Source organism: Pseudomonas sp. Marseille-Q5299, assembly GCF_943737035.1.
Lineage (GTDB): Bacteria > Pseudomonadota > Gammaproteobacteria > Pseudomonadales > Pseudomonadaceae > Aquipseudomonas > Aquipseudomonas putida_E.
In genome coordinates this window covers 227,714-283,944 of sequence record NZ_CALSFR010000006.1, presented here as the reverse complement: position 1 = coordinate 283,944, position 56,231 = coordinate 227,714, and the positions used below count along the sequence as shown (strand labels likewise).

Here is a 56,231-nt window from a genome sequence, read left to right as displayed (position 1 = left end):
GTCGCGCCCTCTTCGGCCAGCTGCTGCAGGCCCTGGCGCAGCTGCTTGGACTTGAGCGGGTCCTTCAGGCGCACGCGGCGGAACAGTTCCGGGGCGAAGTGCGGGATGCCGGTGAAGCCCAGCGCCTCGCCTTCGGTGAAGGTGTCGCCGATCTGGATGGTGCCATGGTTGTGCAAGCCGATGATGTCGCCAGCGTAGGCTTCTTCGAGCTGCTCGCGCTCGGACGAGAAGAAGGTCAGCGCGTCACCGATGCGCAGATCCTTGCCGGTACGCACGTGGCGCATCTTCATGCCCTTCTCGTACTTGCCCGAGCAAATGCGCATGAAGGCGATACGGTCGCGGTGTTTCGGGTCCATGTTCGCCTGGATCTTGAACACGAAGCCGGTGAACTTCTCTTCAACCGGCTCCACGGTACGCTCGTGGGCTACACGGGCCAGCGGGCGCGGCGCCCAGTCGACAACGGCGTCAAGTACATGGTCGACACCGAAGTTGCCCAGTGCGGTACCGAAGAACACCGGCGTCAGCTGGCCATTGATGAACTCGTCCTGATCGAACTCATGGCAGGCGCCCTGCACCAACTCGAGCTGCTCGAGGAAGCGGTCATACTCGTCACCCAGGTGGGCACGGGCTTCATCAGAGTCGAGCTTCTCGATGATCTTCGCCTCGGTACGCTCATGGCCATGGCCCGGGGTGTAGACAATGATGTAGTCGCCGGCAAGGTGGTACACACCCTTGAAGTCGCGATAGCAACCGATCGGCCAGGTGATCGGCGCGGCCTTGATCTTCAGTACCGCTTCGATCTCGTCGAGCAGTTCGATCGGGTCGCGGATGTCACGGTCGAGTTTGTTGATGAAGCTGACGATGGGCGTGTCGCGCAGGCGGCAGACGTCCATCAGGGCAATGGTCCGCGGCTCTACACCTTTACCGCCGTCGAGCACCATCAGCGCCGAGTCCACTGCAGTCAGGGTGCGATAGGTATCTTCCGAGAAGTCTTCGTGGCCGGGGGTGTCGAGCAGGTTGATCATGTGCTCGCGGTACGGGAACTGCATCACCGAGGTGGTGATGGAAATACCGCGCTGCTTCTCCATTTCCATCCAGTCGGAGGTGGCGTGGCGGTCGGACTTGCGCGACTTCACGGTACCGGCGACGGCAATGGCCTTGCCCATCAGCAGGAGTTTCTCGGTGATGGTGGTCTTACCGGCGTCGGGGTGGGAAATGATTGCGAAAGTGCGGCGCTTCGCGACTTCGGCGGCCTGGTTGGTCATGGGAAATCGCCTGACTGGGGGATTCAAAAAGGGGCGATATCATACCTGAAGTTGGGCGGGGACCAAAATTTGATCCCCTTCGTTGGTAAACGATGGTCAGTCAGGCGCGTTTCGCCTGGCTTTCACAAAAACCGTCAAGCGTCACAGGAGGGCGGCCAGGTATATTCACAACGAGTTCCAGAGTGCCGCCCAAGGCCTCCACATAGCTGCGCAGGGTCGAAATCAACATGTCACTGCGCTTCTCCACCTTGGAGATGTTGCCCTGACGCATGTCCAAGCGTTCTGCCAAACCTTCTTGCGTGAGTTCAAGCTGCTTACGCAATGCCTGAAGCGTCATTTCTTCGCGAATCAATTGACGACCCAGCTGCTCCACCCTCTCCCTGCGCTCAGGGGACAATTCGTTGATGACCTCATCAAGCGTCTTGGACATCTTTCTCTCCTCTGGACAAGTGGTTTTCAAAGCGAGTGTCTGCTTGTTTGATCAACACCTGATAAAACCTGTGCTCCCTGACCCCGCACTTGTCACCTACCACCAGGATCGAGAAGGGAAATTCTGTCCATCAGCACAGGTAGACAGATAGCAGGTAAACCAACGCCTTTACGTAGGATTCACGCTGTTTTTTAGTACGAAAAAACACTCGCCCCAGTGATTAACACTGGCCAAATGCCGCTGCAGATGGGAACCTTTACGCCCTCGGAGACGTCCACTCCCCTGCAACCCGCTTCGCTTGGGGACTGGTTTCATCAGCATTTTCGGGCCCGACGGGGTTCGGCTCATGGCCTGATCGCAGCCTTCGGTTGCTTCACGCTGCTAATCGCGAACACACCACTCGCCGCCAGCCATGGCCGGCCATAAAAAGAGTGTGCTCGCCGACAACACAAGGAGTCCGCCTGTGGCTACACGCTACGGAAAAGGGCTGTTGGGATGGGCCGCCGTGCTCGTCATCCTGGCCCTGCTGGTCCACTGGATCGGCATCGACACGATCGCGCGTTACCGCGACGATCTTGGGTTCTACCTGCAAGCGCACCTGGTACTGGTGCTGGCTTCGATGGCGGCGGCGTTGGCCGTGGGCATCCCCGCCGGCATTGCGTTGAGTCGACCGCACCGGGTCGACAAAGCCGAGCGCTTCATGCAGTTCTTCAACGTTGGCAACACCATTCCCCCTCTGGCCGTTCTGGCCATCGCCCTCAGTATCCTGGGCATCGGCGCCGGGCCCGCGATCTTCGCGCTGTTCCTCGCCTCCCTCCTGCCCATCGTGCGCAACACCTACGAAGGCCTGAAAAACGTCCCCGCCTCGCTCAAAGAAGCCGCCACCGGCATCGGCATGACCCCGCGCCAGCAACTGTGGCAGGTGGAACTGCCCAATGCCGTGCCGATCATCGTCGGCGGTGTGCGCGTGGCCCTGGCGCTGAACGTGGGCACTGCGCCCCTCGCGTTCCTGATCGGTGCCAACAGCCTGGGCAGCCTGATTTTCCCCGGCATTGCCCTGAACAACCAGCCACAGCTGCTGCTTGGCGCGGCCTGCACGGCGTTGCTGGCACTGGCGCTGGATGCCGCGGTGAGTTTCTCCAGCAAGCGCTGGCTGGAACGTGGCCTGGCCCAATAAAAAAGAGGCAACGTATGAAGAAGAGAATCGCCTTGCTGCTGGGCGCGGCCCTGCTGTTCGCAGGCTTTGCCCAAGCGGCGGAAAAACCCCTGGTGCGCATCGGCGCACGGGTGTTCACCGAGCAGACCGTACTCGCTGAAATCACCGCCCAATACCTGCGCGCCAATGGCTTCGATGTGCGCGTCACCTCCGGCCTTGGCAGCAGTCTCGCCCGCCAGGCCCAGGAGACCGGCCAGTTGGACTTGATGTGGGAGTACACCGGCGTGTCGCTGGTGTCGTACAACCACATCGAAGAGCGCATGCCCAGTGCCGAAGCCACCTACGCCAAGGTCAAGGCGCTGGATGCCAAGAAGGACCTGATCTGGCTCACCCCGACCAAGTTCAGCAACACCTACGCCCTGGGCCTGCCCAAACAGGTCGCCGAGGCCTACCCACAGATCAACACGATCAGTGACCTCAACCAAGTGCTGCGCGACGAGCGCCAGCGCAACCACCTGGTAGCCCTGGACACCGAGTTCGCCAACCGCCCTGACGGCCTGGTAGGCCTGAAGGAGATGTACGACCTGCAAGTCGGCCGAGCCAACATCAGGCAGATGGACGCCGGCCTGGTCTACACCGCCATGCACAACAACCAGGTGTTCGCCGGCCTGGTGTACACCACTGACGGCCGCCTGAGTGCGTTCAACCTCAAGCTGCTGGAAGACGACAAGCACTACTTCCCCGACTACACCGCGGCCCCAGTGGTGCGCAAGGCCGTGCTCGATGCCAACCCGCAACTGGCCGCTCTGCTCAAGCCACTGGCCGAGCAGCTCGATGACGAGACCATGCGCCAGCTCAATGCCAAGGTCGACGTCGATCACCAGAGCCCGACTGCCGTGGCCGCAGCATTCCTGCGAGAGCACCCACTCAAGGAGGTGCAGCCATGAGCCTGCTCGATACCTTCGCCCACCTCGACTGGGCCCTGGTGCTGCAACTGACCTGGCAGCACATCATGCTGGTCGGCATTGCCGTTGGCCTGGCAATCCTGGTCGGCGTGCCGCTGGGCATCCTGATGACCCGCTTCCCGGTGGTGGCCGGGCCACTGCAGGCCAGCGCCACAGTGCTGCTGACCATCCCGTCGATTGCCCTGTTCGGCCTGCTGCTGCCGTTCTACTCCAAGTTCGGCCAGGGCCTGGGGCCATTGCCTGCGATCACTGCGGTGTTTCTTTATTCACTGCTGCCCATCCTGCGCAACACCTACCTTGCCCTGACCAACGTCGAGCCTGGCATCCGTGAAGCCGCGCGCGGTATCGGCATGACCTTCGGCCAGCGCCTGCGCATGGTCGAGCTGCCCATTGCCGTCCCCGTCATCCTCGCCGGCGTGCGCACTGCCGTGGTGATGAACATCGGCGTGATGACCATCGCCGCGACCATCGGTGCCGGTGGCCTGGGCGTACTCATCCTCACCTCAATCAGCCGCAGCGACATGTCGATGCTGCTGGTCGGCGCCGTATTGGTCAGCCTGCTGGCAATCATCGCCGACCTGCTCCTGCAAACCCTGCAACGTGCCCTGACTCCAGAAGGACTGCGCTCATGATCGAACTCAAGAACCTCAGCAAAACCTTCAACGTCAACGGCAAGGACGTCAAAGCCGTCGAGTCGGTCAGCCTGACCGTCAACGAAGGCGAAATCTGCGTGTTCCTCGGCCCCTCGGGCTGTGGCAAGAGCACCACGCTGAAGATGATCAACCGCCTGATCACGCCAACCTCCGGCCAAGTGTTCATCAATGGCGAAGACACCAGCGGCCTGGACGAAGTGACCTTGCGCCGCCACATCGGCTATGTGATCCAGCAGATCGGCCTGTTCCCCAACATGACCATCGAGGAGAACATCACCGTGGTCCCGCGCCTGCTCGGCTGGGACAAGCAGAAGTGCCACGACCGCGCCCGTGAGCTGATGCACATGATCAAGCTCGAGCCCAAGCAGTACCTGCAACGCTACCCGCGTGAACTGTCCGGTGGCCAGCAACAGCGCATCGGGGTGATCCGTGCGCTGGCTGCAGACGCGCCGGTGCTGTTGATGGACGAGCCGTTCGGCGCAGTCGACCCGATCAACCGCGAGATGATCCAGAACGAGTTTTTCGAAATGCAGCGGGCGCTGAACAAGACCGTGATCATGGTCAGCCACGACATTGACGAAGCGATCAAGCTGGCCGACAAGATTGCCATTTTCCGCGCCGGCAAGTTGCTGCAGCTGGACCACCCGGACACCTTGCTGGCGCACCCGGTGGATGACTTCGTAAGCAACTTCGTGGGCCAGGACAGCACCTTGAAACGCCTGTTGCTGGTGCGCGCCGAAGATGCGGCGGACAACGCCCCGTCGGTAAGCCCAGAAACGCCCGTGAGCGATGCGCTGGAGCTGCTGGACGAGCACGACCGCCGCTATGTGGTGGTCACCGATGCGCAGAACAAGGCGCTGGGGTATGTACGCCGGCGCGACATGCACCGCCAGCAAGGCACGTGCGCGGACTTCCTGCGCCAGTTCAATGCAACGGCTTCCCACGATGAGCATCTGCGCATCCTGCTGTCGCGGATGTACGAGTTCAACCGCGCCTGGTTGCCGGTGCTCGATGCCGAGCAGGTGTTCCTGGGCGAGGTGACGCAGGAGTCGATCGCGGCTTACCTGAGCTCGGGAAGATCGCGCGGGGCCAAGACCAGCATCGTCTCACCGGCTGAGGCGGTGGTTTCCTGATCAAAGGGAGCGCTTAGCGCTCCCATCGCCGGCAAGCCGGCTCCCACAGGGTTCAGCAGCGCTGCTGTCAATGTGGAAGCCGGCTTGCCGGCGATTGAGGCACTGCTGCTATCAGAACCCCACGCTGGCCTGCACATAGAAGGTCCGCGGCTCGCCCACATAAATGCCGGCATTGTTGTCGCTGGAGCGGGTGAAGTACTGCTTGTCGAAGAGGTTCTTCACCCCCGCCGCCAGCTTCAAATTGGCCATCTTCGGTCCGAACTCATAGCCACCACGCGCATGCCAGGTCACATAACCCGGAATGTCGCCATACTGCCCATCAGCGCTCGGCTCGGTGGTGTAGTCGCCATTGAAGCTCCCGTCGGCATTGATCCCCGTACCCGGCGCGCGCTGCCTGGATTGGGCGTAGGCGTCCAGGTTCCAGGTCCAGTGGTTGACCGCGTAGCGCAGGCCGGCGGTAGCCACCTGGCGTGAGTAGAACGGTAGGTCGCGCCCCTTGAAGCCAGGAATCTCCCCTTCATAAGTCGCGCGGGTGTAGGTGTAGCCACCATTCACCGACAGCCCTTCCAGGCGCGGGTCCAACCCGGCCAGGTCGTAGCGTACAGACGCCTCGATACCCTGGTGCTTGGTGGCGCCCAGGTTGGTCCAGCCTACATCATTGCTGATGTATTGCAGCTCGTCGTCGAAGTCGATGTAGAAGGCCGTCAGCTCCCCGGCGAAAGCGCCGTTGTCATAGCGCGTACCCACCTCGTAGGTCTTGGCCTTTTCCGGCTCCAGGCCGTTAGCCGTGCTGTTGCCGGTACCGCCTTGGCCCAGCTGGAAGTACTGCAGGCTGCCGAACGACGTTTCGTAGTTGGCAAACACCTTCCAGGCATCGGAGATGTGATACATGACGCTCAGCGCAGGCAGCGGTTCATTGCTGGTGATGCTGCGTTTCTTCTCGGCCACCGGGCGGTTGTTGGCGCCCAGCACCGGGCGGTCGCGCCAGTCAGTGTTGATGTGCTCGAAGCGCACACCCGGGGTGATGGTCCAGTTGCCGACGTCGATCTTGTCATCGATGTAGTAGGCGCTGGCCTCGGTGCCGCCGCTGCGGTCCTGGAATACATGGCCGTCGGACGTCGGGGTAGGCGTCGGAACGTTGTCGATCAGCGCCAGGCGGGTCGACTGTTCGCGCATGGCTTCTTTGAGGTAGCGGTAACCGACACTGACTTCCTGGGTGGTGGGGCCGGCGAAGAAGATCCGCGAAACGCGCGGCTCGATGGCGAAGGTGTGGTAATTGCGCGGGTAGGACGACAGGGTCTTCATGTCACGCGAGGCAATGGTGCTGCCGCGGAAGCTGTCTGTGTAGTACGTCAGCACTTCGAACTGGGTGGCCTCGTCGAGTTGGCGCTGCCATTTGAACGACACGTCCTTGCGACGCCCGGCGAAGTAATCGTAATCACGCAGTGACTGGTACGGATTGCTGTCGTACTGGGCCTGGGTCAGGCCACCGGGCATGTCGGCACGGCCATCGTAGTAATGGAAGTTGAGCCAGAACTCGTCAACGTCGGTCGGTGCCCAGTGGGTCTTGAGGATGACGTCGTCGATGTCATTGCCGTTGTTGCTCTGCCGGTAGCCGTTGCCGTTCACCCCGGTGTACAGCAGCGCCACACCCATGCCGTTGTCGGCAGTGCCGCCGACGAAGGCCGACTCGGTGTGCTTCCAACCGCCGTGCTGCGAGGTCTCCAGGGTGGTGGAAAGCTCCGCCGAAGCCTGCTGCGGGATCGCCCGGGTGACGAAGTTGATCACCCCACCGACGTTCTGCGGGCCATAGCGCACCGAACCGGCACCGCGCACCACATCGATGCTGTCGAGGTTGCCCGAGGAGATCGGCGCCATGGACAGCTGCGGCTGCCCATAAGGGGCGAAAGCGGCCGGGATGCCATCGATCAGCACGGTAGAGCGAGGCGACAGGCGCGACGTCAGGCCGCGTACACCTACGTTGAGCGACAGGTCGCTGCCACCTGTGCCGTTGGAGTCCTGCACTTGCACGCCCGGGATGCCACGCAGTGCGTCGCGCACGTTCATCGTGCCCTTTTCCACCATGGCCTCACGGCGCACCACGGTGCGCGCACCGGGGTGGTTCTGCACAACGGCCTGATCGGCATCACCCAGCCAGTCACCCACCACGTTGATATCGGTGGGCGCCAGTTCCAGGCTACCGCTGCCCAGGTCGAGGGTGGTCGGCAGCGGCTTTACCACCACGGTATCCTGGGACATTTCGAAGGTCAGCCCGCTGCCCTGCAACAACTGTTGCAGGGCCTGCACCGGCGCCAGCTTGCCGGACACCGCCGGGGCCTGCTTGCCGGCCACAAGCTCAGGGCTGTAGAACAGCTGCAGGTGGGTTTGCTGGCCCAATTGGCTGAGCGCCGAAGCCAAAGGTTGAGCCTGGATCTGGATGGCGGTGTCGGCCTGTTCGGCATGGCTGTTGACGGCCACGGCACTGACCGCCAGGGCCAGCGCCATAACGCGCAAGCGTGGCAAAGGTTTGTTGTTGTTCACGTCGTCAAGACATCCTGAAGTTCGGGATAAATGCCAACTGCATGCAAATGGAAATGCTTGGCAGTTGCAGCTGGCGAGGAAGACGAACGAGCCGAAAAAAACCTGAATCTATTTCGCAATTATTTCGCGAGAGCCGTCTTCACGGGTTTTGATCGCCACCGGCAGGATGCTCGGCAAGGCGCGCAGCAGTGCATCGGTATCATCGATGCTGAAGGTGCTGGACAGGCGCATCTGCGCCACCTTGCCGGGGGCAACGCGCAATGGCTCGGTGCGATAGCGCGAGGCTTCGGCCACCACTTCAGCCAAGGTGGCGTTGTCGAAGACCAGTTTGCCCTGGCGCCACGCCGTCAGCGCCGCGGCGTCGACCGCATAGGGCGAAGCAAGCTTGCCTTGTGCATCTATATGTATGCCCAGGCCCGCCGTCAGTTGCGCCAGCGAAGCATCCTTGCCCTGCACGCGTACCGAGCCCTGCTCCACTGCAACACGGGTGGCGCCAGGGTCCAACCGCACATCGAAGCGGGTACCGGTGACGGTCACACGGCCCTGTGCGGTATCGACCACGAACGGCCGGTTGCTGTCGTGGGCGACAATGAACATCGCTTCGCCGGCATCAAGCCGAATTTGCCGTCGCCCCGGGCTGTAGTCGACCTGCAATTGCGTAGCGCCGTTGAGTTCCAGCTGTGATCCGTCCGGGAGTAATACCTGACGGCGCTCGGCAAAGGCGGTCTGCAATTGCGCCTGGTGATTCAGGCGCTGGTACTGCCAGCCACTGAAGCCCAGCCCCAGGGCAACTACCGCCACGCCGGCTGCCAGTGCCTGGCGCAGGAAACGCCGCCGAGGCAACTGCTGCACTGGCTCAGGTTGGCACAGCGCTTCGAGGCGCTGGCGCGGTATGAAGTCGGCGGCCCGCCACAGGCTGACGAGATGCTCATACTCCTCGCTGTGGTGCGGATCAGCCTCCAGCCAGGCATGCAGCTGTGCCAGCAGCACGGCATCGCCCGGTGCATCCTGCACGCGTGCGAACCACTCGGCCGCCTGCTGGCGGACGGTCTCGGTACCGTGCTGTTTCATGGACAAGGTCTCCTGACTCATCTTGCCGACACATCCAGGTGCTCACGCAAATGTCGGAGCGTGCGGATCATATACTTTTCGACCATGTTCTTGGTCACACCCATGCGCTCGGCGATCTCGGCCTGGGTCAGCCCCTCGAGCTTCTGCCAGATGAACACCCGTCGGCAATTGAGCGGCAGCTCGGCCAGCGCCCGCTCGACGCTGGCGGCCAGTTCCAGGGCATGGACATACGCCTCGGGGTCGCCCGTGCCGCCGGCCCCTTCATCGAAGGCTTCCAGCTCGAGCGCCTGGCGCCGGTCTTCGCGGCGAAAACCGTCCACCGCAATGTTGCGGGCGGTCTGGTGAAGGTAGGCGCGTGGCTGCTCGACCTGCTCGCGCGGGTTTTCCAGAACCCGTATGAAGGCGTCATGGGTGAGGTCCTCGGCCTGCTGACGACTGCGCAGCTTGCGCGTCCAGGTGCCGATCAGCTCTTGGTAATGGTCGAGGAAGCCTTTGTGTCCGGACACGGTCGGGGTCGTCAGCAAGGAGCCAGATAATGGCGCGAATAGTAATATTTCTCATAAAGCACAGCAAATCCGCCAGTCGGTAACAAAAAATTTATGCGTGATTTCAGGCACTGCACTGCCCATGAACGTGGCCATAAATATGAACACCTTCGCCTTTCTCGCGGGTAAGGGCGCCGCTATAGAAACCGCACTATCCCTGTGGGGGCGGGCTTGCCCGTGACGGGCCCGAAACGGTCTATTCCACAATTTTTTACGCCTGCCAACGCGCGGGGAACATCTGCCGGTCACACGAGTCGGTTATTCAAGTGACAACGCGCCGTTCCTGGGCCGGCACGCCCGGATTACCTGTTGATCTTGCATTCTTCACGCCCTAAAGTGCGCGCCGAACGTCCATGCTGGAAACGATCCATCCGGCTCAAGTACTGAGTAGGCGAACCAAAGTGGGGATACGGAGGACGTTCAGTTTGCAGCCACTTATCTTTTCAGTTTGCCCATGGAGTCCCTGAGCATGTCGATCCAGGTCGAAGATTATTTCGCGCGTGACACCTTCCAGAAAATGAAGGCGTTCGCCGACAAGCAGGAAACCCCGTTCGTACTCATCGATACCCAGATGATCAGCCAGGCCTACGACGACCTGCGCGCCGGTTTCGAGTTCGCCAAGGTCTACTACGCGGTCAAGGCCAACCCGGCGGTCGAGATCATCGACCTGCTCAAAGAGAAAGGTTCGAGCTTCGACATCGCCTCGATCTACGAACTGGACAAGGTGATGGACCGTGGCGTCAGCGCCGACCGTATCAGCTACGGCAACACCATCAAGAAGTCCAAGGACATCCGTTACTTCTTTGAAAAAGGTGTGCGCCTGTACGCCACCGACTCGGAAGCCGACCTGCGCAACATCGCCAAGGCCGCGCCGGGCTCCAAGGTCTACGTACGCATCCTCACCGAAGGCTCCACCACCGCCGACTGGCCACTGTCGCGCAAGTTCGGCTGCCAGACCGACATGGCCATGGACCTGCTGATCCTGGCCCGCGATCTGGGCCTGGTGCCATACGGCATTTCTTTCCACGTGGGTTCGCAACAGCGCGACATCAGCGTGTGGGACGCCGCCATCGCCAAGGTCAAGGTGATCTTCGAGCGCCTGAAGGAAGAAGACGGCATCGAGCTGAAGCTGATCAACATGGGTGGCGGCTTCCCGGCCAACTACATCACCCGCACCAACAGCCTGGAAACCTACGCTGAAGAGATCATCCGCTTCCTCAAGGAAGACTTCGGTGACGACCTGCCGGAAATCATCCTCGAGCCAGGCCGTTCGCTGATCGCCAACGCCGGTATCTTGGTCAGCGAAGTAGTGCTGGTTGCGCGCAAGTCGCGCACCGCCGTCGAGCGCTGGGTGTACACCGACGTGGGCAAATTCTCCGGCCTGATCGAAACCATGGACGAGTCCATCAAGTTCCCGATCTGGACCGAAAAGAAAGGCGAGATGGAAGAAGTGGTCATCGCCGGCCCGACCTGCGACAGCGCCGACATCATGTACGAGCACTACAAGTACGGCCTGCCGCTGAACCTGGCGATCGGTGACCGCCTCTACTGGCTGTCGACCGGTGCCTACACCACCAGCTACAGCGCGGTGGAATTCAACGGTTTCCCGCCGCTGAAGGCCTACTACCTGTAATGCAGAACGGGGCCGAAAGGCCCCGTTTTCATTCAGGTTGACCCCATCACGCTTCGCGCTGTTCTATCTCTGCGGCATACCGCGCCGCAAAGGCCATCAACCCTGGCCCCGCCCCCTGCAAGGTCGCCAAAGCACTGCGCAGAAAATTCATGTTCCCCTCAACCCGCGCGTGCTCCAGCCACTGCCCTGCCTCGGCCATCTGCCCACGCTCTACCAGCACCAGCGCCAGGCTGAACATGCCGCGAAAGTCCCCCGCTTCGGCGGCACGCCTGTACCAGCGCACTGCCCGCGCCGGGCTGGGCGCCGTAGCGATACCCTGCTCCAGGTAACGCCCATACAGGTTCATCGACTTGGCATGCCCCAGCCGCGCAGCCTTCTCGTAGCACATCAATGCCTGCGCCTGATTGGCCGGTACCCCCCGCCCGGTAGCCAGCAGGTTGCCCAGGTTATACAGGCCCCAATCCAACCCGGCATCGGCTGCGCGGGCATAGTGAACCGCAGCCTGCGCCACATTCACCTCGCCGCCCCAACCATGCTCCAGGCAACGCCCGAGCATGTTGTGCGCCATGGCGCTGCCACCCTGGGCAGCAATGCCGAACCAGCGCCGGGCCACTTCGGCATCCGCTTCGATGCCGCGGCCGTCGAGCAGGATCTGCCCGAGCAGCAACTGAGCTTCGATCACGCCCTGCCCTGCCGCCGCGAGAATCGCCTGGGCGGCCTTGCCCGGACTGTCTTCGAGCATGGCCTTGAGGCCAGCGACATCCAGCACTTCTTCACGGCGCAACTGATAGGACACGGCTCAGACCTCTGCCCAGCGGCGCAGCAGGTTATGGTAGGTGCCGGTCAATTGCAGCAACGAGGGGTGCTCGGGCACATCGGCGGTGAGTTGCTGGATGGCATTGTCCATCTCGAACAGCAACGCCCGCTGGCTGTCCTCCCGTACCAGGCTCTGGGTCCAGAAGAACGCCGCATAACGCACGCCGCGCGTCACCGGGTTGACCTTGTGCAGGCTGGTGCCCGGGTACAGCACAAGATCCCCGGCAGCCAGCTTGACCTGCTGCTCGCCATAAGTGTCCTGGATCACCAGTTCGCCGCCGTCATAGCTGTCCGGGTCGCTCAGGAAAAGCGTCGAGGACAGGTCGGTGCGCACCCGCTCCGGGCTGCCTTTTGGCTGGCGCAAGGCATTGTCGATGTGAAAGCCGAAGTTGCCACCTTCGCGGTAGCAGTTGATCAGTGGCGGGAAGACCTTGTGCGGCAGGGCCGCCGACATGAACCGTGGGGTTTTCCACAGGCGGTCGATCAGCGCGCTGCCGATTTCCTTCGCCAGCGCGTGGCCTTCTGGCAGCTGCAAGTTGTGCTTGGCCTTGGCCGACTGATAGCCGGCCGTGACCTTGCCATCGGCCCAATCGGCCTGCTCCAGGGCCTCGCGAATGCGGGCAAGCTCATTGGCGTCGAACAGGCCGGGGATATGAAGCAGCATGGCGGCGGCACCGTTAAGGAGTGTAAAGGTGGCAATGATATTGATTCCCTTTTACGCCGTACAAGCCCTTTCTTCACCCGAGACGTTTCAGCTTGATTAAACCGTAAAGAGAATTTGTAAAGATTGTAAGTTCGCAGTGAATGGTAACGAATCTCAATTGTGACCTGCAATCACTTGCATTATGATCCGCGGCCTTCACACCTTGGGGAAGGTCCATAACAATGCGTCAATACGTGCCATCTGCAGTGAGTTCTCCACGCCTGATCGTGTCCGCCATCGGCGTCGCCCTGAGCGCTTCGTCCGCCTACGCCGCCGATCCGGCTACCAACAGCGCCATCACCCTCGATGCCACCAGCGTCAATGGCAAGGCTGAACAGGCCAGCACCGATTACAAGGTCGAAAAGGCCTCCTCGCAGAAGTACACCGCGCCGTTGGTGGACACCCCACGCTCGGTTACCGTAATCCCCCAGCAAGTCATCAAGGACACCAATGCCCTGAGCCTGCAGGATGCCCTGCGCACTGTGCCAGGCATCACCTTTGGTGCAGGCGAAGGCGGCAACCCGCAAGGCGACCGCCCGTTCATTCGTGGTTTTGACGCCCAGGGTGACACCTACCTGGATGGTGTACGCGATACCGGTGCGCAGACCCGTGAAATCTTCGCCATCGAATCGGTGGAAGTGGCCAAAGGCCCCAACTCGGCCATCGGTGGCCGCGGCGCGGCAGGCGGCACCATCAACCTGGTGAGCAAGCGTGCACACCTGGGCAACTCGCTGGACGGTGCCTGGACCTGGGGCAGCGACCAGACCCAGCGCTACACCTTTGACGGCAACTACCAGTTCAGCGACACCGCTGCCGGCCGTCTCAACCTGATGACCCATGAGAGCAACGTTGCCGGCCGGGACAAGGTCAACTATGACCGCTGGGGTATCGCCCCATCCCTGGCCTTCGGCCTGGGCACGCCAACCCGCGTCAACCTTGACTACTACCACCTGGAAAGCGACGACCTGCCGGATTCGGGCATCCCGTACAGCATCCCTACCGGTGGCAGCAGCGCCCGCACCTCGGCGCACCCAAGCAAGCCGATCGACGGCGGTGACAGCGACAATTTCTACGGCCTGACCGGTCGCGACTTCCGCAAGACCCGTGTGGACATCGCTACTATCGCCGTGGAACACGACCTGAGCGACTCGTTGACCATCAAGAACACCCTGCGTCATGGCAACAGCATGCAGGATTACATCCTGACCCAGCCAGACGACAGTTTGGGCAACGTCAACAACAACGGCGTATGGCGTCGTGCCAATACCCGTGTGGGCAACACTGCCACCACCACCAACCAGACCGACCTGTTCGGTGAGTTCTTCGTGGGCGGTTTCAAGAACAGCTTCTCCACCGGGGTCGAGTTCAGCAAGGAAGACTCGGACCGCCAAAGCTACACGGTGTCGCCAAACAGCAAGCTCACCTGCACCGGCCCGGGCAATGGTGGCAGCTGTACTTCGCTGAGCGACCCGAACCCCGACGATGCCTGGGATGGCACGATCTCGCGCAACTACGCCGGCACCAAGACCAGCAGCAAGACCCGCGCAATCTACGCCTTCGACACTCTGGAGCTGACGCCTGAGTGGCTGCTGAACATGGGCCTGCGTTATGACCACTTCGATACCAAGTTCCGCACTTACGATGCCTCGGGCGCGACCGTGGTGAACAAGAACGGCGTCCCGACCAAAGGCCGCGACACCAGCGAGTTCTTCACCGGCCAATTGGGCCTGGTCTGGAAACCGGCCGAGAACGGTAGCATCTACGTGTCCTATGCCACTTCCGCCACCCCGCCCGGGGCGATGCTCGGCGAAGGTACCGAAGGCAACCCGCTGTCGGGCACCACCGACCGTGGTGGCAACATCCTGGCCAGCGACATGGAGCCGGAAGAAACCACCAACTACGAAATCGGCACCAAGTGGGACCTGCTCGACGAGCGCCTGTCGCTGGCCGCTGCGCTGTTCCGTACCGAGAAGGAAAACGCCCGTGTACAGGTGAACACCACCACCTACGAAAACGTCGGCGAAACCCGCGTGCAGGGCATCGAGCTCTCGGCCAGCGGCAAGCTCACCGACAAGTGGCAAGTGTTCGCCGGCTACACCTACCTGCAGGCCCGCCAGATCGACGGCGGCCCGCTGGGCAAGGCCAACGATGGCAACCAATTGCCAAACACGCCTAACAACAGCGCCAGCCTGTGGACCACATACTCGATCACCCCGAAGCTGACGGTCGGCGGCGGCGCCTTCTATGTGGATGACGTCTACGGCAACGTAGCCAACACCACCATGGTCGACAGCTATGTACGTTATGACGCCATGGCCGCCTACAAGCTGACCAAGAACGTCGACCTGCAACTTAACGTGCAGAACCTGGCCAACGAGGTGTATTACGACAAAGCGTTCTCCACCCACTTCGCCAACCAGGCGGCGGGCAGGACTGCATTGCTGACCACCAGCGTCCACTTCTAAAGCAGCAACCCGGAGCCCCGTTCATTCCAGTGAGCGGGGCTTTTGCGTATCAAGGCATAATGCACCCCGCGCAGGGCGCGGCAGCAACACAAGGTGAACGATGTGGTGAAGAAGACGCTGTTCCAATTGCACTGGTTCTTTGGCATCACCGCTGGCCTGGTGCTGGCCTTGATGGGTATTACCGGTGCGCTCTATTCGTTCCAGGAAGAATTGCTGCGCGCCTTCAACGCTGATGTGTTGAAGGTCGAGGTACGCGCCGAGGGCGTGCTGCCTCCGGCTGAACTGGTGCGCAGGGTCGAGGCCGCCCAAGGCGACAAAGTGTCGATGCTGTGGGTCGATGTACGCGAAGGCAACGCCGCACGGGTCTTCTTCACACCGCCGCCGGGCGAGCGCCGCGGTGAGTTGCGCTATGCCGACCCCTATACCGGAGAGCTCAAGGGCCAGGCCGCCGGGCAAGACTTCTTCAAACTGATGCTCACCCTGCACCGGTTCCTGGCCATGGGTGACACCGGCCGGCAGATCACGGGCGCCTGCACCCTGATGCTGGTGTTCTTCTGCCTCTCCGGCCTGTACCTGCGCTGGCCGCGCAAAGCCCTGAACTGGCGCACCTGGCTGACCTTCGACTGGGCCAAGAAAGGCCGCGCCTTCAACTGGGACCTGCATGCCGTAGCCGGCACCTGGTGCCTGCTGTTCTACCTTCTGTTCGCGCTGACCGGCCTGTTCTGGTCCTACGAGTGGTACCGCGAAGGCCTGAACAGGTTACTTGCCGACGCGCCTGGCGCAGGACAGCAGCACAAGCGCGGCGAAGGCCGTGGCCGCCATGGGCCGCAGAAGGTGGACAAGAACGCACCGCCGCTGGTGGTCGACTATGACGCCATCTGGGCCAACCTCAAGGACGCTGCCGGGCCAGGGCTTGCCATGTACAACCTGCGCCTGCCACCTGCTGGCGGCCAGCCCGCCAGCCTGTTCTACCTGCTCGACAGCGCCGCGCACCCACGCGCCTTCAATACCCTGACCCTGGACCCGGCCACCGGCCAGGTGAAAAACCACGACCGCTATACCGACAAGTCCTTCAAGGCCCAGCTGCTGCAAAGTGTTTATGCCTTGCACGTGGGTGAATACTTCGGCCTGCCGGGGCGGATCATCGTCACCCTCGCCAGCCTGACCATGCCGCTGTTCTTCGTCACCGGCTGGCTTTTGTACCTCGACCGCCGCCGCAAGAAGCGCCAGGTGCGTGCCGCCCGCGGCCACGTCGCCAACGCCAGCGCCAGCGGCGACAGCTGGCTGATCGGCTTCGCCAGCCAGAGCGGTTTCGCCGAGCAACTGGCCTGGCAGAGCGCCGGACAATTGCAGGCCGCAGGCTTGCCGGTGCAAGTACGTGCACTTGCCGACCTTGGCGAAGAGGACCTACGCCAGACGCGCCGCGCGCTGTTCGTGGTCAGCACGTTCGGTGACGGCGAAGCGCCTGACAGCGCCCGCGCCTTCGAGCGCAAGGTGCTGGGCCAGCCTTGGGCCCTGAACGGGCTCAGCTATGCCGTGCTGGCGCTCGGTGATCGCCAGTACCCGCACTTCTGCGGCTTTGCCCGGCGCCTGCAGGCATGGCTCGGCGAGCGAGGTGCCAGCACGGCGTTCAGCCCGGTGGAAGTGGACAACGCCGACCCGGCGGCCCTGCAGCAATGGCAGCAGGAACTGGCGCAGCTGACTGGCGCCCAACCCGTCGCTGCCTGGCAACCGCCAAGTTTCGGCAACTGGAACCTGGTCAGCCGCGATCTGCTCAATCCGGGCAGTCAAGGCCAACCGGTCTACCTGATCGGCCTGCGCCCTGAAGAGCCCGCCAGCTGGGAGGCCGGTGACCTGGTAGAAGTTCTGCCGCTCAATGGCCAGCCACGCGTGGATGCATTCCTCAGCGGCATGGCCCTCGACGCCAACGCCACTGTGCAGCTTCACGGCCTGAGCGAGACCCTCGGCCAAGCCCTGGCAGGCCGCCAGCTACCAACCCGTCGGGACCACCTGATCGGCTTGCAGCCACAAGCGCTGATCGATGCGCTGGCACCGATCGGCAGCCGCGAATACTCCATCGCCTCGATCGCCAGCGATGGTGTGCTGGAGCTGATCGTGCGCCAGGAGCGTCACCCCGACGGCAACCTTGGCCTGGGCTCTGGCTGGCTGACCGAGTACCTGCCAGTCGATGGCACCCTTGGCCTGCGCCTGCGGCGCAACAGTGGCTTCCATCTGCCCGAAAGCGCCGCGCCGATGATCCTGATCGGCAACGGCACTGGCCTTGCGGGCCTGCGCTGCCTGCTGCGGGCGCGGATCAATGCCGGCGAGCAGCGCAACTGGCTGCTGTTCGGCGAGCGTAACCGCGCGCATGACCTGCTGTGTGGCGATGAGCTGCAAACCTGGCTGGAGAGCGGCGACCTGGCACGCCTGGACCTGGCGTTCTCGCGCGATCAGGCCGAGAAGGTGTATGTGCAGGATGTATTGCTGCAGCAGGCTGAAGAGTTCAAGCGCTGGGTTGCCGATGGCGCTTATGTGTATGTCTGCGGCAGCCTGCACGGGATGGCGGCCGGTGTTGATGCGGCGCTCAAGGGCATGCTCGGTGAAGAAATGGTCGAGCAGTTGATCGAAGACGGGCGTTATCGGCGGGATGTTTACTGATCAGGGATTGAACTGACACAACTGGCCGCTGTAGGAGCGGCCTTGTGTCGCGAACGGGCCGCGAAGCGGCCCTCGATGTTTCGGCATTGATGCAACAATTGCTGGGGCCGCTCTGCGACCCTTTCGCGACACAAGGCCGCTCCTACCGGGGGCCGGTGCTGGCTCAGTGCAGCTCGAAGGTATCGGCATCCAGGTTGGCCGGGAAGCGGGTACGGTAGTTGGCAAGCTCCGCCGCCCTCAGCACGACCGTGAACACCCCGTCTGCCTCGCCCGCACTGAGCAAGCTTTCACCCTGGAAATCCAGCACCTGGCTGTCGCCGGAATACGCGAAACCCTTGCCATCGGTGCCCACCCGGTTCACCGCCGCCACGAAGCACAGGTTCTCGATACCCCGCGCCGGCAGCAGCCGGTTCCAGTGCTGGCGGCGCGCCGCCGGCCAGTTCGCGGTGTACAACAGCAGGTCGGTATCCTGGGCATCGCGGCTCCACACCGGGAAACGCAGGTCATAGCAGATCAGCGGGCGTACCCGCCAGCCCTTGATCTCGAACTGCACCTGACGCTCACCCGGGGTGTAGTGCTTATGCTCACCGGCCATGCGGAACAGGTGGCGCTTGTCGTAGTGCAGGATCTCGCCGTCCGGGCGCGCCCACAGCAAGCGGTTGCGGTGGCTGCCATCGGCGGCCTGGATGATCACGCTACCGGTAACCACTGCGTTGATGCGCTTGGCCTGAGCCTTGAGCCATTTGTAGGTCGGGCCGTTCTCGGGCTCGGCCAAGCTTTCCGATTCCATCGAAAAACCAGTGGTGAACATCTCGGGGAGGATCACCAGGTCGGCATCTCCAGCCTGGTCGAGCAACACCTCGAAATGCGCGTAATTGGCCTCGCGGTCGTGCCAGGCCAGGGCCGTTTGCACCAGGGCGATTTTCAGGTTGGGCAGTGCACTCAGATCGCGCATAGTTTTTCCGCTGCCTGACGCAGCGTCTCCTCACGTTTGGCAAAGCACAGGCGTACCAGGCGTTGCTCGGGGATGGGTTGCTGGTAGAACACCGACACCGGAATGGTCGCCACGCCGTGTTCACGGGTGAGCCAAAGGGCCATTTCGACGTCGTTCAGGTCTGGCCGGATCTGCGAATAGTCCACCAGCTGGAAATAGGTGCCGGCCGTGCGGGTAAAGCTGAAACGCGAACCGTTGAGCAGGTCGCAGAACAGGTCGCGCTTGGCCTGATAGAAACCTGGCAGTTCGTCGACATGCTGAGGGTGTTCGGCCATGAAGTCCGCGAGTGCACACTGCAGCGGTGTAACCCCGCAAAAATTGACGTACTGATGCACTTTGCGCAGCTCCGCGCTCAAGGCAGGTGGCGCGACCACGTAGCCGGTCTTCCAGCCGGTCACGTGGTAAGTCTTGCCGAACGAACTGACCACGAACGCGCGGCGGTACAGCTCTGCATGGGCCAGAACGCTGGCATGACGTACGCCATCGTAGACCAGGTGTTCATACACTTCGTCGCTGACCAGGTAGATATCGCGATCAGCGATCAGGCGCGCCAACTGGTCCAGGTCTTCAGCCGTGATCAGCGCACCACTGGGGTTATGCGGCGAATTGAGGATGACCATGCGCGTGCGCGGGCTCAGGGCATCGCTGAACTTCTGCCAGTCGATACGGAAGTCGCCATCACTGAGCTGTACGTGCACGCAGCGGCCGCCGGCAAGCGCCACGGAGGGCTCATAGCTGTCGTAACAGGGGTCGAAGACGATCACCTCGTCACCCGCGTGGATCACCGCCTGGATGGCACAGAAGATCGCCTCGGTGGCGCCCGGGGTGATGGTCACTTCCTGATCGGCATCGACCTTGGTCCCATACAGGCGCTCGACCTTGGCCGCCACCTGCTGGCGCAAGGCCGGCAAGCCGGTCATCGGCGCATACTGGTTATGCCCGGCGGACACATGGCGGCCAACCGCATCGAGCAAAGCCTGCGGGCCATTGAAGTCTGGGAAACCCTGGGAAAGGTTGAGCGCGCCCGTCTGCACGGCGAGCTGGGACATGGTGGTGAAGATGGTCGTGCCGACGTTCGGCAGTTTGCTGCGGATCATGAAGCCCTCTTTCCTGCGGGACGGAGAGCTATAAGCTACAAGCTCCAAGCCACAAGAAAAAGCGACATGTATCAGCGTCCGCTCATTCTTGCAGCTTGCGACTTGAAGTTTGCCGCTTGTCAGCGCTTGTCGCGGCGCTTCTTCTCGGCCTTCTTGTGGTGCGACATCAAGCGGCGCTTCTTGTTGACCTGGCGGTCGGTGAGGGTGTTCTTCTTGCCCTCGTACGGGTTCTCACCGCCTTTGTACTCGATGCGGATCGGCGTACCGACCAGTTTGAGCACCCGGCGGTAAGTGTTTTCCAGGTAACGCGAGTACGACTTGGGAATCTTCTCGGTCTGGTTGCCGTGGATCACGATCAGCGGCGGGTTGGCACCGCCGAGGTGGGCATAGCGCAGCTTGATGCGGCGGCCGTTGACCAGCGGTGGCTGGTGCTCACTGACGGCATCTTCGAGGATCTGCGTCAGACGGCTGGTTGGCCAGCGGGTGACCGCCGATTTGAACGCGGCCTGCACCGACTTGTACAGGTGGCCCACGCCGGTGCCGTGTAGCGCCGAGATGAAGTGGATGTCGGCAAAGTCGACGAAGAACAGCCGGCGCTCCAGCTCGGTCTTGACGTAGTCGCGCTCACCCGACTCCATGCCGTCCCACTTGTTCAGGGCGATGACGATGGCGCGGCCCGCTTCCAGGGCGAAGCCCAGCAGGTTGAGGTCGTGGTCGACCACACCCTCGCGGGCGTCCATGACGAAGATCACCACGTTGGCGTCCTTGATCGCCTGCAGCGTCTTCACCACCGAGAACTTTTCGACTTCCTCGTGGATCTTGCCGCGCTTGCGCACGCCAGCGGTGTCGATGAAGGTGTACTTCTCGTTATCGCGCTCGAACGGGATGTAGATACTGTCACGGGTGGTACCCGGCTGGTCGTAGACGACCACGCGCTCTTCGCCGAGCATGCGGTTGACCAGGGTCGACTTGCCCACGTTGGGGCGGCCGATGATGGCGATCTTGATGCCATCCTTTTCGCTCGGGCCGGGGATGCGTACCGCTTCCTCGCCTTCGGCAACCTCCTGGTCGAGGGCTTCTTCCTCAGCATCGCGAGGAATGTGGCCCAGCACCGACTCCATCAACTGATTGATGCCGCGGCCCTGCGAGCCGGCCACCGGAATGGCATTGCCCATGCCCAGCGGCGAAAACTCGGCGCGGGCGACGTCGGCGTCGATGTTGTCGATCTTGTTGGCCACCAGGATGGCCGACTTGTTCCGCTTGCGCAGGTGCTCGGCGATCATCTGGTCGGCGGCAGTCATGCCCGCGCGGGCGTCGACCAGGAACAGCACATAGTCGGCTTCTTCGATGGCCATCAGCGACTGCTCGGCCATCTTCTCGTCCATGCCCACTTCGTCACCGGTGATACCACCGGTGTCGATCAGGATGAAGGAGCGACCCTGCCAGCTGGCATCACCATACTGGCGGTCACGGGTCAGACCCGACAGGTCACCCACGATGGCATCGCGGGTTTTGGTCAGGCGGTTGAACATGGTGGATTTGCCGACGTTCGGCCGTCCCACCAGGGCGATTACGGGAACCATGCGGCTCTCCACTCTTGAATTCTTGAAAATGCAAAGGCCGCTGCAAGGCAGCGGCCGGAGTTCGGGCGGCGTGTCCTACGCCGCAACTCAAGACCTGTAGTGGCCTTGAGCATAGCTTCAGCGGATGGTCAGTGCCTCGAGCTTGCCGCTGTTGCCAAAGACATAGATGGTGTCGCCGACCACCAGGGGCCGGGCGCGCAGGCCATCGCTGTCGATACGCTCACGGCCGACGAAACGGCCGTCGACCTGGCTGAGCAGGTGCAGGTAACCTTCGAAGTCACCTACAGCCACGTAGCTGGAGAACACTTCCGGTGCCGACAATTGGCGGCGCGCCATCGAGTCGTTGGTCCACAGTGCGCTGGAAGAGCGCTCGTCGACACCCTCGACACTGCCCGAAGCTTCGCTGACATAGACGTTGCCGAAACCTTGGGCGACACCCACGTAGCTCGAGGCATCACGCTGCCACAGCACACGGCCGCTTTCCAGGTCCAGGCCCGCTACGCGGCCCTGGTAGGTGCTGACGTACAGCGTACCACCGGACAGCAGCAGGCCGCCGTCGATGTCGACCACACGGTCCAGCTCGGAACGGCCCTGCGGGATCGCCACACGGCTCTCCCACACCGGCACGCCGTTGTTGATGTCGACCGCGACCACTTTGCCGGTGGACAGGCCGGCTACAGCCAGACGGTTGGTGACGATCGGCGCACCGGTGCCCCGCAGGGTCAGTACAGCCGGGGTGCTCTCGTAGATCCAGCGGCGGTCGCCGGTAGCGGCATCGAGGCCGATCAGACGGTCGTCCTGAGTCTGCACCACCACAACGTCACCGTTGTTGGCAGGCGGCGCCAGGACTTCGCTGGTTACGCGCGAGCGCCAGCGCTCTTCACCGGTGCTGGAGTCCAGGGCAATCACTTCACCCTTGAGGGTGCCGAGCATGACCAGGCCATAGCCAACGCCGACGGCGCCGGAAACCGGCAGCTCCAGATCCTGCTTCCACACCACGTCGCCGGTAATGCGGTCGAGGGCGAAGACTTCGCCATTGACGTCGCTGGCGTAGATGCGGTCGTTCTCGATGGCTGGCACCAGGGTATTGTAAGTCTCGCCCTGGCCGTCACCGATCGAACGGCTCCACTGCTTTTTCAGTACCACTTCTTCGGTGAACTTGGTCAGCTCGGCCGGAGGCAGTTCCTTCTTGCTGTTGCTGCTGCAACCTGCGGCCAGTACGGCCAGGGTCAGCACTGCTGCTTGTTTCCAACCGATCACGTCACGCGTCCCCTTTGGCCAAGTCATCCAGCTTCAGTTGCAAGCCACCGACCGCCGCCTCATCGGACAGCGCGGCCTTGGCTTTTTCATAAGCGCTGTGGGCATCGTCGGCACGACCCAACTGCACCAGCAGGTCGCCCTTCAATTCTTCACGGCTGGCCAAAAACGCCTTGTCGGCGTCGCCGTCGAGCAGCTTGAGCGCATCTTCAGCCTTGTCCTGGGCCGCGAGCACGCGTGCCAGGCGCTGGCGCGAAATTTCGCCCAGGGTGTCGTCAGCAGGCTTGTCGAGCACATTCTTGAGCTCGGCAGCGGCGTCGTCGAGCTTGCCGCTCTCAACCGCGACCTTGGCCACGAACAGGCTGCCGTACTGGGCGTAGGCGGTACCACCGAACTCGCTCTTGAGCTTGCCGGACAGCTCCGCGACCTTGGTCGCGTCCGGCTGCCCGCTTGGCGTCAGGCTGGTTTCAAGCAGGGCCTGATACAGCTGCGATGCGCCTTGCGACTGGTTGTCCTGGTACTTGTGCCACGTGTTCCAGCCCAACACCACTACGCCAGCCAGCAGCGCACCGGTCAGCAGTGGCTTGCCGTTACGGTTCCACCAGTCCTTGACCCCTGCCAGGTCATCATCATCGGTACTCGACACCCCAATACTCCTTTTCGCCTATTCGCTTGTTGAACCGCGTTACGCCTGAGCGATCGCGGTTTCCAGGTGCTCAGCCAGAGCATCCCAGGCAATGTTCTGTTGTTCGCCCTGACCACGCAGGGGCTTGAGGCCAATCTCTTGCTTGGCCAGCTCATCGTCACCCAGGATCAGGGCGAACAACGCGCCGCTCTTGTCGGCTTTCTTGAACTGGCTCTTGAAGCTGCCGCCACCGGCGTTGACCGCCAGGCGCAGGCCCGGCAGCCGGTCGCGCAGGCTCTCGGACAAGCGCAGGCCAGCCAGCTCCGCCTGCTCGCCGAAGGCGCACAGGTAGACATCGATCTGACGGTTGATGGACGCCGGTACCTTGCCCAGGGTCTCCAGCAGCAGGATCAGGCGCTCGATACCCATGGCGAAACCAACGCCGGTGGTCGGTTTGCCACCCATCTGCTCGACCAGGCCATCGTAGCGGCCGCCTGCACAGACGGTGCCCTGGGCGCCGAGCTTGTCGGTGACCCACTCGAACACGGTCTTGCTGTAGTAGTCCAGGCCACGCACCAGCTTGGTGTTGATCACAAACGGAATGCCGGCGGCATCCAGACGGGCCTTGAGGCCCTCGAAGTGCACGCGGGAGTCTTCGTCGAGGTAGTCTTCCAGCTTCGGCGCGCCGACCAGCACCGCCTGGGTGTTCGGGTCCTTGCTGTCGAGGATGCGCAGCGGATTGCTCTTGAGGCGGCGCTGGCTGTCTTCGTCGAGTTGTTCCAGGCGCGCCGAGAGGAACTCGACCAGCGCGTCGCGGTAGCGGGCGCGGGCCTCGCTGGTGCCCAGGCTGTTCAGCTCGAGCTTGACCGCATCCTGGATGCCCAGCAGGCCCCACAGACGCCAGGTCAGCATGATCAGCTCGGCATCGATGTCCGGGCCGTCCAGGTTGAACACCTCGACGCCAATCTGGTGGAACTGACGGTAGCGGCCCTTCTGCGGGCGCTCGTGGCGGAACATCTGGCCGATGTACCACAGCTTCTGCACCTGGCCGTTGCCAGTGATGCCGTGCTCGAGCACTGCACGTACGCAGGCAGCGGTGCCTTCAGGGCGCAGGGTCAGCGAATCGCCGTTGCGGTCCTCGAAGGTGTACATCTCTTTTTCGACGATGTCGGTGACTTCACCGATGGAGCGCTTGAACAGCTCGGTGAACTCGACGATCGGCGTGCGGATCTGGCTGTACCCATAGGTGTCCAGCAGCCCGGCGACGGTGCCTTCGAAGTAGCGCCACAGCGGCGACTGCTCTGGCAGGATGTCGTTCATGCCACGGATGGCTTGCAGCGATTTGCTCACGAAAAGTCCTTACGAATCTGTGTATCAGCCGCGGGCGATCAGCGCCGCGTCGGCCTCGACCTTTTCGGCCGCTTTCTGGCGGATGAGCTTTTCCAGCTCATCGACCAGGTTGTCATTGGTCAGTTTCTGCGCCGGCTTGCCGTCGATGTAGATCAGGTTCGGCGTGCCGCCGGTCAGGCCAACGTGGGCTTCCTTCGCTTCGCCAGGGCCGTTGACCACACAACCGATCACCGCCACGTCCAGCGGTACCAGCAGGTCTTCCAGGCGCCCTTCCAGTTCGTTCATGGTCTTGACCACATCAAAGTTCTGCCGCGAGCAGCTCGGGCAGGCGATGAAGTTGATGCCACGCGAACGCAGGTGCAGCGACTTGAGGATGTCGTAGCCGACCTTCACTTCTTCGACCGGGTCGGCCGCCAGCGAAATGCGGATGGTATCGCCGATGCCTTCGGCCAGCAGCATACCGAGGCCGACGGCGGATTTCACCGTGCCGGAGCGCAGCCCACCGGCCTCGGTGATGCCCAGGTGCAGCGGCTGGATGATCTGCTTGGCCAGCAAGCGATAGGCTTCGACGGCCATGAACACGTCGGAGGCCTTGACGCTGACCTTGAAGTCCTGGAAATCCAGGCGGTCCAGGTGCTCGACATGGCGCAGTGCAGATTCGACCAGCGCCGCCGGGGTCGGCTCGCCATATTTCTTCTGCAGGTCCTTTTCCAGGGAGCCTGCGTTGACACCGATACGGATCGGGATGCCACGGTCACGAGCGGCATCGACCACAGCACGAACACGGTCCTCACGGCCGATGTTGCCCGGGTTGATACGCAGGCAGTCGACGCCCAGTTCGGCCACGCGCAACGCGATCTTGTAGTCGAAGTGGATGTCGGCGACCAGCGGTACGCTGACCAGTTGCTTGATTTTGCCGAACGCCTCGGCGGCGTCCATGTCCGGTACCGAAACACGGACGATGTCGACCCCCGCATCGACCAGGCGCTGGATCTGGCCAACGGTGGCGGCGACATCATTGGTGTCGGTGTTGGTCATGCTCTGCACCGCGATGGGGGCATCACCACCCACCGGCACATTGCCGACCCAGATTTTGCGGGATTCGCGACGTTTGATCGGAGATTCGCCGTGCATGACTTACTGTCCCAACTTCAGGCGAGCGGTTTCGCCACTGGTGAACGGGGCAACATCGACGGCCTGGCCGTTGTAGCTGACCTGGGCGCCGCGGGCAAAGCCCAGGCGCACCGCGAACGGCGGCTTGCCGGTCAGCTCGAGGTTGTCGCCCTTGCGCTTGATGGCGCTGAACAGCACCTTGCCGTTGCCATCGGACACCTGGGTCCAGCAATCGGCGGTGAACTGGATTGCAACCTTGGCGCTGCCGGCCGGCACGGCGGCAGGCTCGGTGGCAATGGCCGGCACGCTGGCGGCAGGCGCCACAGGGGCGGCCTGGGCTACGGTGGCGGCTGGCGTGGCTGGTGCAGCAGGTGCTGCCGTTGTCGGCGCAGGCGCTTCAGCCTGTGCAGGCGCCTGCTGGACCGGCGCGGCTGCTGCGGCAGCCGGGGCGGCCTCGCTGCTGGCCTCGGCAACCGGCTCGGCAGGTGCCTGCTCCAGCGGCAGCGGCGCGCTTTCGCCCTGCTGGCCTAAGGTAACAGCCTGGTCTTCAGGCTCATCCAGCGGGTGGATCTGGGTGGTACCGTCGGCGCTTTCGACCTCGACATGCTCCAGGGCGATATTGGCCAGGTCCTTGCCGCGCAGGCTGCCCTGGTCCTGCCACCACAGGAAGCTGCCACCGACCACCGCAACCAGCAGCAACAGGCTGACACCGCGCAGGATGTTGTGCGAAAGGCGCACCGGCTCTTCGATGCGGCCCAGTGAATGTACGTCGCTGCCCTTGGCATGGGTGCCGGTGTACTGGTCGAAGGCCTCGACCAGCGGCGCCTGGTCCATGTCCATCAGCTTGGCATAGGCACGGATGTAGCCACGGGCGAAGGTATGCCCTGGCAGCTTGTCGAAGGCACCGGTTTCCACGTGGTTCAGCGAACTTACAGTGAGGTTGAGCTTGCGGGCCACCTCGGCTTGCGACCACTCCCGTCTTTCGCGGGCCTGGCGCAACAATTCACCGGGGTTCTGGCCAGTCGCTGCTGCTACTTCGGGATGCGCGGCTTTCATCGTTGCTCCGACAGGTATTGCTGATATTCCGGCGTACCGGGATAAAGTCGTTGTAATTGCTGGCCCAGTTCGGCCTGTGTGCCTTGCTCGTCGAACACCCGGGCAAGACGGCTACCCAGCAGGAGGCTACGGGCATTGTGATCGCTCAACTGGCTGAAACGATCGTAGAAACCCCGTGCCGGCACATAATGCCTGTTTTCGTAGGACAACTCAGCCATTTCCAGCAACGCCCTGGGTTGCCGCTGGTTGAGTTGCAGGGCCTTGCTCAGATACGCCTGCGCCTGGTCACGGTTGCCGAGTTTCAGGGCTGTCAGGCCAAGGTTCTCGTAGACGCGCGAACGTTCAGGATACAGGGTATCGGCGCTGGCCAGGCGAAACATCTGCTCGGCTTCGGCAAAACGCTGCTGAGCATATAGGAAACTGCCGTAATTGTTGCGAATTCGCGTGTCGCCGGGGCTTGCCGACAACGCTTTCTTGAAGTGTTCCTCAGCCAGCGCAGCTTCACCTTCGGCCTGAAACACCAGGGCCAAGGCTGCGTGAGCATCGCCATCCTTGGCATCGAGCACCAGTGCCTTGCCCAACGGAGCCTTGGCCTGCTCGGTCAAACCTTGTTGCAAATAGCCAAGCCCAAGCTGCACATAGGCACGCCCCGCCTCCACTCGCCCCTGTCGAGTTGCCAGTGGGTCATTCGCACCACCCGACACGCAGCCGGCCAGCAGCGAAAGCGCAAGGATCGACAGCGCGGCGCGCAGGCTCATGGCGGGCCCGGACTCAGTGGCGCACGGCGCTGTCTTGCAGCTCGGCGTCGGCAGACAGCTGACGTACGGCGATGTAGCGCTCGCTGCGGCGGGTACGGTCATTGACCTGGCCGACCAGCTGGCCACAGGCGGCATCGATGTCATCGCCACGGGTGGTACGGGTGGTGACGTTGAAGCCACCGTGGTGCAGCAAGTCCTGGAAGCGGCGAATAGCGTTGTTGCTAGGGCGCTCGTAACCGGAATGCGGGAACGGGTTGAACGGGATCAGGTTGATCTTGCACGGTACATCGCGCAGCAGTTCGATCATCTGCGCGGCATGCTCGGGCTGGTCGTTGACGTCCTTGAGCAAGGTGTACTCGACCGTCAGCACGCGCTTGCCACCCAAGGTGGCCATGTAGCCCATGCACGACTCCAGCAACATCTTCAGCGGGTACTTCTTGTTGATCGGCACCAGCTGATTGCGCAGCTCGTCGTTCGGCGCATGCAGCGAAAGAGCGAGGGACACATCGATGTGCTTGGCCAGTTCGTCGATCATCGGTACCACGCCGGAGGTGGACAAGGTGACGCGACGCTTGGAAATGCCATAGCCCAGATCATCCATCATGATCTTCATGGCTGCGATGACATTGTCGAAATTCAGCAGAGGCTCGCCCATGCCCATCATGACCACGTTGGTAATCGCGCGGTCGATCTTGGCCGGGACGGTCCCGAAGGATTTGTTGGCAAGCCACACCTGGCCGATCACTTCGGCGGCGGTGAGGTTGCTGTTGAAGCCTTGCTTGCCGGTGGAGCAGAAACTGCAGTCCAGGGCGCAGCCGGCTTGCGACGAAACGCACAGAGTACCGCGATCGTCGGTTGGGATGTAGACGGTCTCGACGCAGCTGCCGGAGGCAACGCGGATCACCCATTTGCGGGTGCCGTCTGCGGAAATGTCTTCACTGACCACTTCCGGAGGACGAATTTCGGCAACAGCCTCGAGCTTTTCGCGCAAGGCCTTGCCGACGTTCGTCATGGCGGCGAAATCATCGACGCCAAAATGGTGAATCCATTTCATCACCTGGCCGGCACGGAAGCGCTTCTCCCCAATAGAGTCGAAGAATTGTTCCATTTCCGGCTGGGTCAGGCCCAACAGGTTGATTTTGCCAGTAGATGTCGTCATGGATTCACCCTCACCCGTAAGCTTTCGCTTAGCGAGTGGTTACCTCGGTAGCAGCGAAGAAGTAAGCGATTTCGCGAGCAGCAGCAGCTTCGGAGTCCGAACCGTGAACGGCGTTGGCGTCGATCGACTCGGCGAAGTCAGCACGGATGGTGCCGGCAGCAGCTTCTTTAGGGTTGGTGGCGCCCATCAGCTCACGGTTCAGAGCGATGGCGTTTTCGCCTTCCAGAACCTGAACGACAACCGGGCCGGAAGTCATGAAGGCAACCAGGTCACCGAAGAAGCCGCGCTCGCTGTGCTCAGCGTAGAAACCTTCGGCTTCGGCTTTGGACAGTTGCTTGATTTTCGAAGCAACGATTTTCAGGCCGGCGTCTTCGAAGCGAGTGGTGATCTTGCCGATGACGTTTTTGGCAACTGCGTCAGGCTTGATGATCGAGAAAGTACGTTGAACAGCCATGGAAAACTCCAGAATATGAGTGTTGCGAAAAATTAAACCCGCGAATTATACGCGGGTTCCAGGGGATTGCCTAACCTGCAGCGCCACGCTTAGTCGGCTTCGTCTATCCAGGCCGCCTGGATGGCCTCGAGCACTTTCTCACCGCCGCGTGACGGATCGTCGCTGAATTCTGGCAAGGCCAGCACCCAGCGATGCAGATCGACGAAATTCACATAACGAGGATCGACTTCCGGCTTGCTTTCTGCAAGCTGGATAGCGATCTCAAGTACATCAACCCATTTCAGACTCATTGAAAAATCCTCAGTGGGGCGCTTCGGCAGCGTGGTTGAGCGAGTATTTGGGGATCTCGATGGTCAGGTCCTGATCACCGACGACCACCTGGCAGCCGAGACGCGATTGCGCCTCCAGGCCCCAGGCCTTGTCCAGCATGTCCTCTTCGAGTTCGTCCGCTTCTTCAAGCGAGTCGAAACCCTTGCGCACGATGCAGTGGCAGGTGGTGCAGGCCTTTACGCCACCGCAGGCGCTTTCCATCTCGATGTGATGGTCGTGGGCCAGCTCCAGGATATTGGTCCCGGGCTCGACCTCCACGCTCAGCCCCTCTGGGCAGAACTTCTCATGCGGCAGGAATGTCACCAGCGGCATCGGTTACTCCTCGATCTCATTCAGGTTGCGCCCGGCCAGTGCGGCTTTGACCGTCGAATCAAGGCGACGGGCGGCAAATGCATCGGTCACCTGCGACAAACGCTTGGTCTGTTGCTCGATGGCAGGGCCATCGGTGCCGGTCAGCAAATCACGTAGTTCTTGCATCTGGAACTCGATGGCTTCGCGCTCTTCACTGCTGAGCAGTCGCTCGCCATCAGCATCCAGGGCTCCCTGGACAGCTTCAAGCAGGCGCTCGCCGTCGACCTGGTGTTCACGAAGCTGACGCGCCTGCTTGTCGGAGCCTGCGTGCTCGAAGGAGTCCTTGAGCATGCGTGCGATCTCACCGTCGGTCAGGCCGTAGGACGGCTTGACCTGGATACTGGCTTCTACGCCGGAACCCAGCTCACGGGCCGCGACGCTGAGCAAACCGTCGGCATCGACCTGGAAGGTCACGCGGATTTTCGCAGCACCGGCAACCATGGCCGGAATACCACGCAGCTCGAAACGCGCCAGCGAACGGCAGTCGCTGATCAGCTCGCGCTCACCCTGCAGAACGTGAATCATCATGGCCGACTGGCCATCTTTATATGTGGTGAATTCCTGCGCGCGGGCCACCGGAATGGTGGTGTTGCGCGGGATCACCTTTTCCATCAACCCCCCCATGGTCTCAAGACCAAGGGACAGCGGAATGACGTCGAGCAGCAGCAGTTCACCGCCTTCGCGGCGGTTGCCGGCCAGGGTGTCAGCCTGGATGGCGGCGCCGATGGCTACCACCTGGTCGGGGTCGATCGAGGTCAGCGGGGTACGGCCGAACAGCGTACCTACTGCTTCACGCACACGCGGTACGCGGGTCGAACCACCCACCATGACCACCGCACCCACTTCATCCAGCTCGACGCCACTGTCGCGCACGGCGCGGCGGCAGGCCTTGAGGCTACGGGCAATCAGCGGCTCGATCATGGCCTCGAAAGCGGCGCGGCTGAGCTCGCCCTGCCAGGCGCCATGGCGAACACTGACCACGTCGGTGTCGGTCAGGGCCTCCTTGGCGGCGCAGGCGGCCTGGAGCAGCTGGCGCTGGGTAGCAGGGTCGAGGTCGGCGGACAGGCCGGCCTGCTCGATGATCCAGCTGGCAATGGCGTGATCGAAGTCATCGCCCCCCAGGGCGGTGTCACCACCGGTGGCAAGCACTTCGAACACACCTGCAGTCAGGCGCAGGATGGAAATATCGAACGTACCGCCGCCCAGGTCATAGATGGCCACCAGGCCTTCGGCATTCTGGTCCAGGCCATAGGCCACGGCAGCAGCGGTCGGCTCATTGAGCAGGCGCAGTACGCTCAGCCCAGCCAGTTTGGCTGCGTCCTTGGTCGCCTGACGCTGGGCATCGTCGAAATAGGCCGGCACGGTGATCACCGCGCCCACCAGCTCGCCGCCCAAGGTCGCCTCGGCGCGCTCGCGCAGCACCTTGAGGATATCGGCGGACACTTCCACCGGGCTCTTCGGCCCCTGGACAGTATCGATGAACGGCATGTGCGACTCGCCGCCAATGAAGCGATACGGCAGCTGTTCACCCAGTTGCTTGACGTCGGCCAGGCCACGCCCCATCAGGCGCTTGACCGACAGCACGGTGTTCAGCGGGTCGCTGGCGGCAGCTTCACGCGCTGCCAGGCCGACCTCATTGTGGCCCGCCAGATAGCGCACTGCGGAGGGCAGAATGACGTTGCCCTGCGCATCGGGCAGGGGTTCACTGCGACCGCTGCGCAGGGCAGCGACCAGAGAATTGGTAGTACCCAAGTCAATGCCCACCGCCAGGCGACGCTGGTGCGGCTGGGGGGTTTGACCGGGTTCGGCGATCTGCAGTAGGGCCATGCTTATCTGAATACCTTAGGCGTCATCACGGGCAACGCCGGGTTAATCGTCGAGGCGCTCTTCTAGTTGGCGCACTTCCTGGGCGAGCTTGTCGAGGAACTGCATGCGGCGCATCAGGCGCTCGGCCTTGTCGCGCTCGGCAGGCACATCCCAGCAGGCGGCAAAATCCTCGTTGAGCTGTTCCTGAGCAGCCCTCAGGCGCTTCTTGAACACGGCGACACCGTCGAGGTCGGCTTCGTCCTGCAGCTCTTCGAGTTCCTCGCGCCACTGCATTTGCTGCAGCAGGAAGTCAGGGTCGTGGACCGTGACTTCCTGAGGCACCTCGTGGCCACCGATGGCCAGCAAATAGCGTGCACGGCGCGGGGCACTGCGCAGGGTCTGGTAGGCGTCGTTGAGGGCGGCGGATTTTTCCAGCGCTACCCGCTGCTCACGCTCGGAAGCGTCGGCGAAGCGGTCAGGATGAACCTCGCGGGCCAGCTCGCGATAGCGAGTGGCCAGCTTGTCGAGGTCCAACCGGAAGCACGGCTGGAGGTCGAACAGAGCGAAATGACAAGGAGTACCCACAGCCAGCCTCAGACGTTGAAGCTTTCGCCGCAGCCACACTCACCGCGTACGTTGGGGTTGTTGAACTTGAAGCCTTCGTTCAACCCTTCCTTGACGAAATCCAGCTCAGTGCCGTCAAGGTAAACCAGGCTCTTGGGATCGATGATCACCTTGACGCCATGGTTCTCGAACACGGTGTCCTCGTCCGCCAGTTCATCGACGAACTCCAGCACGTAGGCCAGGCCCGAGCAACCGGTGGTGCGCACGCCCAGGCGGATGCCCTCGCCCTTGCCGCGCCCTTCGAGGGAACGCCGCACGTGGTTGGCGGCGGCTTCTGTCATGCTGATAGCCATCGGTACTTTTTCCTCAACGTCGGTTACTTCGCAACAGGCGACTTAGATCAAGCCTTTCTTCTGCTTGTAATCGCGAACGGCTGCCTTGATGGCATCCTCGGCGAGTACCGAGCAGTGGATCTTGACCGGCGGCAACGCCAGTTCTTCAGCCAGCTGAGTGTTCTTGATGGTTTCAGCTTCGTCCAGGGTCTTGCCCTTCATCCACTCGGTGGCGAGGGAGCTGGAAGCGATGGCCGAACCGCAGCCGTAAGTCTTGAACTTGGCATCTTCGATGATGCCTTGCTCGTTGACCTTGATCTGCAGACGCATCACGTCACCGCACGCTGGGGCGCCGACCATGCCGGTACCGACATCCGGGTCCTCGGCATTCATCTTGCCGACGTTACGTGGGTTTTCGTAGTGGTCGATGACCTTTTCACTGTATGCCATGGTGCAATTCCTTCCTCATCAGGGAGCCGCTCTTGCCGGCGACTGCTTAGTGGGCGGCCCACTCGATCTTGGAGATGTCAACGCCGTCTTTGTACATGTCCCACAGCGGCGACAGCTCACGCAGTTTGTTTACAGCCTCGCAGACTTTCTGCGCGGCGTAGTCGACTTCTTCTTCGGTGGTGAAGCGGCCGAAGGAGAAGCGGATCGAGCTGTGCGCCAGCTCGTCGTTACGGCCCAGAGCGCGCAGTACATACGACGGCTCGAGCGAAGCGGAGGTGCAGGCCGAACCGGACGATACCGCGATGTCCTTGAGCGACATCAGCAGCGACTCGCCTTCGACATAGTTGAAGCTCAGGTTCAGGTTGTGCGGTACGCGGGCAGTCTGGCTACCGTTGACATACAGCTCTTCGAGGTCCGAGACCTGCTTGAAGAAGCGGTCGCTCAGGGCCTTGATGCGCTGGTTTTCAGCGGCCATTTCCTGCTTGGCAATGGCGAATGCTTCGCCCATGCCGACGATCTGGTGGGTCGGCAGGGTGCCCGAACGCATGCCGCGCTCATGGCCACCGCCATGGATGATCGCTTCCAGACGCACGCGAGGCTTGCGGCTGACGTACAGCGCGCCAATGCCTTTCGGGCCGTAGGCCTTGTGCGCGGAGAACGACATCAGGTCGACTTTCAGCTTTTGCAGGTCGATTTCCACCTTGCCGGCCGACTGGGCGGCGTCAACGTGGAACAACACGCCGCGCGAACGGGTCAGTTCACCGATGGCGGCGATGTCGTTGATCGAGCCGACTTCGTTGTTGACGTGCATCAGCGAGACCAGAATGGTGTCGTCACGCAGCACCGCCTCGACCTGGGCCGGGGTGACGATGCCGTCTTCGCCTGGCTCGAGGTAGGTGACTTCGAAACCTTCACGCTCGAGCTGGCGAGCGGTATCCAGGACCGCCTTGTGCTCGATCTTGGAGGTGATGATGTGCTTGCCTTTGGACTGATAGAAGTGCGCCACGCCTTTGATGGCGAGGTTGTCGGACTCGGTAGCACCGCTGGTCCAGACGATCTCGCGCGGGTCGGCGTTGATCAGCTCGGCAACCTGGCGACGGCCGTTTTCGACCGCTTCCTCGGCTTTCCAGCCAAACACGTGGGAGCGCGAAGCCGGGTTACCGAAGTTACCGTCGACCAGCAGGCAGTCGGCCATCTTCTGGGCGACACGGGGATCGACCGGCGTGGTCGCGGAGTAATCGAGGTAGATCGGCAACTTCATTGAGTATCTCCTATCAGGCGGTGGCGTCGCTCGTCGCACTGTTAATAAAGGTCAGTCGACGGCGGACGTCTCAATCTTGTCCAGCTGGGCAGAACGGCCTGCGACACGACGCAGGTCCTGGCGTTGGGCGACTTCCTGCACCTCACGGCGCATGACGAGGTCGGCCAGGCTGATGCCATTGAGGAATTCGTGGATCTGCTGGCTGAGGTCGCACCACAGGTGGTGGGTCAGGCAGGTGTCACCGGCATGGCAATCCCCAAGGCCCTGGCAACGGGTGGCATCGACCGACTCGTTGACCGCGTCGATGACTTGGGCCACCTGGATGGTTTCCATGCCACGGGACAGCTGGTAACCACCGCCTGGGCCGCGCACGCTGGATACCAGGCTGCTGCGGCGCAGCTTGGCGAACAGCTGCTCCAGATAAGAGAGGGAAATGCCCTGGCGCTCGGAAATGTCGGCCAAAGACACAGGCCCATGCTGCGCGTGCAAGGCCAGGTCAAGCATGGCTGTCACGGCGTATCGGCCTTTGGTAGTCAGTCGCATGGCTAATGGTTACCACGGGAGTTACAGGATGTGAGCGAGTATGCTATTCCCGAGCATTTAAGTCAACTATTAGACCTACTGCTTTAGTCGGGTTTGCATCTGGGAGGCGGGCGCGATTGTAGCAGCAAAGGGGCGTGAGCACACGCCCCACATGCCAGTATGACCTCCCTGCGGCGCGATCAATGCGACCGAGCGTCGCGCGGGGCAACTGCCGAGATCTCGCTGAAGTCATCTTCGGGCAGGGCCGGCAGCTCTTTGGCGCAGTAGTCACTGCCCATTTTGGTCAATGCGCCACACATGCCTTCCAGCCGCTCGTCGACAGCCTGCAGGTGGTCGAGCATCTGGCCGATGGCACGCGCCACCGGGTCAGGCATGTCGCCACTGACGCCGTAGGCATCGAAGCCGATCTTTTCGGCCATGGCCTTGCGCCTGGCCTCGACTTCGCTGTCTTCGCTCTTGACGATGATCCGCCCCGGAATGCCGACCGCCGTGGCACCTGCCGGCACCGCCTTGGTCACCACTGCATTGGAGCCGATCTTGGCCCCGGCACCGACGGTGAACGGGCCGAGCACTTTGGCCCCTGCCCCCACCACTACGCCGTTTTCCAGGGTCGGGTGACGCTTGCCCTTGTTCCAGCTGGTGCCACCCAGGGTCACGCCTTGGTAAAGAGTGACGTCGTCGCCGATCTCGGCGGTTTCGCCGATCACGATACCCATGCCGTGATCGATGAAGAAGCGCCTGCCGATGGTCGCGCCGGGATGGATCTCGATACCAGTCATCCAGCGGCCAAAATTCGACACCAGGCGAGCCAGCCATTTGAAATCGCGCTTCCACAAGGCATTGCCCAGGCGATGCAACCAGATGGCATGCATGCCCGGGTAGCAGGTCAGCACCTCGAAGGCATTGCGTGCCGCCGGGTCCCGATGGAAAACGCTCTGGATATCTTCACGCAGACGTTCGAACATCTGTCAGTCCTTCCTTTTATGCGGCTCGCCCCGTGCGACCTTCTGGGTCTCGGTGAGGATACCGCGCAAAATGCTCATTTCCGGACGTTCCACCGAGCTGCGCCCGTACAGCCGGCGCAGGCGCGCCATCAGGTGCTTGGGCTTTTCGGGGTCAAGGAAGCCGATGTCCACCAGGGTTTTTTCCAGGTGTTCATAGAACAGCTCCATTTCGTCCATGGTCGCCAGCTCGCTGGCGTCGACCTTTTCGACTCTCTGCGCCGTGCCTTCAACCGCCAGCCAGGCCATGCGCACCTCATAGGCGAGCACCTGGACCGCAGCGGCCAGGTTCAACGAGCTGAAGTCGGGGTTCGAGGGAATGTGCACGTGAAAGTGACATCGCTGCAGTTCTTCGTTGGTCAGGCCGGCGTGCTCACGCCCGAACACCAAGGCGATCTCCTCACCGCCGACGGCATGCTCCACGGCCTTGGCCCCGCATTCACGGGGGTCGATCAACGGCCAGGGAATACTGCGCTCACGGGCACTGGTGCCCATGACCAGGCTGCAGCCGACCAACGCTTGCTCGAGGCTGTCGACCACCTGGGCACCGGCCAGCACATCGTCGGCACCGGAAGCACGCGCACTGGCGTCTGCGGCGGGGAACTCTTTTGGCTGCACCAGCACCAGACGCGACAAGCCCATGTTTTTCATGGCTCGCGCAGCGCCGCCGATGTTGCCGGGGTGGCTGGTATTGACCAGAACAACACGAATATTTTGCAGCAAGGTGTTGTGCTCACAGATGCGGGTTTTGGGGGTTCGATCTTACAGAACCGACCAGCGTAACGCCATGAAAGCAAATGTGACACTTCTGCCGCCAAACTTTTCTGCTAGAATGTTCGGCTTTCTTCTTTAACATCTCCAGGTGACCCGCCCATGCAGCCTATGCTGAATATCGCCCTGCGCGCCGCTCGCAGCGCCAGTGAACTGATTTTCCGCTCCATCGAACGCCTGGATAGCATCAAGGTGGACGAGAAAGAGGCTAAGGACTACGTTTCCGAGGTTGATCGCGCCGCCGAGCAGAAGATCGTCGACGCACTGCGCAAGGCCTACCCGAACCACTCCATTCAGGGTGAAGAGACGGGCATGCACGCGGGCACCGGCGAAGAAGGCAAGGACTACCTGTGGATCATCGACCCACTGGACGGTACCACCAACTTCCTGCGTGGCATCCCGCACTTCGCCGTCAGCATTGCCTGCAAATACCGTGGCCGCATTGAACACGCCGTCGTTCTCGACCCGGTACGCCAGGAAGAATTCACCGCCAGCCGTGGCCGTGGCGCCCAGCTCAATGGCCGTCGCCTGCGCGTCAGCTCGCGCACCAGCCTGGACGGCGCCCTGCTGGGCACCGGCTTCCCGTTCCGTGACAGCCAGATGGCCGACCTGGACAACTACCTGGGCATGTTCCGCGCTCTGACTGGCCAGACTGCCGGCATCCGCCGCGCTGGTTCCGCCAGCCTGGACCTGGCCTACGTGGCCGCCGGCCGCTTCGACGCCTTCTGGGAGTCGGGCCTGTCCGAATGGGACATGGCAGCGGGCGTGCTGCTGATCCAGGAAGCGGGCGGCCTGGTGAGCGACTTCAACGGTGGCCACGATTTCCTCGACAAAGGTCACATCGTTGCCGGCAACATCAAGTGCTTCAAGGCTGTGCTGACCGCTATCCAGCCGCACCTGCCAGAGCACATGAAGCGCTAAGCGCAGATTGCAGGCACAAAAAAAGCACCGGCGAGGTGCTTTTTTTGTGCCTGCAATATTATTGCTGCCCGGCTTCACTCAGGATCAGCTTGCCGTTCTTGTCCAGCGGGATGGTCGAGCCCGGCTCGCGTTCCATCTTCACCTTACCGACCTGGTCACCGATTGAGTAGGTCACGTTGTAACCAACGACCTTCTCACTGACATCGTTGACCGTGCTGCAACGGGTCTGCGTAGTGGTGTAGGTATCACGCTCCTGCATGCCCTCCTGCACCTTGTTGCCGGCATAGCCACCACCGACCGCACCGGCCACGGTGGCGATTTTCTTGCCTGTACCACCACCGATCTGGTTACCCAGCAAGCCGCCCGCCAAAGCGCCAACAACGGTACCGGCAATCTGGTGCTGGTCCTTGACCGGCGCCTGACGCGTCACGGCCACGTCCTTGCACACTTCGCGAGGGGTTTTCACCTGCTGCTTGATCGGCTGCACGTCGGTGACCTGGGCGTATTCGGGGCCTTTGTTCACCAAGCTGTAGGTCGCCACAGCACCTCCGGCAGTAACACCGACAGCACCCAGTACCGCACCCACCAGCATTGATTTATTCACTTGAACCTCCTGATTCATACCCGCGGGGTAAACCCGCCTGCTCCCAGCCTTGGAGCAAAAAAAAAGGCGCGAGTTCAACACTCGCGCCTTTTCGATCGCCGAACGGCTAGGGCTATGCCTTAAGGACGATCATCCACACCGTCGGTCTTGGCCGGTGGAATCAGGTCTTCGCTGTTCAGGTTCAGCCAGATCAGCACCACGTTGGCGATGTAGATCGAGGAGTAGGTACCCGCCATGACACCGATGAACAGGGCCAGGGAGAAGCCGAACAGGTTGTCACCGCCAAAGAGCAGCAGTGCGCCGATTGCCAGCAGGGTCGAAACGGAAGTGGCTACGGTGCGCAGCAGGGTCTGCGTGGTGGAGATGTTGATGTTCTCGATCAGCGAGGCCTTGCGCATCACGCGGAAGTTCTCACGTACCCGGTCGAACACCACGATGGTGTCGTTGAGCGAGTAACCGATGATCGCCAGCACCGCCGCCAGCACCGTCAGGTCGAAGGTGATCTGGAAGAACGACAGGATACCCAGCGTCACCACCACGTCATGGATCAGCGAGATGATCGCGCCCACAGCGAACTTCCACTGGAAGCGGAAGGCCAGGTAGATGAGGATGCCGCCCAGCGCCAAGAGCATGCCGAGGCCACCCTGGTCACGCAGCTCTTCACCCACCTGCGGGCCGACGAACTCGACGCGCTTGACCGTCGCCGGGTTGTCGCCGCCAACCTTCTGCAGCGCTTCGGCCACCTTGTTACCCAGCATCGGGTCATCGCCAGGCATGCGCACCAGCAGGTCGGTGGTAGCACCGAAGCTCTGTACCACGGCTTCGTTGAAGCCGGATTCGACCAGCTCGGAGCGCACTGCATTCAGGTCGGCCGGGCGCTCGTAGGTCAGCTCGATCAGCGTACCGCCGGTGAAGTCCAGGCCGAAGTTCAGGCCCTTCTGCCACCAGCTGAACAATGCCAGCACGGTAAGGAGCACGGTTACGGCGAACGCAACATTGCGCACGCCCATGAAATTGATGGTTTTCATCGTCGCTCCCTCAAACCCACAGCTTCTTGATGTCACGCCCGCCACAGGTCAGGTTGACCAGCGCACGGGTCATCATGATGGCGGTGAACATCGAGGTGAAAATCCCGAGGGACATGGTGACGGCAAAGCCCTTGACCGGCCCGGTACCCATGGCGAAGAGGATGCCGCCGACCAGCAGTGTGGTCAGGTTGGCATCGACGATCGCCGAATATGCGCGGTTGAAGCCTTCATGAATCGCGCGCTGCACCGACATGCCCGCAGCGATCTCTTCACGGATACGCGAGAAGATCAGTACGTTGGCGTCGACCGCCATACCCATGGTCAGCACGATACCGGCGATACCCGGCAAAGTGAGGGTGGCACCCAGCAGCGACATCAATGCCAGCAGCAAGACCATGTTGCCCGCCAGGGCAATGGTGGCCAGCACACCGAACGCGCGGTAGATGGCGATGATGAACAGCGAGACGAACAGCATGCCCCACAGCGACGCATCGATACCCTTGGTGATGTTGTCGGCACCCAGGCTCGGGCCGATGGTACGTTCCTCAGCGAAGTACATCGGCGCGGCCAGGCCACCGGCACGCAGCAGCAGGGCCAGTTCGGACGATTCACCCTGGCCGTCAAGGCCGGTGATGCGGAACTGGCTGCCCAGCGGCGACTGGATGGTCGCCAGGCTGATGATCTTCTTCTCTTCCAGGAAGCTCTGCACCGGCACGTCTTTCTCGACGCCGTTGACCGTCTGCTTGACGTAGCGGGTGACCGGCTTCTGCTCGATGAAGATCACCGCCATGCTGCGCCCGACGTTGCTGCGGGTCGCGCGGCTCATCAGCTCGCCACCGTGGCCGTCGAGGCGAATGTTCACCTGCGGGCGACCATGCTCGTCGAAGCTGGCCTGGGCGTCGGTGACCTGGTCACCGGTGATGATCAGGCCACGCTCGACCTGGGCGGAGCGGCCGCCCTCACGGAACTCGAAGACCTCGGTAGTAGCCCTGGACGCGCCCGGCTCGGCACCGAAGCGGAACTCCAGGTTGGCCGTCTTGCCGAGGATACGCTTGGCTTCGGCAGTGTCCTGCACGCCTGGCAGCTCGACCACGATGCGGTTGGCGCCCTGGCGCTGAACCAGCGGCTCGGCGACGCCCAGCTCGTTGACGCGGTTGCGCACGGTGGTGAGGTTCTGCTTGATCGAGTATTCGCGGATCTCGGCGACTTTCGCCTGAGTCAGCGCCAGACGCAGCACGGCGGTTTCATTACGCTCGCTGGTGGTCAGGTCGAAATCACTGAAATTCTTGCGGATCAGGGCACGTGCCTGTTCGCGGGTGGCATCGTCAGCGAAGCCCAGCATGATGCCGCCATCCTGCTGAGGCAGGCTGCGGTAGCGGACGCGCTCTTTGCGCAGCAAGGTCTTGACCTCGCCTTCGTAGACTTTCAGGCGGGCGCTCATGGCTTTGTCCATGTCCACTTCCAGCAGGAAGTGCACACCACCGGACAGGTCCAGGCCCAGCTTCATCGGGCTTGCACCCAGGTTACGCAGCCATTGCGGAGTGGTCTGGGCCAGGTTCAGGGCCACGACATAATCATCGCCCAGTGCCTTGCGCACTACATCCTTGGCTGGCAGTTGGTCTTCCTGATTGGTCAGGCGCACCAGCGCGCTGCCCTTCTCACCCAGGCTTGCACCCTTGACGGTGATACCGGCTTCGGTCAGCGCCTTGCTGACGCGGTCGAGGTCGGACTGGTTCACCTGCAGCGCCGAGCTGGCACCGCTGATCTGCACCGCCGGGTCATCCGGGTAGAGGTTGGGAGCGGAATAAATAAAACCGATCGCCAGTACCAACACGATCAGTGCGTATTTCCACAGAGGGTATTTGTTCAGCATCACGCCGCCCGTTCAAGACGCGGGGCGCGTTGCGCGCCCCGACTGGAAAAAAAACCGGTAACTCAGATAGCCTTGAGCGTACCTTTTGGCAGGGTCGCGGCAATGGCGCCCTTCTGGAACTTCAGCTCGACGGTGTCGGACACTTCCAGAACCACGAAATCATCGGAAACCTTGACGATCTTGCCAGCGATGCCGCCGTTGGTGACAACTTCATCACCTTTTTGCAAGTTGCTCAGCAGGTTCTTCTGCTCTTTGGCACGCTTGGCCTGCGGGCGCCAGATCATCAGGTAGAAGATGACCAGGAAACCGACCAGGAAAATCCACTCGAAGCCGGTGCCGGCTGGGCCAGCGGCGGGTGCAGCAGCGTCCGCATAGGCGGCGGGGATCAAGAAGCTCATTAGGCACTCCAGTTGCTTAAGTTTTAATTAGATGGTGCGAACAATCAGTCCAAAGGCGGCACAGGCAGCCCGCGCTTGGCATAGAAGGCGTCGACGAAGGCGGCCAATTTACCCTGTTGAATAGCCTCGCGTAAACCGGCCATCAAGCGCTGGTAATGGCGCAAGTTGTGGATGGTATTCAGCATGCTGCTCAACATTTCGCCGCACTTGTCCAGGTGATGGAGATAAGCGCGGGAGAAGTTCGTGCAGGTGTAGCAATCACAGGTCGGATCCAGCAGCGAATCATCGTGGCGATGGAACGCGTTGCGGATCTTGATCACCCCTGTATCGACGAACAGATGGCCGTTGCGCGCGTTACGCGTCGGCATCACGCAGTCGAACATGTCGACGCCGCGGCGCACACCCTCAACGAGATCTTCGGGTTTGCCTACCCCCATAAGGTAACGAGGTTTGTCAGCAGGCATCTGTGCCGGCAGGTAATCCAGCACCTTGATCATTTCGTGCTTGGGCTCGCCCACCGACAGGCCACCGATGGCCAGGCCGTCGAAGTCGATATTGACCAGCGCTTCCAGCGAGCGCATGCGCAGGTCCTGGTACATGCCGCCCTGGACGATGCCGAACAGCGCCGCGGTGTTGTCCCCGTGGGCGTTCTTCGAGCGTTGCGCCCAACGCAGCGACAGCTCCATGGAGGTGCGCGCCACGTCGTGCTCTGCCGGGTACGGTGTGCACTCGTCGAAGATCATCACGATGTCCGAACCCAGGTCGCGCTGCACCTGCATGGACTCTTCCGGGCCCATGAACACCTTGGAGCCATCGACCGGGGAGGCGAAGGTCACGCCCTCCTCCTTGATCTTGCGCATGGCGCCCAGGCTGAACACCTGGAAACCACCCGAATCAGTCAGGATCGGGCCTTTCCACTGCATGAAATCGTGCAGGCCGTTGTGCTTCTTGATCACCTCGGTACCTGGGCGCAGCCACAGGTGGAAGGTGTTGCCAAGGATGATCTCGGCACCAATGGCCTCGATGTCACGCGGCAGCATGCCCTTGACCGTGCCATAGGTACCTACCGGCATGAACGCCGGGGTTTCGACCGTGCCACGGGGGAAGGTCAGGCGGCCACGACGGGCCTTGCCGTCGGTGGCCAGCAGTTCGAAGGACATTCGACAGGTGCGACTCATGCTTGATCCTCTGGGCCGCGTGGCGCCGGATTGCGGGTGATGAACATGGCATCACCGTAACTGAAGAAGCGGTACCCCTGCTCGACCGCCGCCGCGTAGGCAGCCATGGTCTCGGGGTAACCGGCGAATGCCGAGACCAGCATCAGCAGCGTGGACTCCGGCAGGTGGAAGTTGGTGACCAGGGCATCGACCACATGGAACGGCCGGCCTGGGTAGATGAAGATGTCGGTATCGCCGCTGAAGGCCTTGAGCACGCCATCGCGCGCAGCGCTTTCCAGCGAGCGTACGCTGGTGGTGCCAACCGCGACCACACGGCCACCCCGGGCCCGGCAGGCCTCGATGGCATCGACCACATCCTGGCTCACTTCGAGCCACTCTTTATGCATGTGGTGGTCTTCGATCTTGTCGACCCGCACCGGCTGGAAGGTGCCAGCCCCCACATGCAGGGTGACGAAGGCGCGCTCAACGCCCTTGGCGGCGATCTTGTCCAGCAGCGCCTGGTCGAAGTGCAGGCCTGCGGTTGGCGCGGCTACGGCACCTGCGCGTTCGGCGTACACCGTCTGGTAACGCTCACGGTCGGCGCCCTCGTCCGGGCGGTCGATGTAGGGCGGCAGCGGCATGTGCCCGACACGCTCGAGCAGTGGCAGTACCTCTTCGGTGAAGCGCAGTTCGAACAGCGTGTCGTGGCGCGCAACCATTTCGGCCTCGCCACCGCCGTCGATAAGGATCACCGCGCCTTCTTTGGGCGCCTTGCTGGCACGCACATGGGCGAGCACGCGGTGGCTGTCGAGCACACGCTCGACCAGCACTTCCAGCTTGCCGCCGGAGGCTTTCTGGCCAAACAACCGCGCCGGGATCACCCGGGTGTTGTTGAACACCATCAGGTCGCCGGGGCGCAGGTAGTCGAGCAGATCGGTGAATTGCTTGTGCGCCAGCGCCCCGCTCGGCCCATCGAGGACCAGCAGTCGGCTGCCATGGCGCTCGGCCAGAGGGTGGCGGGCGATCAGGGAATCGGGGAGTTCGAAGGAAAAATCGGCGACGCGCATGATGATGTTCGGGTTCGGCAGGGCCGGGAAGTTTAGCCCAATGCGTGAAAATTGACCATGAAAGCCGATTGACCGACCTGAAGCACCTCTCTATACTGCGCGCCACACGCCCTGATGGCGGAATTGGTAGACGCGGCGGATTCAAAATCCGTTTTCGAAAGGAGTGGGAGTTCGAGTCTCCCTCGGGGCACCAAGATCCGGAAAAAACCGACCTTATGGTCGGTTTTTTTATGCCTGCCGTTTGACCAGAGGGCTCTCCCTACCATCTTGCAAAAACGGGGCGAGGGTTCAATAACCAGGCACGTGAAATCATGAGGGTCGCCCTGCCTTGATCCACTCCGTTACTTGCCTCATGGTCAGCCGATACCTGGCGCAGTTGTGCAGCGCCAGGATATCCAGTTCAGCCTGCAACAAAGGCTGAAACTGCCTTTTCTCGTCCTCTGAAAGAGGCAGCCCCGCTACCACTGAACCGGCTGTCAGCCTGTCACGTACGATGGCACCAATCGCCTCGTTCAACACCTCTCGATACTGCAGGCGAACAGGGTCCGGAACCCCCATTGCTTCAAGCATCACGCCATACTTGCTGATCGACCTGCGATAGACCCAGACAAACAGATCCGCCGCCATCGCCATGTCACGCTGCTCGTACACCCCCATCATCGCCAGAGCATAGTCCTGCGGGTTTACGTCAAGGAACGACAAAGGCGAGCAGTTGTAGAGCATCAGCGGTATGTTCGCCGCCAATCGACTTGTGCGTTTGTTGCCATCTTCGAACGGTTGCAGGTAGGCCAGGTTTATCCACAAGAAGAATGCCGCCTCGATGGGATTCTTGATCTGACGCGCCTTGTCGAGTATCAACTCGAACATCTCTTCCAGCAGTGAGGGCACCTGGGTTGGGAAATAGGTCGTACCGCTGATGTTCACTACTGTCTGGCGAATACTGCCCAGGGCATTGCTGTCTGCCAGCAGATCCTGCATCAGCAAGCCATGCAAGTTGCGGATCACGGCTGAGTTGAGCCCGTATTCCGGCACTGCATCGACCATGAATTCGATGGCCGCCTTGTGATTGAGCAACATGACCGCATCCAGATCCCCCTGCGTCACACCACTTTCGAACAGCCTCTGGGTGTCGAGCAGCGTATAGCGGTTGCCTTCCAAGCGTGACGAGGACCATGACAGGTCAATCAACAAAGGTTCGAGTACTTTGCGCGCGTAGGTGCCGGCTGGCTGCTGCCCCCTCATCCGCCCTTCAGCCTCGAGTACAACCGTCAAGCTGGGTGACAGCCAGGCAGTCTGGTTCGGCTGGTAGCTGTCTACAAGGTCGCGGTGATAGGTGACGACTTCGCGCATTGCCAATGGACGAGTCAAAGACTTGCGCAGGGCGAGACTCGCAGGCGACCACGGCAGCTCAGCAGAAAGAGGCTGCGCAGGCGCACTATCTGGTAATTGGGCAACTGCTGTGACCAGGCGATAACGCGTGATGCGTCCGTCCTTCTCCCGCTGAACCTGACCTGCCTCCAACAACGCATCGAGGTGACGCTTGACTGTGGACCAACTCGCATCGAGACGCTCGGCGATCTCGCGCGATCTTAGGCTCTGATCGTTCTGAAGCACTCTCAGAATCTTGTTTGGCACTGTCATGGCATCTCCGGATATAGCTCAATGCAGCTCAATATAGCTCAATGCAGCTCAATGCAGCTCAATGCAGCTCAATGCAGCTCAATGCAGCTCAATGCAGCTCAATGAGCTGTGGCCAGTTCACCCATCAATGCAAGCCCTTTTCAGCCCGCAGATTTTGACGCCACCCCAATGGCCACAGGCCCTCCAGCCATGTCTGGAATCTATTGGCCAGCACCGTCACCCCCACCTAAGATGTCATTCGTCGGATATACACAGAAAGTATTGATAGCGTAATAGCACTTAGCCATAGTCGCGCTCCCATTTCTCAATACCCGTGCAAATCATGAAATCAACTGTGCCCTGCCTGGCAGCAATGATGCTGCTCAGTGGGTGCAATGGAGTGCCAACGTCCTACGTGTCAGACCCCGTCTACGATCAGGCTTTCGTGGTCACATCCGGTGCACCGCTGCCGATGCTGTTGATGGCCACCGCCATCCAGTGGAACGAAGACTACGCGGTAACCGCCAAGCACACCCCATTCCTGCGCAACGTGGTCCATGAAGGGCTGGGTGATGTGGTGTTCTTCAAGCACAAGGCTGCCCGGGTGCCGCTCTGGCGCCAGTATGTGCCGGGCGAGCCTGTGACAGCGGTCGGCTTCAACAGCCTGATGATGCCGGTGCAGGGCAAAGGCCACACCCTGGCTTCACTGGTACGCCTGCAAGGCACGCCGGGCAGCGTGTTCTATTCGGTGCACGATGGCCCGATGGTCAAAGGCATGTCCGGTGGCCCAGTGTTCGCCGATGACGGCAAGGTCGTCGGGATCAATGTCGCCTTCATCGCCAAAAATGAAATCGATGCGCGCAACCGCCCGGACCTTGCCCACAAAGAGCGTGTCAGCGTGTTCATGTCGTTCAGCGAAATCGACAAGGAATGGCGCAGGTTCCAGTATCTGGCCAATAAAACGAAGCCCAAGGCCGCGCCTGCCGCGGTCAAGGGGGATATCGTGGTCGCCGCCAAGCCTTGAATTGAACCTGGGCTCAAGCACAGCGCTGAGCCTGGCATATGATGAGGCCAGCACGACTCATGCAAAGGGACCTGCCATGGCAGGTACCGGATAGCAAAAGGGTCGCGTTGGCGGCATCAAAACTTCTTGCAACATCCACCACCGAACCTTATCCGCCCCTCGACGTCCGATCCTGCATCCCCCTGTCGAGGTTCCCCGCGTGAAAGAAATCATCGCCCGCAAGTATCGCCTGGTGGTGAAGACCTTCGGCTACATCGGCTGGTCGCTGTTCTGGCTGCTGATCTGGGACGTGCTGGTCACCATCGATTTCATGCTGTTCCTCAACAGCAAGTTCACCCTGCCGCTGATCCCGCTGACATTGCTGGGTTCGGCGCTGGTGGTGCTGGTGAGTTTTCGTAACAGCAGCGCCTACAACCGCTGGTGGGAGGCGCGCACCTTGTGGGGCGCGCTGGTGAACAGTTCACGCAGCTTCGCCCGGCAGACGCTGACGCTGATCGACGACCCGGATGACGGCTTGAACCCGGTCAAGGCCACCTTGTTGCGCCGGCATATCGCCTATGTGAATTGCCTGGCGGCGCACCTCAAAGGCCAAGCCTGCCCCGACGAACTGATGGCGTTCATCCCGCCCGGGGAGTTCGAGCGGCGCAACCGTTCGAACAATTTCGCCAACGATATCCTCAGCGGTTCGGCAGCCCTGCTCGCCCGCGAATACAAGGCCGGGCGGCTGGACAGCATTCGCCTGGCGCGGCTGGAGTCGACGCTGGTGGACCTGTCCAACGCCCAAGGCGGCATGGAACGTATCGCCAATACACCACTGCCCTACCCTTACGTGTACTTTCCGCGGCTGTTCATCTCGTTGTTCTGCCTGATCGTACCCGTGGGCCTGGTCGAATCGCTGGGCTGGTTCACGCCACTGGCGTCTACCGTGGTCGGGTTCATGCTGCTAGCCATCGAGCGGATCGGCACCGACCTGCAGAGCCCGTTCCGCTTCAGTGAACACCAGATCCAGATGGACACCATTTGCGAGACCATCGAGCGCAACCTGGAGTCGATGCAGCGTGAAGCGCAGTGCGGGGAGTTAGGGGCTGATGCATTCAGGCCCGCACATAGCGCTGGCGCATGACATCACTGAACACGTCCACCAACAGCACCAGCACCAGCATGGCCAAGATCACCGTGCTGGCCTGGGCCTCCTGGAACAGGCTCAGGGTGGTATAGAGCATCTGCCCCAGCCCCCCTGCGCCAACGAGCCCAAGCACACTGGCCATCCGGATGTTGTTTTCCCAGCGGTACAAGCTGTAGGCCAGCAACTGCGGCCACAGGTTGGGCAAGGTGCCGAAGCAGAACGCCGCCAGTTGCCCGCCACCTTGCAGGCGGATCGCCGCCGCTGGCTCGGCCGGGGTATTTTCCAGTGCCTCGGCGTACAACCGGCCAAGCACACCTGCCGTATGCAGTGCCAACGCGAGCGTCCCGGCGTTAGGGCCAAGCCCTGCCGCCAACACCATCAACGCGGCCCACACCAGCTCGGGAATGGCACGCAGGGCATTGAGCAGCAGGCGCGCCGCAGCCTGCAGCGGCCAACCGAAACGCCCCGCTGCGGGTAATGCCAACAGCATGCCCAGCACCATTGCCAGCAGCGTACCCCACCCGGACATGGCCAGGGTTTCCAAGGCACCGCGCCCCACCGCTTGCAGGTGTTCGGCGGTAACGTCCGGATGCAGAAAACGCCCGGCATACTCGGCCATCTGCCCCAGCCCGCCGTTACCCACCAGCGCCTGCAGGTCCAGGTCCAGATAGCTGAACGAGGCGATTACCGCAGCAACCAGGGCAGCCATCACCAGCAGATTGATCACCCGGTTCATGCCAAGCGTCCCCGCAGGAAGCGGCTGAGCAGGTCCGCCAGCAGCACCAGGCCAAAGAAGGCGAGCAGCATGCTTGCTACCTCACCGCCTGCGAACATGCGCATCGACAGGTCGATCTGCTGCCCCAAGCCCCCGGCACCAACGAAACCCATCACCACCGAGGCGCGCACCGCGCACTCCCAGCGGTAGACGGTGTACGACACAAGCTCCGTGCCGGCACTGGGCAGGATGCCGTAGAAGAACGCCGTTAGCCGGCCACTGCCCGCTTGCAGCAGGGCATGCGCCGGGCGCTGGTCGACCGATTCGAAAATTTCGGCATAGACCTTGCCGAGCATGCCGCTGTAGGTGATGGCGATGGCCAGCACCCCCGCCGTCGGCCCCAGCCCTACCGCACGCACGAACAGCAACGCCCAGACGATCTCGGGCACACTGCGCAGGAAAATCAACAGCCCGCTCACCGGCATCCTTAGCAGGCGGGACCAGGCGCCGGAACGGCCACCACGAGAGGCCGCGCGCAACGACAAGGCACGGCTGGCCAGCAGGCTCGCCGGGACCGCCAGCAGCAGCGCCAGTACCATGCCGGCAGTGGCTACAGCCAATGTCTGCAGGGTCGCCTCGTACAGCAGTTCGAGAAATTCGCCATCATGCGCCGGCGGCCAGAAGGCGCTGGTGAAGCTGGCAATCTGCTGGCGGTTTTCCGCTTGCAGCAGCACGCCCGGGTTCAGCTCGCTCAACTGCGCCCCTGGCCACAGCAGGGCCAGCGCAACCAGGGCGACCAACAGGCGCGGCACAAACGCCGGATCGCGGGCGCTGGCCTTCAGCATCGCGGAATCTGCACAGCCAGGGTCGGGGCCTGGGGCAGTGGCGACCCCAGCTGCTCGTTGGCGTAGAGCGCATCGAGCATCTGCTCGGTCACAGCCTCGGCAGAGCAGTCGAACGCCACTCGGCCCTCACGAATGCCGATAACCCGCGGGAAATGTGCCAAGGCCAGGTCCACTGCATGCAGGCTGGCTACCAGCGTCACGCCGTAGGCTTGGGCATGGCGGTTGAGCAGGGCCAGGCTGTGTTCGGCCAGCACGGGGTCCATTGCTGAAACCGGTTCATCGGTCAGCAGTACCTCGGGCCGCTGATACAACGCGCGGGCGATGCCGACGCGCTGCAACTGGCCGCCGGAAAGCTGCCCGCACTGGACGAACAGCTTTTCCGCCAGGCCCAGCTCGGCCAGCACCTGGCGTGCGCCCTGCACATCGGTGGGGTACACCAGGTTGAGCAACGAACGCAGCGTACCCCACTGGCCCAGACGGCCGGCCAGCACAGCAGTCACCACCCGCTGGCGAGGCGGCAGGGGCGGTGCCTGATGTACCAGGCCGACCCTGGCGCGCAGACGCTGGCGAGCCTTTGCCGACAACGCCCAGGGCTGCTCACCCAACACGTCCAGGCGCCCTGCGCTGGGCTGTACGGCAGTGGCCATCAGGTGCAGGAGGCTGGATTTGCCAGCCCCCGAAGGGCCGATGATCGCGACCCGCTCACCTTGGGTGATACGCACAGAGACGGAGTCGAGCGCGCGAACCTGGCCGTGGCGCAGGCCCGCGTCGAGCAGCGTGATAGTCACTTGAGCAGGCCGGCCTCACGTGCCGCCTGCTCGGTGCCCTGATAGTTCTCAGGCTTGGTTTCGATGAAACGGCTGGCGGCCTGCAGGTCGAGGATCTTCTTGTGTTCCGGGTTCGAAGGGTCCAGGGCGAGGAAGGCTTGCTTGATCTTGTCTTTGAGCGCCGGGTCCATGTTGCCGCGCACGGTCCAGTTGTAGTCATAGTAGGTCGGGGTGGTGGCAAACACCTTGACCTTGCTGGTATCGACCTTGCCGGCGTCGACCAGCTTCTGCCAGACGCTGGCGTTGAGCACGCCACCATCGACCTTGCCGGCCTGGACCCAGGCCACGGTTGCGTCGTGGGCGCCGGAATAGGCCACGCGGCTGAAGTAGCCCTCAGGCTTGATGTTGTCTTCCTTGAGCATGAAGTAGCGCGGCATCAGGCTGCCAGAGGTGGACGAAATCGAACCGAAGGCGAAGGACTTGCCCTTGAGGTCGGCCAGGCTCTTTACATCCGGGTTGGCGGTGATGAACTTGGAGGTGAACTGGGCGTCCTGCTCACGCTGCACCAACGGTGTGGCGGTCGGGTCTTTGAGGTGTACCTGAACGAAGGTGAAACCACCCAGCCAGGCCAGATCCAGGCGGTCGCTGGCCAGTGATTCAACCACTGCCGGGTAGTCGGCCACCGGCACGAACTTCACCTGCATGCCCAGTTGCTGGGACAGGTATTTGCCCAGCGGCTCGAATTTGCGCAGCAGTTCGGTCGGCGCTTCGTCGGGGATGGCACTGACCCGCAAGGTATCAGCGGCCTGGGCGACAACGGCACAGCAGGACAGCACGAGGCCGGCGGCGAGCGCCAGAGGGCGTTTGAGCATGGGATTCTCCGGTTCAATAGCGGGGAAAGTGTCGGCGATAGGCAGACGGTGATGGATTATAAGTGGCACAGACGCAAAGGCCAGCTTTGCTACAATCGCGCATCACGAAAAATGAGGTGCGTAATGAGCGAGCCGATTCGCCTGACCCAGTACAGCCATGGTGCTGGCTGTGGCTGCAAGATCTCCCCCAAGGTGCTGGATGTGATCCTGGCCGAAAGTGGCGCCCAGGCCCTGGACCCGAACCTGTGGGTCGGCAACGCCTCGCGCGATGACGCCGCCGTGTACGCCCTGGACGATGAGCGCGGCGTGGTGTCCACCACCGACTTCTTCATGCCCATCGTCGATGACCCCTACGACTTCGGCCGCATCGCCGCCACCAACGCCATCAGCGACATCTACGCCATGGGCGGCGACCCGCTGATGGCCATCGCCATCCTAGGCTGGCCGGTCAACGTACTGCCACCAGAAGTGGCCCGTGAAGTGATCCGCGGTGGCCGCGCCGTGTGCGCCGAAGCCGGCATCCCACTGGCCGGCGGGCACTCGATCGATGCCCCCGAGCCGATCTTCGGCCTGGCCGTCACCGGCGTGGTCAGCAAGCGCCACCTCAAGCGCAATGACACCGCGACAGTGGGTTGCCGCCTGTACCTGACCAAGCCATTGGGCATCGGCATCCTCACCACCGCCGAGAAAAAGGCCAAGCTGCGTGAGCAGGACCAAGGCTTGGCCCGTGACTGGATGTGCACCCTCAACACCCCCGGCAGCCGCTTTGGCAAGCTCGACGGGGTCAAGGCGATGACCGACGTGACCGGTTTCGGCCTGCTCGGCCACCTGGTCGAGCTGGCCGAGGGCAGCGGGCTGACCGCGCACCTGGACTACGCGGCCGTCCCGCGGCTGCCGAGCATCGAGCACTACATGGCCGAGGGCTGCATCCCCGGCGGTACCCTGCGCAACTTCGACAGCTACGGGCACAAGATCGGCGCGCTGACCGACGATCAGAAGCACCTGCTGTGCGACCCGCAGACCAGCGGCGGCCTGCTGGTGGCGGTCACCCCCGAAGGTGAGCAGGCGTTCCTTGCCGTTGCCGCCGACCTTGGCCTGGACCTTGCGCCGATCGGCCTGCTGGCCGAGCGACAGAGCCACGCAGTCGAGGTGAACTGATGCGCCACGACTGCACCGACTTTCGCCAGTTGTTCCTCGACGACGTGCCGATGATGGACATGCGTGCGCCTGTCGAATTTGCCAAGGGCGCCTTCCCTGGCGTCGTCAACCTGCCGCTGATGACCGACCAGGAGCGGCAAAAGGTCGGTACCTGCTACAAGCAGCAGGGCCAGGCCGCAGCCATCACCCTTGGCCATCAACTGGTCAGCGGCACCATCAAGCGCGAGCGCCTGCATGCCTGGGCCAGCTTTGCCAAGGCCCACCCTGATGGATACCTGTACTGCGCCCGCGGCGGCCTGCGCTCGCTGATCGTCCAGCAGTGGCTGCGCGACGAAGCGGGCATCGCCTACCCGCGTATCAAGGGTGGCTATAAAGCCCTGCGCACTTTCCTGCTCGATACAACCCAGCAGGCCGTGGAGCAATGCGATTTCGTTTTGGTCGGCGGCCTCACGGGCACCGGCAAGACCGATGTGCTGCACCAACTGAACAACGTGATCGACCTTGAAGGCCATGCCAACCACCGCGGTTCGAGCTTCGGCAAACGCGCCACCGCACAGCCGGCGCAGATCGACTTCGAGAACAAGCTGGCCATCGACGTGCTGAAGAAACGCGCACGTGGTATCGAGCAGTTCGTGCTGGAGGACGAGGGCCGTATTGTCGGCAGCTGCACCGTGCCGCTGGAGCTGTACCAGGGCATGCAGCAATACCCGCTGGTGTGGCTGGAAGACAGCTTCGAAAACCGTGTCGAACGCATTCTGCGTGACTACGTGGTCAACCTGTGCGCCGAGTTCGTCGCGCTACATGGCGAAGAACTCGGGCGCCGGCTGTTCACTGAGCGCCTGCTGCAGAGTATGAGCAACATTCACAAGCGCCTGGGTGGCGAGCGCTACCAGCGCCTGTCCGAGATCATGCGCCTGGCGCTGGATGAGCAGCAGCGCAGCGGTGGCATCGATCTGCACCGGGGGTGGATCGAGGGTTTGCTGAAGGAATACTACGACCCGATGTATGCCTACCAGCGTGATGCCAAGGCGGACCGGGTGGAGTTTGCAGGGGATGCTGTGCAGGTGCGCGAGTACCTCAAGGCTCGCAAGCGCTAGGGGCCGCTTGCGGCCCATCGCCGGCAAGCCAGCTCCTACAGGGGCCGCGCAGTTCTTGAGTTCTGCGCTGTACCTGTGGGAGCTGGCTTGCCAGCGATGGCGCCCGCACAGGCAACATCACTGCCCAGGGCTGAGCACCCGTTCCAGCTCTGCCGCCCGCTCGCGGGTCATGTCCAGCCCACACATCCCGCCTTCGAGCTGGGCCATCGTCCCGCCGCTGGCTTGCACGTGGAACTTGCAGTTGCCATCACGGTAAGCGATCCACTGGCGCTGAACATCGCGCAAGCTCTTCTTCGGCTCCGCTTCGAGCTTGCCCATCAGCTGCTTGTAGGCCCGGTTCAACCGCGCATCCTGCAGCTGGGTTTCGGCCTGGATGCAACTGCTCATGGCCAGCGTACTGGAAGCCTTGTCCATGCACTGGGTATAGCTCGGCGAGTTGTCCTCGGCCATTGCCACAGGCATGCAACATGCCAAGGCCAACCCCATCAGATACTGCTTGCTCATCGCCATCTCCTGGTCCATATCAAAACGCCTGCGGCTGCTCCGCAGGCATCAGTACCTTGCCGGGCACAAAGCGCAGCGACGGCATTTGCGTGGCGGCATACAACGCCAGCGCCAGTGCCGCGATCAGCGCCACGTCGAGCCAGCGCCAGCCCGGCATGTCCTGTGCACTGCGCGCCTTCCAGACATGCCATGCCTGCCCTGCGCAGAACACCACGATAGACGCCAGCCAAAGGTAAAAACCGGCACCAAAGCCCGTACGGTCCTGAAACGCGTAGCTGATGTTATCCGGCAGCCGTTCGATGCCAAAGCTGCTGGCCGCCAGGTACAACGCAGCCAACCCGGCTAGCAGCGCCAGGCGGCGGAAACGCCGGTGGGCAAGGACTGCGATTGCCAGCAGCGGGTTGGCAAACCACTGAAACAGCCCGAACGGAACGCCCCATGGCCCGTACAGCAACATCTGCAAGGCCGGCATGTGCCTGCCGGCACTCATCAGCGCGCCATCGAAACACAGGCCGAGCAAATACAGGGCAAGGCTGAAGGTGAGGTAAAAAGCCGTCATGCAACGGGTGGCTCGAGCAACAACCCGTAAATGCCCGAGTCGGACAACTCACCCGCCACGCACCAGCGTGCGCGCAAAGTGCCTTCAAGGACGAAGCCCTGGCGCTCCAGCGTACGTGCCGAGCCATTGTTGCGCGGGTCGATCTCGGCCTCCAGGCGGCGCATGTGCAGGGTATGGGCGAGGTAGTCGATGAAGCAGGTCAGTGCCTCGTCCATGTAGCCCCTGCCCTGCACTGCGCTGGCCAGGCAATAGCCGATCTCGCCACGGCGTGAGGTGTCATCGATGTTGAACAGCTGGACCATGCCGATCAGTTCGCCAGTGTCACGGCGGTACATGCCCAGCTTGAGCTGGTCACCATTGGCATAGGCCTCGCGGTCGGCAGCCAGGGCGCTTTGTGCCTCGGCTAGGTCTTGCCAGGGGGCATGGTGCCAATAGCGCATGACCTCGGGGTCGGCCATGATCGTCAGCCATTGCTGGGCATCGGCGTGGCGCATCGGGCGCAACTGCAGGCGCGGGCTGTCGAGGCAGAGGTCGGTGGGGAAACTTCGGGGTGGGGTCACGCCGCATCTCCTGTCCATTGCTGGGGAAATGACAGTTTAACGTCATGTGGGAGGGCTGGGGCATGCCTGGTGTTTCAGGGGGTATTGAAGACTGAGCGCCGCGCGGGCGGCGCTCGATCTCAAGTGCGCTGGGCGAACACGCTTCAGGCCCCGCGGTTCAAGCCCATTTCCATGTCATTGATCAGCGCCTTGGCCATGGCACTTAGAATGCGCGCGGCGCTGCCGGCAACGAGGTTGCCCTCCATCTCGGTTTCCTCACTCAAGTGCCGAATGCACCCAAGCAGAACGGAAAGTTCGTCAAACGCGTGATCGAGCGGCACTCCCGGCTGGATGGCATACAGATCGAGAAACGTCTCTTGGCCAACCGTGGTTCGCGCTTTCAGGTCATCACTCATGCGCCCTCTCCAACGTGCTCATATGGCCGAAAAGGGCCCGCAGGAGCTCGGTGTGGATGCCCATGTTATCCAGCACCACCTTGCGTTGGTCTTCGCCCACGGTGCTGAGGTAGAGCTCGATGGTGCGCGAAAGGCTGTCCATTAGGGCGGCGGCATGGGCCTTGGCGTCTTCAAGGGAAAGGTCGGCGATTATCGAGATGTAGGGAATAGGGAAGCTGTCGGGTGGATCGGGTACGATTTTTTTCATGGTGAACTCCAATGACATTTCTAGGAGCAACCACCCTGGTCCTTCTCACAGATTGGGGTGGCAGCCGTGCGCGAGGTGAGAAGCCCGTGTTGGAGTCACCACGGTCAGGCCTAAGCCTGCACGCGCACAGCTGCCATAAAAACGGCCGACTACCAACAACGAGTTCTCACACTCGCTCGCCATATGGGCGAACCGTGAAGTTATCGCTGTAGTCCTTCCCCGCCTATCAGGCGGCATCCGACACGCATCGTAGGATAATTCGCCAAGCCCGTCTTTCTGAAGCATTTGGTTTCAGGTTCAGAAACTTCTTACACATGACTGGCGATGCGATTGTTGTAGGAGCGGCCTTGTGTCGCGAAAGGGCCGCAAAGCGGCCCCAGCGATACCTGTGGCGACCCTAAAATCCTGAGGGCGCTTCGCACCCTTTCGCGACACAAGGCCGCTCCTACGATGACCGTGTCGCCGGTGGTCAGGCCACCTCGGCCCCATCATCCGGCCAATGCGGCTCGTTGGCCCCCGGTGGCGTCAGCGGCGGCAAACCATAAGCAGCACGTGCATCGTCGCAACTGGGGTTGTGTACGCCCCCCTCCCACGACGCTTCGAACTCACGGCAAGGGCTGGAACGGTTGGCGTAAATGGTGCACGCCACCTCGGTGCCGATCTCGCCCTTGAGGCTGACGCAGCGGCACGGCTTGGCATCGGTGCCGATCATGGCTACCCGGGTTGGGTTGATCTGCACCACCAGGTCATCGGGCACAACGCCACCGGCTGACTGGCATTCGCCCCAGAAGAAGGACACACGGAA

At 62.2% G+C, this 56,231-nt stretch carries 57 protein-coding genes and 1 tRNA gene (2 of these 58 running past the window's edge); 13 read left to right on the top strand and 45 right to left on the bottom strand.

The genetic code is table 11. The annotated features are described in order from the left end of the window. Together NGJ21_RS18590 and NGJ21_RS18585 are read right to left on the bottom strand one after the other, a co-directional pair. Window positions 1–1,265 carry the 5' portion of a peptide chain release factor 3 gene (locus NGJ21_RS18590; protein WP_012316117.1) on the bottom strand. The gene continues 319 nt to the left of window position 1, outside the view, so only the first 1,265 of its 1,584 coding nucleotides appear in the window; the start codon lies at window positions 1,263–1,265; its stop codon lies beyond the left edge, outside the window. A gap of 100 nt (window positions 1,266–1,365) precedes the next feature. Next, complete coding sequence (locus tag NGJ21_RS18585) at window positions 1,366–1,695, bottom strand: XRE family transcriptional regulator (protein ID WP_115273929.1); 330 nt, start codon at window positions 1,693–1,695, stop codon at window positions 1,366–1,368. A gap of 463 nt (window positions 1,696–2,158) precedes the next feature. Between NGJ21_RS18585 and NGJ21_RS18580 the strand changes: the two genes are divergently transcribed. The 4 genes from NGJ21_RS18580 to NGJ21_RS18565 are packed head-to-tail and all read left to right on the top strand — an operon-like array spanning window position 2,159 to window position 5,602. Continuing rightward, entirely contained in the window at window positions 2,159–2,872 is a 714-nt protein-coding gene (locus tag NGJ21_RS18580; protein ID WP_012316118.1) for an ABC transporter permease, read from the top strand. Between the two features lie 14 nt (window positions 2,873–2,886). Further along, window positions 2,887–3,798 carry a glycine betaine ABC transporter substrate-binding protein gene (locus tag NGJ21_RS18575; protein WP_046784469.1) on the top strand — a complete coding sequence of 304 codons (912 nt, stop codon included), beginning with the start codon at window positions 2,887–2,889 and terminating at the stop codon, window positions 3,796–3,798. Continuing rightward, the gene (locus NGJ21_RS18570) at window positions 3,795–4,448 is read left to right on the top strand and encodes an ABC transporter permease (RefSeq protein WP_012316120.1); all 654 of its coding nucleotides are present in this window, start codon (window positions 3,795–3,797) and stop codon (window positions 4,446–4,448) included. The genes NGJ21_RS18575 and NGJ21_RS18570 overlap by 4 nt, the downstream gene beginning before the upstream one ends. Then, window positions 4,445–5,602, top strand: coding sequence for an osmoprotectant ABC transporter ATP-binding protein OsmV (locus NGJ21_RS18565; protein ID WP_115273927.1), 1,158 nt, complete (start codon window positions 4,445–4,447; stop codon window positions 5,600–5,602). The genes NGJ21_RS18570 and NGJ21_RS18565 overlap by 4 nt, the downstream gene beginning before the upstream one ends. Window positions 5,603–5,713: 111 nt before the next feature. Here the strand turns inward: NGJ21_RS18565 and NGJ21_RS18560 are convergent, their stop codons facing one another. From NGJ21_RS18560 to NGJ21_RS18550, 3 genes are all read right to left on the bottom strand, one after another. Beyond that, the gene (locus NGJ21_RS18560; protein WP_251962482.1) at window positions 5,714–8,143 is read right to left on the bottom strand and encodes a TonB-dependent siderophore receptor; all 2,430 of its coding nucleotides are present in this window, start codon (window positions 8,141–8,143) and stop codon (window positions 5,714–5,716) included. A 108-nt stretch (window positions 8,144–8,251) separates the two neighbouring features. Continuing rightward, window positions 8,252–9,214, bottom strand: a complete 963-nt coding sequence (locus NGJ21_RS18555) for a FecR family protein (protein ID WP_115273925.1) — start codon at window positions 9,212–9,214, stop codon at window positions 8,252–8,254. 17 nt (window positions 9,215–9,231) lie between these two features. After that, the gene (locus NGJ21_RS18550; protein WP_115275494.1) at window positions 9,232–9,720 is read right to left on the bottom strand and encodes a sigma-70 family RNA polymerase sigma factor; all 489 of its coding nucleotides are present in this window, start codon (window positions 9,718–9,720) and stop codon (window positions 9,232–9,234) included. A 508-nt stretch (window positions 9,721–10,228) separates the two neighbouring features. On the opposite strand from NGJ21_RS18550, the gene NGJ21_RS18545 reads away from it, so the two are divergent. Continuing rightward, window positions 10,229–11,392, top strand: coding sequence for a type III PLP-dependent enzyme (locus tag NGJ21_RS18545; protein ID WP_046784472.1), 1,164 nt, complete (start codon window positions 10,229–10,231; stop codon window positions 11,390–11,392). Window positions 11,393–11,438: 46 nt separating this feature from the next. Here NGJ21_RS18545 and NGJ21_RS18540 read toward each other — a convergent pair whose 3' ends face one another. Beyond that, the gene (locus NGJ21_RS18540) at window positions 11,439–12,188 is read right to left on the bottom strand and encodes a tetratricopeptide repeat protein (protein WP_115273924.1); all 750 of its coding nucleotides are present in this window, start codon (window positions 12,186–12,188) and stop codon (window positions 11,439–11,441) included. A 3-nt stretch (window positions 12,189–12,191) separates the two neighbouring features. Next, complete coding sequence (locus NGJ21_RS18535) at window positions 12,192–12,872, bottom strand: Fe2+-dependent dioxygenase (protein ID WP_039602751.1); 681 nt, start codon at window positions 12,870–12,872, stop codon at window positions 12,192–12,194. 221 nt (window positions 12,873–13,093) lie between these two features. On the opposite strand from NGJ21_RS18535, the gene NGJ21_RS18530 reads away from it, so the two are divergent. Continuing rightward, window positions 13,094–15,376: a TonB-dependent receptor gene (locus NGJ21_RS18530; RefSeq protein WP_251962481.1), complete on the top strand. Its 2,283-nt coding sequence runs from the start codon at window positions 13,094–13,096 to the stop codon at window positions 15,374–15,376. Window positions 15,377–15,478: 102 nt separating this feature from the next. After that, a complete protein-coding gene (locus tag NGJ21_RS18525) occupies window positions 15,479–18,034 on the top strand; it encodes a sulfite reductase flavoprotein subunit alpha (RefSeq protein ID WP_237859890.1) in 2,556 nt (851 codons plus the stop codon). Window positions 18,035–18,197: 163 nt separating this feature from the next. Here the strand turns inward: NGJ21_RS18525 and NGJ21_RS18520 are convergent, their stop codons facing one another. From NGJ21_RS18520 to trmJ, 21 genes are all read right to left on the bottom strand, one after another. Next, on the bottom strand, window positions 18,198–18,989 hold the full coding sequence (locus NGJ21_RS18520) for an amidohydrolase (RefSeq protein WP_046784476.1): 792 nt from the start codon (window positions 18,987–18,989) through the stop codon (window positions 18,198–18,200). Then, window positions 18,977–20,125 carry a pyridoxal phosphate-dependent aminotransferase gene (locus tag NGJ21_RS18515; RefSeq protein WP_251962480.1) on the bottom strand — a complete coding sequence of 383 codons (1,149 nt, stop codon included), beginning with the start codon at window positions 20,123–20,125 and terminating at the stop codon, window positions 18,977–18,979. The genes NGJ21_RS18520 and NGJ21_RS18515 overlap by 13 nt, the downstream gene beginning before the upstream one ends. Before the next feature lie 119 nt (window positions 20,126–20,244). After that, window positions 20,245–21,708, bottom strand: coding sequence for a ribosome biogenesis GTPase Der (der, locus tag NGJ21_RS18510; RefSeq protein ID WP_012316132.1), 1,464 nt, complete (start codon window positions 21,706–21,708; stop codon window positions 20,245–20,247). A 117-nt stretch (window positions 21,709–21,825) separates the two neighbouring features. Beyond that, on the bottom strand, window positions 21,826–22,968 hold the full coding sequence (gene bamB, locus NGJ21_RS18505; protein WP_046784478.1) for an outer membrane protein assembly factor BamB: 1,143 nt from the start codon (window positions 22,966–22,968) through the stop codon (window positions 21,826–21,828). Window position 22,969: 1 nt separating this feature from the next. Then, window positions 22,970–23,611: a tetratricopeptide repeat protein gene (locus NGJ21_RS18500; RefSeq protein WP_039602044.1), complete on the bottom strand. Its 642-nt coding sequence runs from the start codon at window positions 23,609–23,611 to the stop codon at window positions 22,970–22,972. Window positions 23,612–23,650: 39 nt separating this feature from the next. Next, window positions 23,651–24,940 carry a histidine--tRNA ligase gene (gene hisS, locus NGJ21_RS18495; protein WP_012316135.1) on the bottom strand — a complete coding sequence of 430 codons (1,290 nt, stop codon included), beginning with the start codon at window positions 24,938–24,940 and terminating at the stop codon, window positions 23,651–23,653. A gap of 24 nt (window positions 24,941–24,964) precedes the next feature. Further along, a complete protein-coding gene (ispG, locus tag NGJ21_RS18490; RefSeq protein WP_012316136.1) occupies window positions 24,965–26,074 on the bottom strand; it encodes a flavodoxin-dependent (E)-4-hydroxy-3-methylbut-2-enyl-diphosphate synthase in 1,110 nt (369 codons plus the stop codon). Window positions 26,075–26,077: 3 nt separating this feature from the next. Beyond that, window positions 26,078–27,109 (bottom strand): RodZ domain-containing protein, encoded by a 1,032-nt coding sequence (locus NGJ21_RS18485; RefSeq protein WP_115273920.1) that lies wholly within the window; start codon window positions 27,107–27,109, stop codon window positions 26,078–26,080. Next, window positions 27,106–27,867: a type IV pilus biogenesis/stability protein PilW gene (pilW, locus tag NGJ21_RS18480; RefSeq protein ID WP_046784481.1), complete on the bottom strand. Its 762-nt coding sequence runs from the start codon at window positions 27,865–27,867 to the stop codon at window positions 27,106–27,108. The genes NGJ21_RS18485 and pilW overlap by 4 nt, the downstream gene beginning before the upstream one ends. 13 nt (window positions 27,868–27,880) lie before the next feature. Then, window positions 27,881–29,026, bottom strand: a complete 1,146-nt coding sequence (gene rlmN, locus NGJ21_RS18475) for a dual-specificity RNA methyltransferase RlmN (protein ID WP_012316139.1) — start codon at window positions 29,024–29,026, stop codon at window positions 27,881–27,883. Between the two features lie 28 nt (window positions 29,027–29,054). Then, the gene (ndk, locus tag NGJ21_RS18470; RefSeq protein ID WP_033701183.1) at window positions 29,055–29,480 is read right to left on the bottom strand and encodes a nucleoside-diphosphate kinase; all 426 of its coding nucleotides are present in this window, start codon (window positions 29,478–29,480) and stop codon (window positions 29,055–29,057) included. Window positions 29,481–29,569: 89 nt separating this feature from the next. After that, a complete protein-coding gene (gene iscX / locus NGJ21_RS18465) occupies window positions 29,570–29,770 on the bottom strand; it encodes a Fe-S cluster assembly protein IscX (protein WP_003248529.1) in 201 nt (66 codons plus the stop codon). Window positions 29,771–29,780: 10 nt separating this feature from the next. Continuing rightward, window positions 29,781–30,122: an ISC system 2Fe-2S type ferredoxin gene (gene fdx / locus NGJ21_RS18460; protein WP_039604293.1), complete on the bottom strand. Its 342-nt coding sequence runs from the start codon at window positions 30,120–30,122 to the stop codon at window positions 29,781–29,783. 3 nt (window positions 30,123–30,125) lie between these two features. Further along, complete coding sequence (gene hscA / locus NGJ21_RS18455) at window positions 30,126–31,988, bottom strand: Fe-S protein assembly chaperone HscA (RefSeq protein WP_115273919.1); 1,863 nt, start codon at window positions 31,986–31,988, stop codon at window positions 30,126–30,128. Window positions 31,989–32,030: 42 nt separating this feature from the next. Then, window positions 32,031–32,552 carry a co-chaperone HscB gene (hscB, locus tag NGJ21_RS18450; RefSeq protein ID WP_046784483.1) on the bottom strand — a complete coding sequence of 174 codons (522 nt, stop codon included), beginning with the start codon at window positions 32,550–32,552 and terminating at the stop codon, window positions 32,031–32,033. 8 nt (window positions 32,553–32,560) lie between these two features. Further along, window positions 32,561–32,884, bottom strand: a complete 324-nt coding sequence (gene iscA / locus NGJ21_RS18445; protein WP_008092567.1) for an iron-sulfur cluster assembly protein IscA — start codon at window positions 32,882–32,884, stop codon at window positions 32,561–32,563. A gap of 42 nt (window positions 32,885–32,926) precedes the next feature. Then, window positions 32,927–33,313, bottom strand: a complete 387-nt coding sequence (gene iscU, locus NGJ21_RS18440; protein WP_007929523.1) for a Fe-S cluster assembly scaffold IscU — start codon at window positions 33,311–33,313, stop codon at window positions 32,927–32,929. A 46-nt stretch (window positions 33,314–33,359) separates the two neighbouring features. Next, on the bottom strand, window positions 33,360–34,574 hold the full coding sequence (locus NGJ21_RS18435; RefSeq protein WP_012316144.1) for an IscS subfamily cysteine desulfurase: 1,215 nt from the start codon (window positions 34,572–34,574) through the stop codon (window positions 33,360–33,362). 51 nt (window positions 34,575–34,625) lie between these two features. Next, window positions 34,626–35,117, bottom strand: coding sequence for a Fe-S cluster assembly transcriptional regulator IscR (iscR, locus tag NGJ21_RS18430; protein ID WP_046784484.1), 492 nt, complete (start codon window positions 35,115–35,117; stop codon window positions 34,626–34,628). A gap of 179 nt (window positions 35,118–35,296) precedes the next feature. Next, the gene (gene cysE / locus NGJ21_RS18425) at window positions 35,297–36,082 is read right to left on the bottom strand and encodes a serine O-acetyltransferase (RefSeq protein WP_046784485.1); all 786 of its coding nucleotides are present in this window, start codon (window positions 36,080–36,082) and stop codon (window positions 35,297–35,299) included. 3 nt (window positions 36,083–36,085) lie between these two features. Further along, window positions 36,086–36,841 carry a tRNA (cytosine(32)/uridine(32)-2'-O)-methyltransferase TrmJ gene (trmJ, locus tag NGJ21_RS18420; RefSeq protein WP_115273918.1) on the bottom strand — a complete coding sequence of 252 codons (756 nt, stop codon included), beginning with the start codon at window positions 36,839–36,841 and terminating at the stop codon, window positions 36,086–36,088. A 150-nt stretch (window positions 36,842–36,991) separates the two neighbouring features. Between trmJ and suhB the strand changes: the two genes are divergently transcribed. Continuing rightward, a complete protein-coding gene (gene suhB / locus NGJ21_RS18415) occupies window positions 36,992–37,810 on the top strand; it encodes a type III secretion system regulator SuhB (RefSeq protein ID WP_012316148.1) in 819 nt (272 codons plus the stop codon). Between the two features lie 58 nt (window positions 37,811–37,868). Here suhB and NGJ21_RS18410 read toward each other — a convergent pair whose 3' ends face one another. The 6 genes from NGJ21_RS18410 to queA form a co-directional block, all read right to left on the bottom strand. Further along, entirely contained in the window at window positions 37,869–38,414 is a 546-nt protein-coding gene (locus NGJ21_RS18410; RefSeq protein ID WP_251962479.1) for a glycine zipper 2TM domain-containing protein, read from the bottom strand. Window positions 38,415–38,533: 119 nt separating this feature from the next. Then, on the bottom strand, window positions 38,534–39,442 hold the full coding sequence (secF, locus tag NGJ21_RS18405; RefSeq protein WP_251962478.1) for a protein translocase subunit SecF: 909 nt from the start codon (window positions 39,440–39,442) through the stop codon (window positions 38,534–38,536). A gap of 10 nt (window positions 39,443–39,452) precedes the next feature. Beyond that, window positions 39,453–41,315, bottom strand: a complete 1,863-nt coding sequence (gene secD / locus NGJ21_RS18400; RefSeq protein WP_046784489.1) for a protein translocase subunit SecD — start codon at window positions 41,313–41,315, stop codon at window positions 39,453–39,455. A 62-nt stretch (window positions 41,316–41,377) separates the two neighbouring features. After that, a complete protein-coding gene (gene yajC, locus NGJ21_RS18395; RefSeq protein WP_008092587.1) occupies window positions 41,378–41,713 on the bottom strand; it encodes a preprotein translocase subunit YajC in 336 nt (111 codons plus the stop codon). A 44-nt stretch (window positions 41,714–41,757) separates the two neighbouring features. Continuing rightward, window positions 41,758–42,873, bottom strand: coding sequence for a tRNA guanosine(34) transglycosylase Tgt (gene tgt / locus NGJ21_RS18390; RefSeq protein WP_251962510.1), 1,116 nt, complete (start codon window positions 42,871–42,873; stop codon window positions 41,758–41,760). A 14-nt stretch (window positions 42,874–42,887) separates the two neighbouring features. Continuing rightward, on the bottom strand, window positions 42,888–43,937 hold the full coding sequence (gene queA / locus NGJ21_RS18385; RefSeq protein ID WP_039602792.1) for a tRNA preQ1(34) S-adenosylmethionine ribosyltransferase-isomerase QueA: 1,050 nt from the start codon (window positions 43,935–43,937) through the stop codon (window positions 42,888–42,890). Between the two features lie 108 nt (window positions 43,938–44,045). Between queA and NGJ21_RS18380 the strand changes: the two genes are divergently transcribed. Further along, window positions 44,046–44,130, top strand: a tRNA-Leu gene (locus NGJ21_RS18380). A 116-nt stretch (window positions 44,131–44,246) separates the two neighbouring features. On the opposite strand, the gene NGJ21_RS18375 is transcribed toward NGJ21_RS18380, so the two are convergent. Next, entirely contained in the window at window positions 44,247–45,578 is a 1,332-nt protein-coding gene (locus NGJ21_RS18375; RefSeq protein ID WP_251962477.1) for a Fic family protein, read from the bottom strand. 355 nt (window positions 45,579–45,933) lie between these two features. Between NGJ21_RS18375 and NGJ21_RS18370 the strand changes: the two genes are divergently transcribed. Together NGJ21_RS18370 and NGJ21_RS18365 are read left to right on the top strand one after the other, a co-directional pair. Beyond that, window positions 45,934–46,581, top strand: a complete 648-nt coding sequence (locus NGJ21_RS18370; protein ID WP_251962509.1) for a trypsin-like peptidase domain-containing protein — start codon at window positions 45,934–45,936, stop codon at window positions 46,579–46,581. A 199-nt stretch (window positions 46,582–46,780) separates the two neighbouring features. Further along, on the top strand, window positions 46,781–47,704 hold the full coding sequence (locus NGJ21_RS18365; protein ID WP_125923427.1) for a bestrophin family protein: 924 nt from the start codon (window positions 46,781–46,783) through the stop codon (window positions 47,702–47,704). On the opposite strand, the gene phnE is transcribed toward NGJ21_RS18365, so the two are convergent. Genes phnE through NGJ21_RS18345 form a run of 4 tightly spaced genes read right to left on the bottom strand, consistent with a single transcriptional unit; the run spans window position 47,676 to window position 50,906 of the window. Further along, window positions 47,676–48,443, bottom strand: a complete 768-nt coding sequence (gene phnE / locus NGJ21_RS18360; RefSeq protein ID WP_196997013.1) for a phosphonate ABC transporter, permease protein PhnE — start codon at window positions 48,441–48,443, stop codon at window positions 47,676–47,678. The two genes, NGJ21_RS18365 and phnE, sit on opposite strands and share 29 nt — an antisense overlap. After that, window positions 48,440–49,267, bottom strand: coding sequence for a PhnE/PtxC family ABC transporter permease (locus NGJ21_RS18355; RefSeq protein ID WP_251962476.1), 828 nt, complete (start codon window positions 49,265–49,267; stop codon window positions 48,440–48,442). The genes phnE and NGJ21_RS18355 overlap by 4 nt, the downstream gene beginning before the upstream one ends. Next, a complete protein-coding gene (locus NGJ21_RS18350) occupies window positions 49,261–50,055 on the bottom strand; it encodes a phosphonate ABC transporter ATP-binding protein (protein ID WP_046784493.1) in 795 nt (264 codons plus the stop codon). The genes NGJ21_RS18355 and NGJ21_RS18350 overlap by 7 nt, the downstream gene beginning before the upstream one ends. Next, a complete protein-coding gene (locus tag NGJ21_RS18345) occupies window positions 50,052–50,906 on the bottom strand; it encodes a putative selenate ABC transporter substrate-binding protein (RefSeq protein ID WP_012316169.1) in 855 nt (284 codons plus the stop codon). The genes NGJ21_RS18350 and NGJ21_RS18345 overlap by 4 nt, the downstream gene beginning before the upstream one ends. A gap of 123 nt (window positions 50,907–51,029) precedes the next feature. Between NGJ21_RS18345 and selD the strand changes: the two genes are divergently transcribed. Further along, window positions 51,030–52,064 (top strand): selenide, water dikinase SelD, encoded by a 1,035-nt coding sequence (gene selD, locus NGJ21_RS18340; protein WP_115273910.1) that lies wholly within the window; start codon window positions 51,030–51,032, stop codon window positions 52,062–52,064. Then, entirely contained in the window at window positions 52,064–53,161 is a 1,098-nt protein-coding gene (gene mnmH, locus NGJ21_RS18335) for a tRNA 2-selenouridine(34) synthase MnmH (protein WP_046784495.1), read from the top strand. Before selD ends, mnmH begins: the two co-directional genes overlap by 1 nt. Before the next feature lie 117 nt (window positions 53,162–53,278). Here the strand turns inward: mnmH and NGJ21_RS18330 are convergent, their stop codons facing one another. The 6 genes from NGJ21_RS18330 to NGJ21_RS18305 form a co-directional block, all read right to left on the bottom strand. Further along, the gene (locus tag NGJ21_RS18330; protein WP_251962475.1) at window positions 53,279–53,665 is read right to left on the bottom strand and encodes a lysozyme inhibitor LprI family protein; all 387 of its coding nucleotides are present in this window, start codon (window positions 53,663–53,665) and stop codon (window positions 53,279–53,281) included. 19 nt (window positions 53,666–53,684) lie between these two features. Then, window positions 53,685–54,224 carry a hypothetical protein gene (locus NGJ21_RS18325; RefSeq protein WP_174141570.1) on the bottom strand — a complete coding sequence of 180 codons (540 nt, stop codon included), beginning with the start codon at window positions 54,222–54,224 and terminating at the stop codon, window positions 53,685–53,687. Beyond that, a complete protein-coding gene (locus NGJ21_RS18320) occupies window positions 54,221–54,784 on the bottom strand; it encodes a GNAT family N-acetyltransferase (protein ID WP_012316174.1) in 564 nt (187 codons plus the stop codon). Before NGJ21_RS18320 ends, NGJ21_RS18325 begins: the two co-directional genes overlap by 4 nt. Before the next feature lie 143 nt (window positions 54,785–54,927). Continuing rightward, on the bottom strand, window positions 54,928–55,179 hold the full coding sequence (locus NGJ21_RS18315; RefSeq protein WP_251962474.1) for a DUF3077 domain-containing protein: 252 nt from the start codon (window positions 55,177–55,179) through the stop codon (window positions 54,928–54,930). Next, complete coding sequence (locus NGJ21_RS18310; protein WP_125923423.1) at window positions 55,172–55,426, bottom strand: hypothetical protein; 255 nt, start codon at window positions 55,424–55,426, stop codon at window positions 55,172–55,174. Before NGJ21_RS18310 ends, NGJ21_RS18315 begins: the two co-directional genes overlap by 8 nt. Before the next feature lie 469 nt (window positions 55,427–55,895). After that, a protein-coding gene (locus NGJ21_RS18305) for a YkgJ family cysteine cluster protein (protein ID WP_012316177.1) crosses the window boundary here: on the bottom strand, window positions 55,896–56,231 show its 3' portion. 48 nt of this gene lie beyond the right edge of the window; only the last 336 of its 384 coding nucleotides appear in the window; its start codon lies beyond the right edge, outside the window — the gene reads right to left on this strand; the stop codon is at window positions 55,896–55,898.

Bases quoted from the DNA above. Each gene is read 5' to 3' on its own strand.
- NGJ21_RS18520 (WP_046784476.1), bottom strand. From the start codon at position 18,989: ATGCGCGATCTGAGTGCACTGCCCAACCTGAAAATCGCCCTGGTGCAA.
- NGJ21_RS18515 (WP_251962480.1), bottom strand. From the start codon at position 20,125: ATGATCCGCAGCAAACTGCCGAACGTCGGCACGACCATCTTCACCACC.
- iscR (WP_046784484.1), bottom strand. From the start codon at position 35,117: ATGCGACTGACTACCAAAGGCCGATACGCCGTGACAGCCATGCTTGAC.
- cysE (WP_046784485.1), bottom strand. From the start codon at position 36,082: ATGTTCGAACGTCTGCGTGAAGATATCCAGAGCGTTTTCCATCGGGAC.
- hscA (WP_115273919.1), bottom strand. From the start codon at position 31,988: ATGGCCCTACTGCAGATCGCCGAACCCGGTCAAACCCCCCAGCCGCAC.
- mnmH (WP_046784495.1), top strand. From the start codon at position 52,064: ATGCGCCACGACTGCACCGACTTTCGCCAGTTGTTCCTCGACGACGTG.
- fdx (WP_039604293.1), bottom strand. From the start codon at position 30,122: ATGCCGCTGGTGACATTCCTGCCGCATGAGAAGTTCTGCCCAGAGGGG.
- yajC (WP_008092587.1), bottom strand. From the start codon at position 41,713: ATGAGCTTCTTGATCCCCGCCGCCTATGCGGACGCTGCTGCACCCGCC.
- tgt (WP_251962510.1), bottom strand. From the start codon at position 42,873: ATGTCCTTCGAACTGCTGGCCACCGACGGCAAGGCCCGTCGTGGCCGC.
- iscA (WP_008092567.1), bottom strand. From the start codon at position 32,884: ATGGCTATCAGCATGACAGAAGCCGCCGCCAACCACGTGCGGCGTTCC.
- NGJ21_RS18535 (WP_039602751.1), bottom strand. From the start codon at position 12,872: ATGCTGCTTCATATCCCCGGCCTGTTCGACGCCAATGAGCTTGCCCGC.
- secD (WP_046784489.1), bottom strand. From the start codon at position 41,315: ATGCTGAACAAATACCCTCTGTGGAAATACGCACTGATCGTGTTGGTA.
- pilW (WP_046784481.1), bottom strand. From the start codon at position 27,867: ATGAGCCTGCGCGCCGCGCTGTCGATCCTTGCGCTTTCGCTGCTGGCC.
- NGJ21_RS18435 (WP_012316144.1), bottom strand. From the start codon at position 34,574: ATGAAGTTGCCGATCTACCTCGATTACTCCGCGACCACGCCGGTCGAT.
- NGJ21_RS18570 (WP_012316120.1), top strand. From the start codon at position 3,795: ATGAGCCTGCTCGATACCTTCGCCCACCTCGACTGGGCCCTGGTGCTG.
- NGJ21_RS18585 (WP_115273929.1), bottom strand. From the start codon at position 1,695: ATGTCCAAGACGCTTGATGAGGTCATCAACGAATTGTCCCCTGAGCGC.
- ndk (WP_033701183.1), bottom strand. From the start codon at position 29,480: ATGGCTGTTCAACGTACTTTCTCGATCATCAAGCCTGACGCAGTTGCC.
- NGJ21_RS18575 (WP_046784469.1), top strand. From the start codon at position 2,887: ATGAAGAAGAGAATCGCCTTGCTGCTGGGCGCGGCCCTGCTGTTCGCA.
- selD (WP_115273910.1), top strand. From the start codon at position 51,030: ATGAGCGAGCCGATTCGCCTGACCCAGTACAGCCATGGTGCTGGCTGT.
- ispG (WP_012316136.1), bottom strand. From the start codon at position 26,074: ATGCACGGCGAATCTCCGATCAAACGTCGCGAATCCCGCAAAATCTGG.
- NGJ21_RS18315 (WP_251962474.1), bottom strand. From the start codon at position 55,179: ATGAGTGATGACCTGAAAGCGCGAACCACGGTTGGCCAAGAGACGTTT.
- iscU (WP_007929523.1), bottom strand. From the start codon at position 33,313: ATGGCATACAGTGAAAAGGTCATCGACCACTACGAAAACCCACGTAAC.
- NGJ21_RS18555 (WP_115273925.1), bottom strand. From the start codon at position 9,214: ATGAAACAGCACGGTACCGAGACCGTCCGCCAGCAGGCGGCCGAGTGG.
- NGJ21_RS18310 (WP_125923423.1), bottom strand. From the start codon at position 55,426: ATGAAAAAAATCGTACCCGATCCACCCGACAGCTTCCCTATTCCCTAC.
- secF (WP_251962478.1), bottom strand. From the start codon at position 39,442: ATGAAAACCATCAATTTCATGGGCGTGCGCAATGTTGCGTTCGCCGTA.
- phnE (WP_196997013.1), bottom strand. From the start codon at position 48,443: ATGAACCGGGTGATCAATCTGCTGGTGATGGCTGCCCTGGTTGCTGCG.
- NGJ21_RS18545 (WP_046784472.1), top strand. From the start codon at position 10,229: ATGTCGATCCAGGTCGAAGATTATTTCGCGCGTGACACCTTCCAGAAA.
- NGJ21_RS18355 (WP_251962476.1), bottom strand. From the start codon at position 49,267: ATGCTGAAGGCCAGCGCCCGCGATCCGGCGTTTGTGCCGCGCCTGTTG.
- NGJ21_RS18530 (WP_251962481.1), top strand. From the start codon at position 13,094: ATGCGTCAATACGTGCCATCTGCAGTGAGTTCTCCACGCCTGATCGTG.
- NGJ21_RS18565 (WP_115273927.1), top strand. From the start codon at position 4,445: ATGATCGAACTCAAGAACCTCAGCAAAACCTTCAACGTCAACGGCAAG.
- NGJ21_RS18485 (WP_115273920.1), bottom strand. From the start codon at position 27,109: ATGAAAGCCGCGCATCCCGAAGTAGCAGCAGCGACTGGCCAGAACCCC.
- NGJ21_RS18330 (WP_251962475.1), bottom strand. From the start codon at position 53,665: ATGAGCAAGCAGTATCTGATGGGGTTGGCCTTGGCATGTTGCATGCCT.
- iscX (WP_003248529.1), bottom strand. From the start codon at position 29,770: ATGAGTCTGAAATGGGTTGATGTACTTGAGATCGCTATCCAGCTTGCA.
- NGJ21_RS18375 (WP_251962477.1), bottom strand. From the start codon at position 45,578: ATGACAGTGCCAAACAAGATTCTGAGAGTGCTTCAGAACGATCAGAGC.
- NGJ21_RS18370 (WP_251962509.1), top strand. From the start codon at position 45,934: ATGCTGCTCAGTGGGTGCAATGGAGTGCCAACGTCCTACGTGTCAGAC.
- rlmN (WP_012316139.1), bottom strand. From the start codon at position 29,026: ATGACGACATCTACTGGCAAAATCAACCTGTTGGGCCTGACCCAGCCG.
- NGJ21_RS18345 (WP_012316169.1), bottom strand. From the start codon at position 50,906: ATGCTCAAACGCCCTCTGGCGCTCGCCGCCGGCCTCGTGCTGTCCTGC.
- queA (WP_039602792.1), bottom strand. From the start codon at position 43,937: ATGCGCGTCGCCGATTTTTCCTTCGAACTCCCCGATTCCCTGATCGCC.
- suhB (WP_012316148.1), top strand. From the start codon at position 36,992: ATGCAGCCTATGCTGAATATCGCCCTGCGCGCCGCTCGCAGCGCCAGT.
- der (WP_012316132.1), bottom strand. From the start codon at position 21,708: ATGGTTCCCGTAATCGCCCTGGTGGGACGGCCGAACGTCGGCAAATCC.
- NGJ21_RS18325 (WP_174141570.1), bottom strand. From the start codon at position 54,224: ATGACGGCTTTTTACCTCACCTTCAGCCTTGCCCTGTATTTGCTCGGC.